General features: G+C 72.0%; 46 protein-coding genes and 1 pseudogene (1 of these 47 only partly in view). 22 read left to right on the forward strand and 25 right to left on the reverse strand.

Features of this window, described 5'->3' with window-relative positions:
- Positions 1 to 88: 88 nt before the first annotated feature.
- Positions 89 to 757, reverse strand: a pseudogene (locus tag ACZ63J_RS18735) (alpha/beta hydrolase); the annotation flags it as partial.
- A gap of 136 nt (positions 758 to 893) precedes the next feature.
- Between ACZ63J_RS18735 and ACZ63J_RS18740 the strand changes: the two are divergent.
- Both ACZ63J_RS18740 and ACZ63J_RS18745 read left to right on the forward strand, forming a co-directional pair.
- Positions 894 to 1,274, forward strand: coding sequence for an OB-fold nucleic acid binding domain-containing protein (locus ACZ63J_RS18740; protein WP_465337878.1), 381 nt, complete (start codon positions 894 to 896; stop codon positions 1,272 to 1,274).
- A gap of 9 nt (positions 1,275 to 1,283) precedes the next feature.
- Positions 1,284 to 2,006 (forward strand): DUF3159 domain-containing protein, encoded by a 723-nt coding sequence (locus tag ACZ63J_RS18745; protein ID WP_465406067.1) that lies wholly within the window; start codon positions 1,284 to 1,286, stop codon positions 2,004 to 2,006.
- Positions 2,007 to 2,112: 106 nt separating this feature from the next.
- On the opposite strand, the gene ACZ63J_RS18750 is transcribed toward ACZ63J_RS18745, so the two are convergent.
- Together ACZ63J_RS18750 and ACZ63J_RS18755 are read right to left on the reverse strand one after the other, a co-directional pair.
- Positions 2,113 to 2,769 carry a potassium channel family protein gene (locus ACZ63J_RS18750; RefSeq protein ID WP_465307361.1) on the reverse strand — a complete coding sequence of 219 codons (657 nt, stop codon included), beginning with the start codon at positions 2,767 to 2,769 and terminating at the stop codon, positions 2,113 to 2,115.
- Positions 2,769 to 3,434, reverse strand: coding sequence for a potassium channel family protein (locus ACZ63J_RS18755; RefSeq protein ID WP_465337876.1), 666 nt, complete (start codon positions 3,432 to 3,434; stop codon positions 2,769 to 2,771). Before ACZ63J_RS18755 ends, ACZ63J_RS18750 begins: the two co-directional genes overlap by 1 nt.
- A 93-nt stretch (positions 3,435 to 3,527) precedes the next feature.
- On the opposite strand from ACZ63J_RS18755, the gene ACZ63J_RS18760 reads away from it, so the two are divergent.
- Positions 3,528 to 5,561 (forward strand): APC family permease, encoded by a 2,034-nt coding sequence (locus ACZ63J_RS18760; RefSeq protein ID WP_465406069.1) that lies wholly within the window; start codon positions 3,528 to 3,530, stop codon positions 5,559 to 5,561.
- Positions 5,558 to 6,745: a class I SAM-dependent RNA methyltransferase gene (locus ACZ63J_RS18765; RefSeq protein WP_465337874.1), complete on the forward strand. Its 1,188-nt coding sequence runs from the start codon at positions 5,558 to 5,560 to the stop codon at positions 6,743 to 6,745. The genes ACZ63J_RS18760 and ACZ63J_RS18765 overlap by 4 nt, the downstream gene beginning before the upstream one ends.
- A 260-nt stretch (positions 6,746 to 7,005) precedes the next feature.
- Here ACZ63J_RS18765 and ACZ63J_RS18770 read toward each other — a convergent pair whose 3' ends face one another.
- Positions 7,006 to 7,425 carry a hypothetical protein gene (locus tag ACZ63J_RS18770; protein ID WP_465337873.1) on the reverse strand — a complete coding sequence of 140 codons (420 nt, stop codon included), beginning with the start codon at positions 7,423 to 7,425 and terminating at the stop codon, positions 7,006 to 7,008.
- Between the two features lie 86 nt (positions 7,426 to 7,511).
- Positions 7,512 to 8,981, reverse strand: a complete 1,470-nt coding sequence (locus ACZ63J_RS18775; protein ID WP_465406070.1) for an aldehyde dehydrogenase family protein — start codon at positions 8,979 to 8,981, stop codon at positions 7,512 to 7,514.
- A gap of 186 nt (positions 8,982 to 9,167) precedes the next feature.
- Here ACZ63J_RS18775 and dxs point away from each other — a divergent pair, with 186 nt between their 5' ends.
- On the forward strand, positions 9,168 to 11,084 hold the full coding sequence (gene dxs / locus ACZ63J_RS18780; protein ID WP_465406072.1) for a 1-deoxy-D-xylulose-5-phosphate synthase: 1,917 nt from the start codon (positions 9,168 to 9,170) through the stop codon (positions 11,082 to 11,084).
- A gap of 216 nt (positions 11,085 to 11,300) precedes the next feature.
- Here dxs and ACZ63J_RS18785 read toward each other — a convergent pair whose 3' ends face one another.
- Genes ACZ63J_RS18785 through ACZ63J_RS18805 form a run of 5 tightly spaced genes read right to left on the reverse strand, consistent with a single transcriptional unit; the run spans position 11,301 to position 18,132 of the window.
- Positions 11,301 to 12,755 carry a purine-cytosine permease family protein gene (locus tag ACZ63J_RS18785; RefSeq protein WP_465406074.1) on the reverse strand — a complete coding sequence of 485 codons (1,455 nt, stop codon included), beginning with the start codon at positions 12,753 to 12,755 and terminating at the stop codon, positions 11,301 to 11,303.
- Complete coding sequence (locus ACZ63J_RS18790; RefSeq protein WP_465406076.1) at positions 12,752 to 14,104, reverse strand: aminobutyraldehyde dehydrogenase; 1,353 nt, start codon at positions 14,102 to 14,104, stop codon at positions 12,752 to 12,754. Before ACZ63J_RS18790 ends, ACZ63J_RS18785 begins: the two co-directional genes overlap by 4 nt.
- Positions 14,101 to 15,753 carry a thiamine pyrophosphate-binding protein gene (locus ACZ63J_RS18795; protein WP_465406078.1) on the reverse strand — a complete coding sequence of 551 codons (1,653 nt, stop codon included), beginning with the start codon at positions 15,751 to 15,753 and terminating at the stop codon, positions 14,101 to 14,103. Before ACZ63J_RS18795 ends, ACZ63J_RS18790 begins: the two co-directional genes overlap by 4 nt.
- Complete coding sequence (speB, locus tag ACZ63J_RS18800; protein ID WP_465406080.1) at positions 15,750 to 16,694, reverse strand: agmatinase; 945 nt, start codon at positions 16,692 to 16,694, stop codon at positions 15,750 to 15,752. Before speB ends, ACZ63J_RS18795 begins: the two co-directional genes overlap by 4 nt.
- On the reverse strand, positions 16,687 to 18,132 hold the full coding sequence (locus tag ACZ63J_RS18805) for a sodium:solute symporter family protein (protein ID WP_465406082.1): 1,446 nt from the start codon (positions 18,130 to 18,132) through the stop codon (positions 16,687 to 16,689). Before ACZ63J_RS18805 ends, speB begins: the two co-directional genes overlap by 8 nt.
- Positions 18,133 to 18,242: 110 nt before the next feature.
- On the opposite strand from ACZ63J_RS18805, the gene ACZ63J_RS18810 reads away from it, so the two are divergent.
- From ACZ63J_RS18810 to ACZ63J_RS18820, 3 genes are all read left to right on the forward strand, one after another.
- A complete protein-coding gene (locus ACZ63J_RS18810; protein WP_465406084.1) occupies positions 18,243 to 19,736 on the forward strand; it encodes a PucR family transcriptional regulator in 1,494 nt (497 codons plus the stop codon).
- 149 nt (positions 19,737 to 19,885) lie between these two features.
- Entirely contained in the window at positions 19,886 to 20,566 is a 681-nt protein-coding gene (locus tag ACZ63J_RS18815) for a response regulator transcription factor (protein ID WP_465307335.1), read from the forward strand.
- Entirely contained in the window at positions 20,563 to 21,687 is a 1,125-nt protein-coding gene (locus ACZ63J_RS18820) for a sensor histidine kinase (RefSeq protein ID WP_465337864.1), read from the forward strand. Before ACZ63J_RS18815 ends, ACZ63J_RS18820 begins: the two co-directional genes overlap by 4 nt.
- On the opposite strand, the gene ACZ63J_RS18825 is transcribed toward ACZ63J_RS18820, so the two are convergent.
- On the reverse strand, positions 21,684 to 23,222 hold the full coding sequence (locus ACZ63J_RS18825) for a twin-arginine translocation signal domain-containing protein (protein WP_465406086.1): 1,539 nt from the start codon (positions 23,220 to 23,222) through the stop codon (positions 21,684 to 21,686). The genes ACZ63J_RS18820 and ACZ63J_RS18825 overlap by 4 nt on opposite strands.
- A 79-nt stretch (positions 23,223 to 23,301) precedes the next feature.
- On the opposite strand from ACZ63J_RS18825, the gene ACZ63J_RS18830 reads away from it, so the two are divergent.
- Positions 23,302 to 23,820, forward strand: coding sequence for a permease-like cell division protein FtsX (locus ACZ63J_RS18830; protein WP_465406088.1), 519 nt, complete (start codon positions 23,302 to 23,304; stop codon positions 23,818 to 23,820).
- On the opposite strand, the gene ACZ63J_RS18835 is transcribed toward ACZ63J_RS18830, so the two are convergent.
- The 8 genes from ACZ63J_RS18835 to ACZ63J_RS18870 form a co-directional block, all read right to left on the reverse strand.
- A complete protein-coding gene (locus tag ACZ63J_RS18835) occupies positions 23,817 to 25,928 on the reverse strand; it encodes a 3-hydroxyacyl-CoA dehydrogenase NAD-binding domain-containing protein (protein WP_465406090.1) in 2,112 nt (703 codons plus the stop codon). The genes ACZ63J_RS18830 and ACZ63J_RS18835 overlap by 4 nt on opposite strands.
- Positions 25,928 to 27,118, reverse strand: a complete 1,191-nt coding sequence (locus tag ACZ63J_RS18840) for a thiolase family protein (RefSeq protein ID WP_465338096.1) — start codon at positions 27,116 to 27,118, stop codon at positions 25,928 to 25,930. The genes ACZ63J_RS18835 and ACZ63J_RS18840 overlap by 1 nt, the downstream gene beginning before the upstream one ends.
- Before the next feature lie 140 nt (positions 27,119 to 27,258).
- Positions 27,259 to 27,879 carry a DUF998 domain-containing protein gene (locus tag ACZ63J_RS18845; RefSeq protein ID WP_465406091.1) on the reverse strand — a complete coding sequence of 207 codons (621 nt, stop codon included), beginning with the start codon at positions 27,877 to 27,879 and terminating at the stop codon, positions 27,259 to 27,261.
- A 142-nt stretch (positions 27,880 to 28,021) separates the two neighbouring features.
- Positions 28,022 to 29,230: a hypothetical protein gene (locus ACZ63J_RS18850; protein WP_465406093.1), complete on the reverse strand. Its 1,209-nt coding sequence runs from the start codon at positions 29,228 to 29,230 to the stop codon at positions 28,022 to 28,024.
- 30 nt (positions 29,231 to 29,260) lie between these two features.
- Positions 29,261 to 30,856: an allophanate hydrolase gene (locus ACZ63J_RS18855; RefSeq protein ID WP_465406095.1), complete on the reverse strand. Its 1,596-nt coding sequence runs from the start codon at positions 30,854 to 30,856 to the stop codon at positions 29,261 to 29,263.
- Positions 30,853 to 34,380 carry an urea carboxylase gene (uca, locus tag ACZ63J_RS18860; protein ID WP_465406097.1) on the reverse strand — a complete coding sequence of 1,176 codons (3,528 nt, stop codon included), beginning with the start codon at positions 34,378 to 34,380 and terminating at the stop codon, positions 30,853 to 30,855. Before uca ends, ACZ63J_RS18855 begins: the two co-directional genes overlap by 4 nt.
- Positions 34,377 to 35,012, reverse strand: coding sequence for an urea amidolyase associated protein UAAP2 (locus ACZ63J_RS18865; RefSeq protein ID WP_465337856.1), 636 nt, complete (start codon positions 35,010 to 35,012; stop codon positions 34,377 to 34,379). The genes uca and ACZ63J_RS18865 overlap by 4 nt, the downstream gene beginning before the upstream one ends.
- Positions 35,009 to 35,842 (reverse strand): urea amidolyase associated protein UAAP1, encoded by an 834-nt coding sequence (locus ACZ63J_RS18870; RefSeq protein WP_465406098.1) that lies wholly within the window; start codon positions 35,840 to 35,842, stop codon positions 35,009 to 35,011. The genes ACZ63J_RS18865 and ACZ63J_RS18870 overlap by 4 nt, the downstream gene beginning before the upstream one ends.
- A gap of 394 nt (positions 35,843 to 36,236) precedes the next feature.
- Here ACZ63J_RS18870 and ACZ63J_RS18875 point away from each other — a divergent pair, with 394 nt between their 5' ends.
- The 6 genes from ACZ63J_RS18875 (at position 36,237) to asnB (ending at position 43,623) form a co-directional block, all read left to right on the forward strand.
- A complete protein-coding gene (locus ACZ63J_RS18875; protein WP_465406099.1) occupies positions 36,237 to 36,902 on the forward strand; it encodes a TetR/AcrR family transcriptional regulator in 666 nt (221 codons plus the stop codon).
- A complete protein-coding gene (locus ACZ63J_RS18880) occupies positions 36,902 to 37,933 on the forward strand; it encodes a tetratricopeptide repeat protein (RefSeq protein ID WP_465406101.1) in 1,032 nt (343 codons plus the stop codon). Before ACZ63J_RS18875 ends, ACZ63J_RS18880 begins: the two co-directional genes overlap by 1 nt.
- A 337-nt stretch (positions 37,934 to 38,270) precedes the next feature.
- Positions 38,271 to 39,554, forward strand: coding sequence for an MFS transporter (locus ACZ63J_RS18885; RefSeq protein WP_465406103.1), 1,284 nt, complete (start codon positions 38,271 to 38,273; stop codon positions 39,552 to 39,554).
- Positions 39,551 to 40,882, forward strand: a complete 1,332-nt coding sequence (locus ACZ63J_RS18890) for a hypothetical protein (protein ID WP_465406105.1) — start codon at positions 39,551 to 39,553, stop codon at positions 40,880 to 40,882. The genes ACZ63J_RS18885 and ACZ63J_RS18890 overlap by 4 nt, the downstream gene beginning before the upstream one ends.
- Position 40,883: 1 nt before the next feature.
- Positions 40,884 to 41,774, forward strand: a complete 891-nt coding sequence (locus tag ACZ63J_RS18895; RefSeq protein ID WP_465406107.1) for an LLM class flavin-dependent oxidoreductase — start codon at positions 40,884 to 40,886, stop codon at positions 41,772 to 41,774.
- A 19-nt stretch (positions 41,775 to 41,793) separates the two neighbouring features.
- A complete protein-coding gene (gene asnB / locus ACZ63J_RS18900; protein WP_465406109.1) occupies positions 41,794 to 43,623 on the forward strand; it encodes an asparagine synthase (glutamine-hydrolyzing) in 1,830 nt (609 codons plus the stop codon).
- Between the two features lie 57 nt (positions 43,624 to 43,680).
- Here asnB and ACZ63J_RS18905 read toward each other — a convergent pair whose 3' ends face one another.
- From ACZ63J_RS18905 to ACZ63J_RS18915, 3 genes are read right to left on the reverse strand one after another with little or no spacing between them, the layout of a single operon-like run.
- Positions 43,681 to 44,952, reverse strand: coding sequence for a lysine N(6)-hydroxylase/L-ornithine N(5)-oxygenase family protein (locus tag ACZ63J_RS18905; RefSeq protein ID WP_465337849.1), 1,272 nt, complete (start codon positions 44,950 to 44,952; stop codon positions 43,681 to 43,683).
- Entirely contained in the window at positions 44,949 to 45,986 is a 1,038-nt protein-coding gene (locus ACZ63J_RS18910) for an OsmC family protein (protein WP_465406111.1), read from the reverse strand. The genes ACZ63J_RS18905 and ACZ63J_RS18910 overlap by 4 nt, the downstream gene beginning before the upstream one ends.
- On the reverse strand, positions 45,983 to 47,299 hold the full coding sequence (locus ACZ63J_RS18915; RefSeq protein WP_465406113.1) for a trans-sulfuration enzyme family protein: 1,317 nt from the start codon (positions 47,297 to 47,299) through the stop codon (positions 45,983 to 45,985). Before ACZ63J_RS18915 ends, ACZ63J_RS18910 begins: the two co-directional genes overlap by 4 nt.
- A gap of 185 nt (positions 47,300 to 47,484) precedes the next feature.
- Here ACZ63J_RS18915 and ACZ63J_RS18920 point away from each other — a divergent pair, with 185 nt between their 5' ends.
- From ACZ63J_RS18920 to ACZ63J_RS18940, 5 genes are all read left to right on the forward strand, one after another.
- Positions 47,485 to 48,243, forward strand: a complete 759-nt coding sequence (locus ACZ63J_RS18920) for a class I SAM-dependent methyltransferase (RefSeq protein WP_465406115.1) — start codon at positions 47,485 to 47,487, stop codon at positions 48,241 to 48,243.
- A gap of 76 nt (positions 48,244 to 48,319) precedes the next feature.
- The gene (locus ACZ63J_RS18925; protein WP_465406117.1) at positions 48,320 to 49,663 is read left to right on the forward strand and encodes a DUF6002 family protein; all 1,344 of its coding nucleotides are present in this window, start codon (positions 48,320 to 48,322) and stop codon (positions 49,661 to 49,663) included.
- A complete protein-coding gene (locus ACZ63J_RS18930; protein ID WP_465406119.1) occupies positions 49,663 to 50,832 on the forward strand; it encodes a hypothetical protein in 1,170 nt (389 codons plus the stop codon). The genes ACZ63J_RS18925 and ACZ63J_RS18930 overlap by 1 nt, the downstream gene beginning before the upstream one ends.
- Positions 50,832 to 51,350, forward strand: coding sequence for a hypothetical protein (locus ACZ63J_RS18935; RefSeq protein WP_465406121.1), 519 nt, complete (start codon positions 50,832 to 50,834; stop codon positions 51,348 to 51,350). Before ACZ63J_RS18930 ends, ACZ63J_RS18935 begins: the two co-directional genes overlap by 1 nt.
- Positions 51,347 to 51,913, forward strand: coding sequence for a thiamine pyrophosphate-dependent enzyme (locus tag ACZ63J_RS18940; protein WP_465406123.1), 567 nt, complete (start codon positions 51,347 to 51,349; stop codon positions 51,911 to 51,913). Before ACZ63J_RS18935 ends, ACZ63J_RS18940 begins: the two co-directional genes overlap by 4 nt.
- A gap of 522 nt (positions 51,914 to 52,435) precedes the next feature.
- Here ACZ63J_RS18940 and ACZ63J_RS18945 read toward each other — a convergent pair.
- The 3 genes from ACZ63J_RS18945 to ACZ63J_RS18955 all read right to left on the reverse strand — a co-directional run bounded on the left by ACZ63J_RS18945 (position 52,436) and on the right by ACZ63J_RS18955 (position 55,784).
- Positions 52,436 to 53,659: an HRDC domain-containing protein gene (locus ACZ63J_RS18945; RefSeq protein ID WP_465406251.1), complete on the reverse strand. Its 1,224-nt coding sequence runs from the start codon at positions 53,657 to 53,659 to the stop codon at positions 52,436 to 52,438.
- Positions 53,660 to 53,756: 97 nt separating this feature from the next.
- Complete coding sequence (locus ACZ63J_RS18950; protein ID WP_033261886.1) at positions 53,757 to 54,473, reverse strand: response regulator; 717 nt, start codon at positions 54,471 to 54,473, stop codon at positions 53,757 to 53,759.
- A gap of 747 nt (positions 54,474 to 55,220) precedes the next feature.
- Positions 55,221 to 55,784 (reverse strand): DUF3000 domain-containing protein, encoded by a 564-nt coding sequence (locus ACZ63J_RS18955; RefSeq protein WP_465307285.1) that lies wholly within the window; start codon positions 55,782 to 55,784, stop codon positions 55,221 to 55,223.
- 88 nt (positions 55,785 to 55,872) lie between these two features.
- On the opposite strand from ACZ63J_RS18955, the gene hemE reads away from it, so the two are divergent.
- Positions 55,873 to 56,943, forward strand: a complete 1,071-nt coding sequence (hemE, locus tag ACZ63J_RS18960; protein ID WP_465406125.1) for a uroporphyrinogen decarboxylase — start codon at positions 55,873 to 55,875, stop codon at positions 56,941 to 56,943.
- Positions 56,940 to 57,671, forward strand: partial view of a protoporphyrinogen oxidase gene (hemG, locus tag ACZ63J_RS18965; protein WP_465406127.1) — the 5' portion only. The gene runs 669 nt beyond the window's last position; only the first 732 of its 1,401 coding nucleotides appear in the window; its start codon is at positions 56,940 to 56,942; its stop codon lies beyond the right edge, outside the window. Before hemE ends, hemG begins: the two co-directional genes overlap by 4 nt.

Below are 57,671 nucleotides of genomic sequence, written 5' to 3' on the forward strand. Positions count from 1 at the left end.
TATGCGAGCTTGCGAGGGATCCCACACCACCCCCCCCCCCCCCCCCCCCCCCCCCCCCCCCCCCCCCCCCCCCCCGACACCGGTGGCGGGCCTTCAGGAAGGCGAGCACGGTCGCCCGGCCGAGGGACTCGCGATCGGCGCCGAGCGCCGTGAGCGTCGTCTCCCCGAGGGCCGCGCGGGGGAGTGCCGTGGCCCACTCCGATGCGACTTTCGTCGGGTGGATCGGGTCGTCGGTGCACGTGCCGACCCCCGCCGGGACGGCCAGCGCCGCGAGCTCGGCGAGCGTCGGCGCCGAGCGGCCCGCCGCGACGCGCAGGCCGTCGGCCAGCCCGTCGCCGTGGCGGCGCCAGGCCCGGGCCAGCTCGGCCCGCAGCCAGTCCGGCGACCCGGCCGTCTGCGCCAGCGCCCCGTCGACCCCGGAACCGGCCACCAGATCCGCGGACAGCGTCGCGGCCAGCGACGCGGGTGCTGAGCCGGGATCGCCGTTCCAGGCCGGGAGCGCGGCCAGCAGGCCCCCGCAACGGCCCCGGTTGCGCACGGCCCACTCCGCGGCCAGGTGCGCGCCGAACGAAATGCCGCCGACGAGCAGTTCGCCGTGTTCGTCCGCCAGCGCGTCCAGGGTCGCCAGGTAGCCCTCGGCGAGCGCGGCGCCCGGGGGCGGCGCCGGCGCGATGAGCGGGACGCCGAGGGCGCGCAGCGGGCCGCCGAAGACCGCGCGGACGAACACCTCGTCGGAGCCGGTGCCGGGCAGCAGCACCGCTGCGGGAACTCGGATTGCGGACGTCACGTTGCGATCTTTGCGCAAAGGCGTTCTCCTGGCGGGGACCGCAGCTACGCTGGAAACGTTCGGGCCGCAAACACCACGTCGGGGGCCCCGGAGCACAGGAGCACCTATGTCCGCCAAAGACGGCGGCTACTTCAGCCGGTTGGTTCGCAAGCTGACCAGCGACGTCGAGGATCTCGACGCCGACGAGATGTCGATGAGGTCCGGCGCCGAGGGCGCGCAGCGGGCCTGTGACTGCCGGTCCGGCGAAGAGGTCACCGTGATGGGGAGACTCCGCAGCGTGGAGCTGTGCCCGACCGACGAGGCCGCCACCCTGGAGGCGGAGCTGTTCGACGGGACGCAGGGCGTGACGCTAATCTGGCTCGGCCGCCGCCGGATCCCGGGCATCGAGCCTGGCCGGACGATCAAGGTGCGCGGCCGGATGGCCGAGCGTGACGGCCAGAAGGTGCTGTACAACCCCTATTACGAGCTCCAGAGCCCAGTGAGTTGATCACCTATCGTGACTGATCCCGCCCCGAGCGAGAAGAAGACCGACGACGAAGAAGGGCCGCAGCCGACCCTGCTCGAGCAGATGGGCGGCGTGTCCGGCCTGGTCTACTCGTCGCTGCCGGTGATCGTGTTCGTGCTGGCCAACTCGTTCTTCGGGCTGACCGCGGCCATCTGGACCTCGATCGGCAGCGCGGTGGCGATCACCGTGCTGCGCGTGGTCCGCAAGGAGCCGCTGCAGCCGGCGATCTCCGGGTTCTTCGGCGTCGCGATCGCGGCGTTCATCGCCTACCGCACGGGGTCGGCGAAGGGGTTCTTCCTCTTCGGGATCTACGCCAGCCTGGTCTACTGCGGCGTCTTCGTGCTGTCGGTGGTGGTCCGCTGGCCGATCGCGGGTGTCGTCTGGAACATGCTCAACGGCACCGGCCAGGCGTGGCGCAAGGACAAGCCGTCCCGCTACGGCTACGACATCGCCACGCTGGCGATGGCGCTGATCTTCGCCGCCCGGTTCGTCGTGCAGCGGTGGCTCTACCAGGAGGACTACACCGGCTGGCTGGCCTTCGCGAAGATCGCGATGGGTTACCCGCTCTACGCGCTGGGCCTGCTGGTGGTCGTCTGGGCGGTGCGCCGGTCGGACAAGCGCCTCAAGGCCATGGCCGAGGACGAGCCGGAACCGGAGAGCGACGCCGAGGTCGAAGCCCGGCTGCGCCAGAAGTACGCCGCGCCCGAAGCCTGAGGTCCCGCGCGGGGGCGCCCCCCGTTTTCCACGCTACCGGACGGCACCGACAGTTCCGGTCCGCGAGAAAGCCCCCGGCACCCGCCGGGGGCCTTCTTCACGCTGGTCAGTAACCCAGGGCCGTCCGGATCTCCGGCTCGACGTCCGCGGTGGCCACGAACAGCAGCTCGTCGCCCGGCTCCAGCGGGTCCTCCGGCTGCGGCACGATCACGCGGTCGCCGCGCAGGATGGTCACCAGTGCGGCGTCGCGCGGCAGGGACACCGCGCTCACCGGCTTGCCGGCCAGCGGGGTCTCGGCCGGCAGCGTCAACTCGACGAGGTTCGCGTTGCTCTGCCGGAACGTCATCAGCCGCACCAGGTCGCCGACGCTGACCGCCTCCTCGACCATCGCCGCGAGCATCCGCGGCGTCGAGACGGCGACGTCGACGCCCCAGGCGTCGGTGAACAGCCACTCGTTGGCCGGGTTGTTCACCCGGGCCACCACGCGCCGGACCGCGAACTCCGTCTTGGCCAGCAGCGAGACCACCAGGTTCGCCTTGTCGTCGCCGGTGGCGGCGATGACGACGTCGCACTGCTCGATCCCGGACTCCTCCAGGATCGACACCTCGCAGGCGTCACCCAGCACCCAGTCGGCCTGCTCGACGGTGTGCGGCTCGAACTGGTCGGCCTCCCGCTCGATGAGCATCACCTGGTGCCGCCCGTCGATCAGCTCGGCGGCGATGGAACGGCCGACGGCGCCCGCCCCGGCAATCGCGACCCGCATCAGTCCTCGTCCTCCGGTTCGCGCTGCGCCACGCTCGTGACGTCGCTGACGGTGCCCGAGCGCGCGGCGACCCACACGCCGTCGTCGGCCTGGAGCACGGTCTTGGTGTCGGGCAGCACGGCCGTGCCGAAGCGCATGATGAACGCCACCCGCGCGCCGCTGGCCTCCTGCAGGGACCGCACGGAGTGCCCGACCCAGCCCTCGTGCAGCGGCAGCTGCAGCAGCGCGACGTTGCCCGACGGGTCGCGCCACGCCGACGCCACGCCGTCCGGCAGGAGCGTCCGCAGGAACCGGTCGGTCGTCCACGGCACGGTCGCCACCGTCGGGATGCCCAGCCGCTCGTACACAGCCGCCCGCTTGTGGTCGTAGATGCGCGCGACGACGTGCTCGATCCCGAAGTTCTCGCGGGCGACCCGCGCCGAGATGATGTTCGAGTTGTCCCCGCTGGACACCGCCGCGAACGCGCCCGCCCGCTCGATGCCCGCTTCGATGAGCACCTGGCGGTCGAACCCGACCCCGACGACCTGCTGGCCGTGGAAGTCGCTGCCGAGCCGGCGGAACGCCTGCTGGCTCTTGTCGATGACGGCCACCTCGTGGCCGAGCCGCTCCAGCGCAGCGGCCAGGGACGCGCCTACCCGGCCGCACCCCATGATCACCACGTGCACGCCCTGCCTCCTCGTTCGGCGGTTACCCGTCCGTTGCTACCCCGACATGCCAGCGCCGAACCTACCGTGCACCCCGGCGGTTACGCTTCCGTGGTGTCGAAGTTCCCGACCGTGCTGAAACGCCTGGTCCTCGGACGTCCGTTCCGCAGTGACAGGCTCGCTCACACGCTCCTGCCGAAGCGCATCGCGCTGCCCATCTTCGCGTCCGACGCGCTCTCGAGCGTGGCGTACGCGCCGGAAGAGATCTTCCTGACGCTGAGCGTGGCGGGACTGTCGGCGTACGCACTGGCGCCGTGGATCGGCGTCGCCGTCGCTCTCGTGATGCTGGTCGTCGTCGCTTCCTACCGGCAGAACGTGCACGCGTACCCGAGCGGCGGCGGTGACTACGAGGTCGCCAACACGAACCTGGGCGGCAAGTTCGGCCTGACCGTGGCGAGCGCGCTGCTCGTGGACTACGTGCTGACCGTCGCGGTGTCCACTTCGTCCGGTGTGGCCAACATCGGCTCCGCGGTCCCGTGGGTGGCCCAGCACAAGGTGCTGGCGGCGATCGTGATCGTCGCGGTGCTGACCGCGTTGAACCTGCGGGGCATCCGGGAGTCGGGGAAGGCCTTCGCGATCCCGACATACGGGTTCATCATCGGCATTCTGGTCATGGTCGTCTGGGGCCTGTTCGAAGCCGCGACCGGCACCGAGCTGCGCGCCGAAAGCGCCGGGTTCACGCTCAACGCCGAGGGCAGCTTCGCCGGCGTCGCGTTCGTGTTCCTCATCCTCCGCGCGTTCTCCTCCGGCGCCGCGGCGCTGACCGGGGTCGAGGCGATCAGCAACGGCGTCCCGGCGTTCCGCAAGCCGAAGTCGAAGAACGCGGCGACCACGCTGCTGATGATGGGCCTGCTCGCGGTGGTCATGCTCGTCGGCATCATCACCCTCGCCACGATCACCGACGTGAAGTTCGCCGAGGACCCCGCGAAGCAGCTCGTCGGCGCGCCGGCCGGCTACGAGCAGAAGACGATCGTCGCGCAGATCGCGCACGCGGTGTTCGCCGACTTCCCGCCGGCGTTCTACTACATCTCCTTCTCCACCGGCATCATCCTGCTGCTGGCCGCGAACACCGCGTTCAACGGCTTCCCGGTGCTGGGCTCGATCCTGGCGCAGGACCGCTACCTGCCGCGGCAGCTGCACACCCGCGGCGACCGGCTCGCGTTCTCCAACGGGATCCTGTTCCTCTCGGCGTTCGCGCTGGTGCTGATTTTCGCGTTCGACGCCGAGGTCACGCGGCTGATCCAGCTCTACATCGTGGGTGTGTTCGTGTCGTTCACGGTGAGCCAGGCCGGCATGATCCGGCACTGGAACCGGTTGCTGGCCAAGGAAACCGACCCCGGCGTGCGGCGCCGGATGCGGCGCTCCCAGACGGTGAACGCGATCGGCCTGACGATGACCGGCACCGTGCTGGTGATCGTGCTGATCACCAAGTTCCTGCTCGGCGCGTGGATCGCGATCGCGGCGATGGTGGCGATCTTCGTGCTGATGACGGCGATCCGGCGGCACTACGACCGCGTCGCCGACGAGCTGAAGGACCTGGGCGACACCCCGACCGTGCTGCCGTCGCGCAACCACGCGATCGTGCTGGTGTCCAAACTGCACCGGCCGACCCTGCGCGCGCTGGCCTACGCCAAGGCGATGCGCCCGGACGTCCTCGAGGCCGTGACGGTCAATGTGGACGACGCGGACACCCGCCGGCTCACCGCCGAGTGGGAAGCGCACAAGTTCAAGGTGCCGCTGAAGGTCGTCGAGTCGCCCTACCGCGAAATCACGAAGCCGGTCCTCGACTACGTGAAGCGCGTGCGTGGTGACAACCCGCGCAACGTCGTGACGGTGTTCATCCCGGAGTACGTGGTCGGTCACTGGTGGGAGCAGGTGCTGCACAACCAGAGCGCGCTGCGGCTCAAGGGCCGCCTGCTGTTCCAGCCGGGTGTCATCGTGGCGAGCGTGCCGTGGCAGCTGGAGTCCTCGGCCAAGGCGGCCGCGCGCGTGCGCAACGAACGGCCCGCGGCGGGCGACGTCCGCCGGGGCTTCTCGCCCAACGGGAAGTCCGTGGCCACCCCCAAGCCCAAGGAGCCGGCCGAATGACGAGCTGGCTGGGACGCGTCCTCGAGGTGGAGGTCGGCGCGGTGGCGCACGGCGGCCACTGCGTGGCCCGCGCGGAGGGCCGGGTCGTGTTCGTCCGGCACGCGCTGCCGGGGGAGCAGGTCCGCGTCGAGGTGACCGAGGACAACGGCGGTTCGTTCTGCCGCGGCGACGCGATCGAGGTGCTGTCGGCTTCGGAGTTCCGGGTGGAGCCGCCGTGCCCGCTCGCCGTCCCGGGCGGCTGCGGCGGCTGCGACTGGCAGCACGCGGCCCCGGCGCACCAGCGGTCGCTGAAGGCGTCGGTGGTGGCGGAGCAGCTCCAGCGGCTGGCCGGCATCGAGCGTGACGTCGTCGTGGAGGAGCTGGACGGCGGCCCGCTGGACTGGCGCAGCCGCGTCCGCCTGGTCGCCGACGGCGACGGGCGCGCGGGACTGCGCGCCCACCACAGCCACCGCGTGGTGGCGTTGGAGGACTGCCCGATCGCGGTGCCGGGCGAGCTCGACGACGTCCTCGCGCGGCGCTGGCGGCCGGGCAGCGAGCTGGAGGTCACCAGCGACGGTGACGGCGGGGTCCACGTGCGGGAGCTGTCGACGGTGCGCGGCAAGGTCCGCGCCCGCCAGCTGGCCGGCGGCGTGGCCGTGCAGCACGCGGCGGGCCGCGACTGGCGCCTCGACGCACACGGCTTCTGGCAGGTCCACCCGGCGGCGGCGTCGACGCTGGCCTCCGTCGTGGCGAAGTGGGCGGAGGCGCCTTCCGGCGGCTCGGCCTGGGACCTCTACGCCGGGGTCGGGCTGTTTGCGTCGGTGCTGGCCGGGCAGGTCGGCCCGTCCGGCCGGGTCCTGGCGGTGGAGTCCGGCCGCCGCGCGGTCGCCGACGGCGAACGGAACCTGGCGGACCTCCCGCAGGTGTCGTGGCAGGCCGGGCGCGTCGAGCACGTGCTGGCGTCGGCGGCGAAGCCGGTGGACGTCGTGGTGCTGGACCCGCCGCGCAAGGGCGCGGGCAAGGCGGTGGTGGAGTCCATCGTGGCCGGCCAGCCGGACCGGATCGTGTACGTGGCCTGCGACCCGGCGGCCTTGGCTCGCGACGTGGCGTTCTTCGGCGCGCACGGGTACGCGCTGACCGACCTCCGCGCGTTCGACGCCTTCCCGATGACCCACCACGTGGAGTGCGTGGCGCTGCTGTCCTGAGTTTGTTGGTGGTGGTGCGTCGGACTGCTGCGCACCTCGGCCGGGCGGGCGGCTGTCTGGAGTCCGCGCGAACGGCGCCTCGGGCTCCGGGCGGCTTCGGCCTGCCTTGGCTGCCCCGCGCGGTATCGAGCCTGCGGGGGTCGGCAGGCCAGGCGTGCCTTGCTGGCGTGCTCGTGTCTGCGGGGCAGGCCGAGCGAGCCTTGCTCGGCGTGCTCGCGCCGGCCTGACCGCCGCGCACTGCCGCAACCCCGCCCCGCGCGTCAGGTGGCCCGTTTCGCCGCGAAGGCGGCCGCCAGGCCGGTCGCCGTCATCGCCACCCCCGACACCAGCAGCACCCACGCGCCCGCTCCCGGGACGATGCGGGCCGCGGGCTGGAGGCGGGTCACCCCCGGGAGCGTCACCACCAGGTGCCGCAGCACCACGCCCGTCACCACCAGGCCCGGCAGGCACGCCAGCGCCAGCGGCTCGTCCTGGTGGCGGGCGAACGTCAGGTACGCCAGCGTCGCCGCGATCAGGACCGCCGCCGCGCAGACCAGCCGCAGGCCCAGCGCCAGCTCCGGGTCCGGGGTGCCCGGGGGCAGCACACCCGGGTACTCGGCCGTGCGCAGCGTCAGGCCCGCTATCACCCCGAGCGCGGCTGCGCCCACCACCACCGCCCGCGGCCCCCGAAACTGCGTCACGCCAGGCAGCATAGGACGCCGGAAACGGCTTTCCGATCACCTTTTCCGCGTTGGGCCGTTCGGTCGATCCCGATCGGGGGACACGCTCAGCCGGCGAACCAGTGCTGCGGCCCCGGGCGGAGGTTCTGGTAGACGTGCTTCGTCTCGGTGTACTCGGCCAGCCCCGACGGCCCCAGCTCGCGGCCGAACCCGGACTGCTTGTACCCGCCCCACTCGGCCTGCGGCAGGTACGGGTGGAAGTCGTTGATCCACACCGTGCCGTGGCGCAGCCGCCCGGCCACGCGCTGCGCACGAGAAGCGTCGTTCGTGAACACCGCTCCCGCCAGGCCGTAGTGGGTGTCGTTGGCGATGCGGACGGCGTCGTCCTCGTCGGTGAACGTCTCGACCGTCAGGACCGGCCCGAACGACTCCTCGCGCACCGCCGACGACCCCTGTTGCACCTGGTCCAGGATGGTCGGCAGGTAGTAGAAGCCGTCGGCCAGCGCCGGGTCGTCCGGGCGGCGGCCGCCCGTCCGGAGCACCGCGCCCTCGGCCAGGGCCGTGGCCACGTAGTCCTCGACCTTCGCCCGGTGCGCCGCCGAGATCAGCGGCCCGGTCTCGGCGCGCTCGTCGAACGGCCCGCCCAGCCGGATCCGCTCGGCCCGGCGCACCAGCTCGGCGACGAACTCGTCGTGCCACTCGCGCTGCACGATCAGCCGCGTGCCCGCCGAGCACACCTGGCCCGAGTGCAGGAACACCGCCGTCAGCGCGTAGTCGACCGCCGTCTCGAAGTCGGCGTCGGCGAAGACCACGTTCGGGTTCTTCCCGCCCAGCTCCAGGGCCACTTTTTTGACCGTCGCGGCCGCCGAGGCGGCGATCACCTTCCCGGTCGCCAGCCCGCCGGTGAACGACACGAGGTCGACGTCCGGGTGCGCGGCCAGCGGCGCCCCGGCCTCGGCGCCCGCGCCGAGCACCAGGTTCGCGACGCCCGGCGGCAGGCCCGCCTCGGTGAGCAGTTTCAGGAACAGGATCGCCGTGTGCGGGGTCAGCTCACTCGGCTTGAGCACGAACGTGTTGCCCGCGGCCAGCGCCGGTGCGATCTTCCACACGGTCTGCAACAGCGGGTAGTTCCACGGCGTGATCAGCCCGCAGACGCCGACCGGCTCGTGCACGATCCGGCTGAAGGCGTCCGGGTTGCCGGTGTCGACGACGCGGCCGGCGTCCTGTGCCGCGAGCTTGCCGAAGTAGCGCAGGCAGGCCGCGATGTCGGCCATGTCGTAGCGGCTCTCGACCAGGCGCTTGCCGGTGTCGAGCGACTCGGCGCGGGCGAACGCCTCCGCGTCGCGGTCGAGCAGGTCCGCGGTGCGCAGCAGCAGGTCACCGCGCAGGTGCGCGGGTGTGCCGGGCCACGGGCCGGTGTCGATCGCCCGCCGCGCGGCCGCGATGGCGGCCTCGGTGTCCTTCGCGGTGCCTTCGGCGACCGTCGCGACCAGGGAGCCGTCGGCCGGGCAGCGGATCTCGCGGCGCCCGCCGCCGAGCGCGTCCACCCATTCGCCGCCGATGAAGAAGTCCGCCATGCGCCCCATTCTCGTGGCCACGCCGCGTGACCGCCACAGCACGGCGGGGAGACGGAGTTCACCCCGCGTGATGACGGGTGGTCGCGCTCCGCCTGTGACGCCGGACGCGGCGGGCGGAACCACCCTGGCGGGTCTCCGTAGACTGGCCGGAACGTGGGCGGGCCCGAACGAGTGAGGTGGAGACGAGTGACGATGCTGAAGTCCGTCGCCGGACCGGCGGATCTGAAGCGCATGAGTGTCGAGGACCTCTGCGAACTGGCCGCCGAGATCCGGGACTTCCTCGTCGACAAGGTCCGCCGCGCCGGCGGGCACCTGGGGCCGAACCTCGGCGTGGTCGAGCTGACGCTGGCCCTGCACCGCGTGTTCGACTCGCCACGCGACGCGATCGTCTGGGATGTCGGGCACCAGGCCTACGTGCACAAGATCGTCACCGGCCGCGCCGACGGCTTCACCCTGCTGCGCCAGACCGGCGGGGTCACCGGGTACCCGTCGCGCGCCGAAAGCGAGCACGACTGGGTCGAGAGCAGCCACGCCTCGTCCGCGCTGTCCTATGTGGACGGTCTGGCGAAGGCGTTCGCGCTCGACGGCGGCGAGCGGCACGCGGTCGCCGTCGTCGGGGACGGCGCGCTCACCGGCGGCATGTGCTGGGAAGCGCTCAACAACATCGCCGCGCACCGCGACCGCCCGGTCGTCATCGTCATCAACGACAACGGCCGCTCCTACTCGCCGACCATCGGCGGCCTGGCCGACCACCTGGCGGCGCTGCGCCTGCAGCCGGGGTACGAGCGGCTGCTCGACGGCGGCCGCGAGATCCTCCGGCACACCCCGGTCGTCGGCCGGCCGATCTACGCCGCGCTGCACGCCGCGAAGGCCGGGCTGAAGGACGCCCTGAGCCCGCAGGCGATGTTCTCCGACCTCGGCCTGAAGTACCTCGGCCCGGTCGACGGCCACGACCAGGTCGCGCTGGAGAAGGCCCTGCTGAGCGCGAAGACGTTCGGCGGCGCGGTGATCGTGCACGTCGTCACCGAGAAGGGCCACGGGTACGCGCCCGCGGTCAACAACGAGCACGACCAGATGCACCAGACCGACCCGATCGACCCGGAGACCGGGCTGCCGCCGGTGAAGGGGCCGAGCTGGACCGGGGTTTTCGGTGACGAGCTGGCGAAGATCGGTTCCGAGCGGGAGGACGTCGTCGCGATCACTGCGGCGATGTTGCGGTCCACCGGGCTGGACAAGTTCGCCGAGGCTTTTCCTGAGCGGTGGTACGACGTGGGTATTGCCGAGCAGCATGCGGTGACTTCGGCTGCCGGGTTGGCCATGGGTGGGTTGCATCCGGTTGTCGCTATCTATTCGACCTTTCTCAACCGGGCTTTTGATCAGGTGCTGATGGATGTTGCGTTGCATCGGCTGCCCGTGACGCTCGTGTTGGACCGGGCTGGGATTACCGGGCCGGACGGGCCGAGCCACCACGGCATGTGGGACCTGTCGCTGCTGGGCATGGTGCCGGGCATGCGCGTGGCGGCCCCGCGCGACCCGGCGACACTGCGCGAGGAGCTGCGCGAGGCCGTGGCGGTGTCCGACGGCCCGACGGCGCTGCGCTTCTCGAAGGGCAAGGTCGGCACGGACGTCACGGCGGTCGAGCGGCTGGGCACGGTCGACGTGCTGCGCCGCCCGGTCGACGGCGCCGACGTGCTGCTGGTGACGGTGGGCCCGTTCGCGACCCTGGGCCTGGCGGCGGCCGACCGGCTCGCCGACCAGGGGATCGGGGTTACCGTCGTCGACCCGCGGTGGGTGCTGCCGGTGCCGGCCGAGCTGGTTGCGCTCGCTTCGCAGCACAAGCTTGTCGTGACTGTGGAGGACAGTGGCCGGCACGGGGGGTTCGGTTCCGCTCTGGCCGCGATGTTCCGGGATGCCGAATGTGATGTGCCTTTGCGGGATTTGGCTGTGCCGCAGGCTTTTCATGATCTGGGGAGCCGGGACGAGGTCTTGGGGCGCATTGGGCTGACGGCTCAGGATGTCGCTCGGCGGGTTACGGAGTGGGCTTCTCGGTTGGGGTCTGTCTCGGAGAATGCTTCGGTGGAAAAGGATTCCAATCGTAGCTGAGTTGCTTCTGCCGTGGTTTTGAAGATTGTCCTCGCCGGACCGGCAGGCTCTGGGATGACCTCCCTCTTCTCGCTGGTGGTCATCCCGTCGCCTGATTGAGGCCTATCACTTTGAGCCAGGCCCGCAAGCTTGGGTTGTTCTCTCGCCTTTTTGTTGTGGGTTGCGGGCCTGGCTCAAAGTGATTCTTGGGCCTCAGGCGACGGGATGACCACCAGCTCAGGCCTTGGTGGGTAGGGCCTCTGCTTCCGTGGCTGTTCGTGGTGTCTTGGCGAAGACCTCTGGGGGCTCCGGGAACAGCTTTACCAGTGCTGGGTAGGCCGCTGCTGCCGTTATCAATGTCACCAGCAGGCTGATGTCCACTCCTCCGGCTATGTCTCGTAGTGGTCCTGTGATCATCGGGGTGTTTGCGCACAGCAACCCCAGTGTTGTTGCTGGGATCCAGGCTGCCATTGCTCGCCAGTTCACTCCTCGGGTGAACCAGTAGCGGCCGCCTTGGCGGCCCTCGTTGAACACCTGCAAGTCCGCTACGTCGTAGAATCCACGGCGCTGGACGAAGCCGATCATCATGATCACCATCCACGGCGACGTGCACAGCACGATCAGCGTTGCGAACGTGTTGATGCTCGACACCATGTCCAGTGCGAAGTTGCCTACGAAAATGAATGCCACGCTCAGCGTGCCGATCACCAATGTCGCCTGCACCCGTGAGAGCCGGGGGAAGATCGAGCTGAAGTCCAGGCCCGTTCCGTACAACGAGGTTGTTCCCGTGGACAGGCCGCCGATCAGGGCTACCACTATCAAGGGGATTGCGTACCAGAGCGGGGAAATCGCCGTCAGGCCCGTGATGTAGTCCGCCGGGTCGGCTACCAGGGTTGCTGTTGCGATGCCGAAGCCGAACGGGAGGAGCGTTGCCACCTGGGCCAGGAACGGCGCCGTCAGCAGGGCGCGCTTTCGGTAGCTGTTCGGGATGTAGCGGGACCAGTCGCCCAGGAACGCTCCGAATGAGATCGGGTTGGCCAACGCCGTCAGGGCCGCCAATGTGAACGTTGGCCAGAACGTGCCCAGTGCGTACGTGCCCGTTCCCGCGTAGCCCGGGTCGAACGAGCCGCCGTATGCGAGGATTCCCAGCACCATTATCGCCGTGCCGAGGACCACCGCTATTCGGTTCACCAGCAGCATGAAACGGTAGCCGTAGATGCAGACCACCAGTGTTGCCAGCGCGATCAGGCCGTACGCGACCGCTCGCAGTGCCGCGCCGCCGTCGAAGCCGAACAGGCGCTGGGCTGCTCCTGCCACCGCGTCGCCGCTTACCCAGACCGAGATCGCGAAGAACGTTATTGCCGTCAGGAGCGAGAGGAACGAGCCGACGCAGCGGCCGACCACCCCGAAGTGTGCGCCGGACGAGACCGCGTTGTTCGTCCTTGTTCGGGGGCCGAACAGGGCCATCGGGGCCAGGACCAGGCCGCCTACGACCACGCCCAGGGCTGTTGCCAGGAGTGCGTCGCGGAAGCTCAGGCCGTAGGCGATCGGGAGGGTGCCCAGGATGATCGTGGCGAACGTGTTCGCTCCGCCGAATGCGAGCCGGAACAGGTCGCGGGGGCGGGATGTCTGGTCGGCTGGGGGGATCGGTGCTATTCCGTGGTGCTCGACCTTCGTCACACGATCGGTCATGCGAACCTCGTCATCACGTGCTTGACGCGCGTGTACTCGGCGAAGGCGTACGCCGAAAGGTCCTTTCCGTGGCCGGAGTGGCCGAAGCCGCCGTGGGGCATCTCGGCGGCCAGGGGCCCGTGCGTGTTGACCCACACGCAGCCGAAGTCCAGCTCGGCCGACACACGGGCGGCGATTGCGAGGTCCCGGGTCCAGATCGACGACGCCAGTCCGTACGGGACGCCGTTGGCCAGTGCTACGCCCTCGTCTTCGTCCGAAAAGGACTGGACCGTGATCACCGGGCCGAAGATCTCCTCCTGGACGATCTCGTCGTCCTGGCGCAGCCCCGAAACCACCGTGGGGGCGAAGTAGAACCCGGCGTCGCCGTGCCGAGTTCCGCCCGTCTCGATGCGCGCGTGGGGCGGGAGGCGCTCGATCAGGCCCTGGACGCGGGAGAACTGCGCCGCGCTGTTCAGCGGGCCGAAGTCGACGGCCGGTGTCTGGGCCGCCGCCACCTTGGTCAGCTCGCGGACGAAGTCGTCGTGGATCGACCGGTGGACCAGGACCCGGCTGCCCGCCGTGCAGTCCTGGCCGGCGTTGTAGAACGCCGCGCCCACGATGCCCTCCGCCGTCGACGCCAGGTCGACGTCGGGGAAGACCAGCAGTGGTGCGTTGCCGCCCAGCTCCAGGTGGGTGCGCTTGAGGTCGGCCGCCGCGACCGTTGCGACGTCGATGCCCGCGCGGGTCGACCCCGTGATCGAGACCAGCTCGGTGACCGGGTGGCGGACCAGGGCGCGGCCGGTGTCGCGGTCGCCGCACAGGACGATGAACGCGCCCGCCGGCAGGAACTCGGCGGCGACCTCGGCCAGCAGCACTGCCGTCGACGGAGTGGTCTCGGCGGGCTTGAGCACCACCGTGTTCCCCGCGGCCAGGGCCGGCGCGATCTTCCAGACCGCCATCATCAGCGGGTAGTTCCACGGCGCGATCTGCGCGCAGACACCCACCGGCTCGCGGCGGATCACCGACGTGTGGCCGGGCAGGTACTCCCCGGCCGCGGTGCCCTCCAGCTGCCGCGCCGCCCCCGCGAAGAACCGCAGCGCGCTGACGCACTCCGGGATCTCCTCCTCCAGGACGACGGACCGGATCTTGCCGGTCTCGCGCACCTCGAGGTCGGCGAACTCCGCCGCGCGCGCCTCGAGCGCGTCGGCGATCTTCAGCAGCGCGAGCTGCCGCTGGGCCGGAGTGCTGCGACGCCATTCGCGGAACGCCTTCTCGGCTGCCTTCATCGCCGCGTCCACATCGGACTGCGAGGCGATCGCGCGGGTGCCGAACACCTCGCCGGTCGCCGGGTTGGTCAGGTCGAGCGTCATGCCTTCTCCAGGTGGGTCGGCGCGAACATCTTCAGCAGGGCGGGCAGGACCACGACGGACGGCCCCGGCGTGCGCAGCGCGGCGGCGACGTCGGCGCCGACCGAGTCCAAAGTGGACAGCCTGGCCGGAACCCCGAACGACCGGGCCAGCGCCACGAAGTCGGGGCGCGCCAGCTCGGTGGCCGTCGACTGGCCGAACGTGTCGGTGAGGTACTCGCGCAGGATGCCGTAACCGCCGTCGTCGACGATCAGCCAGGTGACGTCCAGGTTGTGCTGCACCGCGGTGGCCAGCTCGGCGACGCCGTACATCGCGCCGCCGTCGCCGGACACGGCGAGCGTCGGGCCGCCGGCCGCCGCGCCGCCGAGCGCGCCGGGCAGGCCGTACCCGAGGCCGCCCGCGCCCTGCGCGGTGTGGATCGGCGCGCCCTCGGGGTTCCAGGCCGACCAGGCCCAGTACGCGGCGATCGTCATGTCCCAGTAAGTGTGGGTGCCGGGCGGGACCGCCGCGCGGACGTCGTCGACGAACTTCCGCTCCACGGCCAGGTCCTGGCTGTCCAAACGCGACTCGACCCGGTTTAAAAGGCCGGCGACGGCGGCTTCGGCGCGGCCGTCGGACGGGCGCATCGGCACCCATTCCAGCAGTGCCTGCAGCGTGAGCCGGACGTCGGCGTGGATGCCCAGGCCGGGGTAGTTCGACTCCAGCTTGCCCAGGTCGGCCTCGACCTGGATCACGCGGCCGCGCGGGGCGAACTCGCGGTAGTTGCTGGAGAGCTCACCGAGCCCGGACCCCAGCACCAGCAGGACATCGGCGTTCGCCAGGAACTCCGTGGTGTGCCAGTCCTCCAGCCACGATCGGCCGGACAGCTCGTGGTCCCAGCCGAAGACACCCTTGCCGCCGAAGGTCGAGATCACCGGTGCGCGCAGGGCCTCGGCCAGCGCCTTCAGCTCGGCGTGCGCGCCGGACCGCAGCGCGCCACCGCCGGCGAGGATCACCGGGTTCGCCGCCGCGCCCAGCAGCTGAGCCGCCTCGGTGACCAGCTCCGGCAGCGGCTCCAAGACCGGGGGAGCGGCCGACACCGACGTGATCGGCGGGAGCCCGGCCGGGCCGAGCAGGACGTCCTGGGGGATCTCGACCCACACCGGGCCGTACGGCGCGGTCGCGGCCGACGTCCAGGCTTCGCGCAGCGCGGAAGGGATCTGGCTCGCGCGGCGCACGACGTGCACGGACTTCACGATGTCGCGGAAGCTCGCCTGCTGGTCGGGCAGCTCGTGCAGGTATCCGTGACGGCCGCCGCCGAGCCCGGCGACCGGGATCTGGCTGGAGATCCCGAGCACCGGCACCGACGCCGCGCGGGACTCCTGCAGGGAAGCCAGCGTCAGCAGCGCGCCCGGGCCGGTGGAGACGATCAGCGGCGTCACCGGCACCGGGCCGTCCGGGTTGGCCGCGAGCCGCGCGCGGGCGTGCCCGTCGGCGGCGAAGGCCAGGTTGTTCTCGACGCGTGAGCTGACCACGCGCACGTCGTCGGCGCGCCGCAGCGCCTCGAACAGGCCCAGCGCGTGCTGGCCCGGCAGGCCGAAGACAGTGTCGGCGCCCAGGGCGCGCAGGGTTTCGACGACGACGTCGCCGCCGATGCGTTCGGTGTCCGTCATGCGCTCTTCCCCAAGGTCAGCAGGCTCACCAGGTCGTAGGCGACGTGGGAGGCCGCGATGGCGGTGATCTCGGCGTGGTCGTAAGCGGGCGCCAGCTCGACGACGTCGGCCCCGACGAGGTTCAGGTCGCGCAGGCCGCGCAGGATCTCCAGCAGCTCGCGGCTGGTCATCCCGCCGGCTTCCGGGGTGCCGGTGCCCGGCGCGTGGGCCGGGTCGAGGACGTCGATGTCGACCGAGACGTACAGCGGCCGGTCGCCGATCCGCTGCCGCAGCGCGTCGACCGTTTCGGCGACGCCGCGCCGCATCACGTCGCCGGAGGTGACGATGCCGAAGCCGAGCCGGCGGTCCTCTTCGAGGTCCCGCTTGCCGTACAGCGGCCCGCGTGTCCCGACGTGCGAAAGCGCGCTCGTGTCGAGGATCCCTTCCTCCGACGCCCGCCGGAACGGGGTGCCGTGGGTGTACGGCTCGCCGAAGTAGGTGTCCCAGGTGTCGAGGTGCGCGTCGAAGTGCAGCAGGGCAACGGGTCCGTGCCGCTTCGCCACGGCCCGCAGCAGCGGCAGCGCGATCGTGTGGTCGCCGCCGACGGTCACCAGCCGCGTCCCGTTCGCCTGCAGCGCTTCGGCTTCCTGCTGGAGCGTCTCGATCGCCTCCCCGATGTCGAACGGGTTGACCGCGACGTCGCCGGCGTCGACCACCTGGCGTTCGGCGAACGGCGAGACGTCCAGCTCGGGGTGGTACGGCCGCAGCAGGCGGCTCGCCTCGCGGACCGCGGCCGGGCCGAACCGCGCGCCCGGCCGGTAGGAGACCCCGGAATCGAAGGGCACCCCGACCACGGCGACGTCGGCGTGCTCGACCTGGTCGAGGCGGGGCAGCCGCGCGAAGGTCGCGAAGCCGGCGAAGCGGGGAACCCGCGACGAATCGAGGGGTCCGATGTTAGGCACTGGTGGGCTCCTGTTCCCGGGTCGGGGTCGGGGTGTCTTCGCCGGCCAGGCGGCGGGTCCAGATACCGAGGATCGAGTCGGCCGTGCGGGGCGTGGCGAAGCTGACGGCCAGGTAGACCACCAGGCTCGCGCCCAGGCCCCAGTAGATCGGCGTGTTGGCGTCGACGCCGTCGATGATCATGAAGGCGACCACGAACACGGTGCCGGCGACCATCGACGCGTACGCGCCCTGCCGGGTGCCGCGTTTCCAGAACAGCGCGCCGACGATCGCCACCAGCAGGCCGCCGACCAGGACGTCGTAGGCGATGGTGAGCGCGTTGACGACGTCGTCGACGATCATCGCGATGCCGATCGCGAGCAGCCCGAGGACCAGCGTGGCGATCCGGTTCCGGCTGACTTCGCCGCCCTTCTTGAGGCCCACCTTCGTCAGCAGGTCCGACGTCGTGGTCGTCGAGCACGCGATCAGCGCGCCGCTCGCCGTCGACATCATCGCCGACAGCGCGGCGGCCAGCACCAGGCCGCGGACGCCGGTCGGCAGCAGCCGTTCGACGATCGTCGCGAACGCGTCCTGCGCGCTGGCGAGGTCCGGGTACAGCGTGTGCGCCGCGGTGCCGATCAGCGCGCCGGCGAGGCCGTAGACCAGGCAGTAGACGCCGGAGGTGATGCCGCCGGACGTCGCGATCGCGGGGGTGCGGGCGGTGAACACGCGCTGCCAGATGTCCTGGCCGATCAGCAGGCCGAAGGTGTAGATGACGAAGTACGTGATGATCGTGTCGGTGCCGATCGAGGTGAAGCTGAAGAAGCTCGCGTCGAGCTTTTCGCTCATGCCTTCGAAGCCACCCGCGGAGCTGATCGCGACCGGCAGCAGGATCGCCAGGATGCCGATGGTCTTGATGACGAACTGGGCGATGTCGGTCAGCGTGATCGACCACATGCCGCCGAGCACCGAGTAGAGCACCACGATCGAGCCGCCGATCGCGATCCCGGCCCAGTTCGGCAGGGTGAACAGCACCTTGAAGATCGACGCGAACGCCAGCGTCGAGGTGACCGTCAGCATCAGGGTGTAACCCCACATGACCACGCCGGACACCGCGCTCGTGCGGCCGCCGTAGCGCAGGTCGAGCATCTCGCCGACGGTGTAGACCTTCAGCTTCACCAGCCGCCGCGCGAACAGCGCGTGCAGCACCAGGATGCCGACGCCGATGCTGACGACCAGCCACATCCCGGAAAGTCCGTAGGTGTAGCCGAGCTTCACGCCGCCGACCGTGGACGCGCCGCCGAGGACGACGGCCGACATCGTGCCGGAGTACATGAACCAGCCCAGCCGCCGCCCGGCGACGAGGTAGTCGGACTTCGTCTTCGCGAGCCGGAGGCCGTACCAGCCGACCCCGAGCATGCCCGCGATGTAGAGCGCGATCACGGCGTAGTCCCCGGTCACGGCTTACCTCCTCTTGCTGTGTGCTGGTGGTGTTCGGGCCACCGTAGGTTCGCGCGCGGGCCGGTGTGGATGGGACAATGCATCCCATTGTCAAGGCTCGCGAGGATGAAATGACCCAGACCTTGGATCCACCGGCCAGTGAGGTGACTGTCCCGTTACGGGCCGTCGTCGGCAACCGGGAGCTGGCGCTGGACGTCGTCCGCGAAACCCTGCGGCCGGGCGCGCTGGACGCGCCGGTGCGCTGGGCGCACGTCAGCGAGCTGCGTGACCCCGCGCCGTACCTCGTGGGCGCCGAGCTGATCCTCACCGCCGGGGTGAACCTCCCGGCCGAGGTCGACACCTACGTCCGCGGGCTGCGGGACGCCGGGGTGACGGCGCTGGGGTTCGGCCTCACCCCGACGGTGTTCGAGACGCTGCCGGACGGCCTGCGCGAGGCGTGTGTGCGGCACGGGCTGCCGTTGCTGGTGGTGCCGTCTCGGACGCCGTTCCTCGCGGTCAACCGGGCGGTGTCGGTCGCGCTGACCGAGGCGGGGCAGCGGGAGCAGCGGCGGATCACCGCGGCGCGCGAGGCGCTGACCCGCGCGGCCGGTGGCGGGCTGGGTTCGCTGACCTCGTCACTGGCCGACCAGCTGCGGTCGTGGGTCGCTTTGGTCGGCGCGGGGGACGTGCTGGCCTCGGCGCACGACGCGCCGTCGCCGTTGCCGCCCGAGGTGCGGGAGCTGGTGGCGACCGTCCGGGCGGGTAGCGGGATCCGGAGCGCGACCACCGAGGTCGACGGCGGGTTCGTCGTCGTCCAGCCGGTGTATCCGCAGGCGACGGCGTCGCACCTGGTGGTGGTCGGCCGCGCCCGGCGGTTCGACGGCGCCGACCGGTCGATCCTCGCGGTCGGCGCGGCCCTGCTCGGCCTGGTCGGCCGCGCGGGCTCGGACACGGCCGAGCTCGGCGCGGCGGCGACCGGTCTGCTGCTCGGCCGGACGTCGGCGCGCGGGGTGGCCCGGGCCCTGCTCGGCTCGGGGGTCGGCCGGCTGGTCGCCGGGACGCCGCACCGCCGCGGTCCCGGCGAGGTCGCGCAACGCCCGGACTGGCTGCGCGCCCGCCTGGACACGCCGCTGGTGGACGTCCGCCCGGGGCCGTCGTTCGTCGCGATCGCGGGGGCGCTACCGTCCCCCGAGCTGCTGGAGGACCTGCGCGCGGCCGGCTGGCTGACGGCGGTGGGGTCGCCGGTCGAGGCCGAGCGGCTGGCCGACGGCCTGGCGGAGGTCGAGCTGCTGCTTTCGCGGGCCCGGGTGCTGGGCCGCCCGGTGGTCGCCGGCGGCGGGGCCCTGGACTTCGACGCGGTGGTGCCCCCGGACGCGTCCCGCGAGTTCGCGGCGAAGGCGCTGGAACCGCTGGTGGCGCTGGACCGCGCGGGCGACCGGGAGCTGGTCCGCACGCTGCGGACGTGGCTGGCCCACCACGGCGGCTGGGAACCGGCGGCGGCCGAGCTGGGCGTGCACCGCAACAGCGTCCGGCACCGGATCGCGCAGGTGGAACGGGCGCTGGCGGTGGATCTGACGGATCCGGAGGTCCGGATGCGGCTGTGGTTCGCGCTGCGGTGGGCCTGACCGGACGCACACAGTGAGGCTTGTTCAGCCGTCGGCCGCCGCATGACTTCGCGGTGGTCAGCGGCTTTCCGCGCGGGTCGCGGCGGCCTGACCAGAACAAGCCTCAGTCCTTAAAGGGCACTCTCAGGAAAATATGGGATTGTGGTGCGGTGCGAGTTTTGGTAGTCGAGGACGAAGAACCCCTGGCCGACGCGATCGCCCGTGGCCTGCGCCGCGAAGGTATGGCGGTGGACGTCGCGCTCACCGGGGACGACGGCCACGAGAAGGCGGCCGTCACGCGGTACGACGTCGTGTTGCTGGACCGGGACCTGCCCGGGATGTCCGGGGACGAGCTGTGCCGGGAGATCGTCGCGTCCGGGGAGCTGACCCGGGTGCTGATGCTGACCGCCAGCAGCTCGGTCTCCGACCGGGTCGAGGGGCTGTCGCTCGGCGCCGACGACTACCTCGCGAAGCCGTTCGCCTTTCCCGAGCTGGTCGCGCGGGTGCGGGCGCTGGGCCGGCGGGCCACGCCGGCCGCGCCGCCGCTGCTGACGGCCGGGGACGTCGAGCTCGACCCGGCCAAGCGCACCGTGCGCCGCGCCAGCGGGCCGGTCGAGCTGACGCGCAAGGAGTTCGGCGTGCTCGAGGTGCTGCTCTCGGCCGCCGGTTCGGTGGTCAGCAGCGAGGAGCTGCTCGAGCGGGTGTGGGACGAGAACGCCGACCCGTTCACCACGACCGTCCGGGTCACCGTCATGACGCTGCGCAAGAAGCTCGGCGAGCCGGGGATCATCGAGACCGTGGTCGGCTCCGGGTACCGGGTGCCGGAGCCCGGCGCGCCGCAGCGCGCGTGAACCTGCCGGGCACCCGCAGCCTCCGCGCCCGGATCACCCTGCTGGCGACCGTGCTGGTCGCCGCCGTCAGCCTGCTGCTGCTCTGGCTGGCCTGGACGCTGGTGCGGGACTCGCTCGACGCCGTCCCGCAGATGCCGCCGGGCAGCACGGTGGTCGTCGACGGCGTCCAGGTCGACGCGTCCACGCTCGCCGAACACCTGCGTGTGCACGCCCGCAACCGGATGCTGCTGTTCGGCTCGATCGCGTTCCTGCTGGTGGTGGCGGCCGCGGCGATCCTCGCCTGGACGTTCACCTCGCGCGTGCTGCTGCCGCTGCGCGAGATCACCGGCACGGCGCGGCGGCTCTCGGTCGAGTCGATGGGGGAGCGGATCGGCGGGGTCCGCTCCCGCGACGAGCTCGCCGAGCTGGCCGGCACGTTCGACGACATGCTCGACCGGCTCCAGGCCGCGTTCGACGCGCAACGCCACTTCGTCGCGAATGCGAGCCACGAGCTGCGGACGCCGTTGTCGGTGATCCGCACCGAGCTCGACGTCACCCTCGCCGACGACGAGGCCGACGAGGCCGAGCTGCGGCGGATGGGCGGCGTGGTCCGGGACGCCACCGAGCGCGCCGGGCAGCTGGTCAACTCGCTGCTGCTGCTGGCCCGCACCGACGGCGCCGGCCTCGGCGTGCGCGAGCCGGTCGACCTCGCGGCGGTGGTCGACCGCGCCTGGCGGGCCGTCCGCGCCGAGGCCGAGCACCGCGGCATCCAGGCGAAGTTCGCCGTGGCGCCCGCTCCGGCGTTCGGTGATCCCGCGCTGCTGGAACGGATCGCGGGCAACCTGCTCGAGAACGCGGTGCGCCACAACGTCGAAGGCGGCTGGCTGGACGTCACGACCCAGGCCGGCCCGCAGTGGTCGATGCTGCGGGTCCGGTCCTCGGGCGGGCTGGTCGACCCGGCGGGCGTGGCGGAGCTGTTCGAGCCGTTCCGCCGCGCGGGCACGGCCCGCACGGCCCGCCACGGCGCCGGGCTGGGGCTGTCGATCGTCCGCGCGGCGGTCCAGGCCCACGGCGGCACCGTGACGGCGGAGCCGATCGTGGGCGGCGGTCTCGGGGTGACCGTCCACCTGCCGGTGCGCTAACGCACGTCCACGAAGATCGGGTTCGCGTACAGCCACAGGTCTTCGAACGGGTTCGCCTGCCCAATGACGTCCGGCGTCGGCTCGAACGCGCCCTCGCGGCCGTCCGTGCCGCGGACCCGCGTGTAGAACGGCTCGCGCACGTTCCGGAACGTGTGGTGGAAGACCACCTGCCGTCCCGGCGCCCAGCGCGGTTCGAACGACTCCACCACCCGCGTGCCGGGCGCGGTCATCGTTTCGGGGTCGGTGACGCGGCCGGTCACCGGGCCCGCGATGACGTCCAGCCGGGCCAGCCGCGGCACCGAGCCGCCGCCGTTGGGCCGGGCCGCGAGCCGCGCCGAAACCACCAGCGTGACGTCGGAACCGCGCCGCACCCGCAACCGTCCACCCAGCGTCGCCGAGTCACCGCCGCCGGACACGCCGACCGCCAGGTCCTGCACCAGACCGCCGTGGGACAGCCAGATCCGCCCGGCCCGGAGGCCTTCCAGCACCCCTTCGAGGCTGCGTCGCGTGACTCCGACGTGGTTGCGGCTGAACTCGCCCGGGTAGAAGTCGGCGTAGGGCGCCAGCAGCTGCGGGACGCCGGTGTCGACCGGGTCGGGGAACTTGCCCGTCGTGTCGTACCAGTCGTCCGGGACCGACGGCCGGACCAGCGTGTCGCCGCGGTTGTAGTGCGAGTCCGAGTTCGTGGTGATCCACCACGGCTTGCCCTCGGCGAGCATCGAGTCCCACAGGCCGCCGACCTTCGCCGCCGCCCAGTCCCAGCCGCCGTGCGTCCGGTACGCCTCGGCGGGGTAACCGGGCCACGAGTTCGGGCCCGGGTTGTTGACGTAACCGCCGCGCGCGCCGCCGTTGCCGTCCGGCTTCGGGAAGCCGTCGGCCTGCGCGCCGGGCGCGCCTTCCATGCCGATCACGATGTCCGGCGCCGCGTCGCGGTAGGCACGCAGCTCGTGCGGGGCGATCCGGCCGTTGCGCAGCGGGTGGTTGACCAGCACGACCGGCGCGTGGATCCGCTTCGCGCGTTCCTCGTCGGCCAGCCACCGCAGCGCGCGCAGGGCGAGGGTCTCGTTCGCCGGGCTCGACGCCTCGGAGTTCGTCAGCCGCCAGTCGAAGGTGCGCTCGAACTCGCGCAGCTTCGCCGCCTGCCGCGCGCCGGCCTGGAAGAACAGCGTCGCGTGCTCGGCGCCCGGGACGTTCCACTCCATGCCGTGCCACAGCAGCAGGTCCGGGTACTTCCGCCGGGCGGCGAGGAAGTCGGCTTCGGTCGGCTCGACCGACACCTTCTCGTGCTCGGCGTGACCGTGGTCGGTGAAGACGATCCAGTCGGCGCCGTGCGCCCGGCCGCCGCGCGCGATCTGGTCGATCCGGTACATCGCGTCGTAGGAGTACTGGCTGTGCGTGTGGTGGTCGCCGACCAGCCACTGGTAGCGGCCGCACAGCCGGTCCAGGTCGAGGTTTCCGGGAGCGGGGAGGGGGAGGCCCGCGGCGGCGGCCGCGAGGCCGGCGCCCTTGAGGAACCGGCGTCTGTCGGTGGTCACGGGCGGGACGCTAAGCCGTGCCGGTGAACGACCGGTGTCCCGGCGGCCAACGACGGCCGTGTGTGCTGTGATCTTCGACGTGGCAGAGCACCCGAAGTCGCTGGTCCGGATCGTGGTCCCGGTCGTCGCCCTGGCCCTGGCCGCCGGGGTGGGCCTCGCGTTCTTCGTCGCGGCCCTGGTCCGCCCGCCCGACCTGCCGGTGGACACGACCCCGGTGCCGCTGGCGGACCACCAGCTCTGCGCGGCGGTCGTCGTCGCCTTCCGGACCGACCAGGAGATGCGCCTGGCTTCGGTGCAGTTCCACGACGACCCGAAGGCGCGGCGGGTCTTCGTCGAGACCAAGGCCGAGTCCTACGAGCGGTTCAAGCGGATCTTCAAGGACCAGACCGAGCTGCTGCAGCTGACCCGGCCCGACGCGCTGCCGGCGTCGGCGCAGGTGGTCGCCGTGCCCGGCACGGACCTCAAGGCGTGGGCGCAGGAGCTGCACACCCGGTTCGCGAACGCCGAGCACGTGACGGTCATCGACACGGACGCGACGGCGGCGCAGCTGAAAGTCACTGCGCCGCCGCCGAAGTGCCCTCGTGAGGGCGAGTACTAGGAAGCCGGGACCGAAGCCACGCCCGGGGCGAGGAACGGCTTGCCGTTCACGCGCTCGGACACACCGGAACGGTCCAGGTACGGCGTGATGCCGCCGTTCCAGAACGGCCAGCCCGCACCCAGGATCAGGCACAGGTCGATGTCCTGCGCCTCCGCGACCACACCCTCGTCGAGCATGATCCGGATCTCCTCGGCGATGGCCGCGAGCGCGCGCTCGCGGACCTGCTCCGAAGTGGACGGCTTGTCGCCCTGGGTCCAGAGTTCGACGACCTCGGGGTCGGCGGACTGGGTGCCCTGGGCGTCCCAGATCCAGACGCCCTTTTTGCCCGCCTTGACGAACTTCGCGAGGTTGTCGGACACGGTGAACCGGTCCGGGAACGCCTCGTGCAGCGTCTCGCCGACGTGCAGCGCGATGGCCGGGCCGACGAGCTGCATCAGCGTCAGCGGGGTCATCGGCAGGCCGAGCGGCTCGAGCGCGGAGTCCGCGACGTCGAACGGCGTGCCCTCGTCGACGGTGACCAGCACTTCGCCGAGGAAGCGCAGCAGGAGCCGGTTGACGACGAACGCCGACGCGTCCTTCACCAGCACGCTGGACTTCTTCAGCTGCTTGCCGACCGAGAACGCCGTCGCGAGCGACGCGTCGTCGGTCTTCTCGCCGCGCACGATCTCCAGCAGCGGCAGCACAGCCACCGGGTTGAAGAAGTGGAAGCCGACCACGCGCTCGGGGTGCTGCAGCTTCGACGCCATCGCGGTGATCGACAGCGACGACGTGTTCGTCGCGAGGATCGCCTCGGGGGAGACGTGCTGCTCCAGCTCGGCGAACACCTGCTGCTTGACGCCCAGCTCCTCGAACACGGCCTCGATGACGAAGTCGGCGTCGGAGAACGCGGCCTTGTCGAGCGAGCCGGAGACGAGTGCCTTGAGCCGGTTGGCGCCGTCCGGGGAGACGCGCTTCTTGGCCAGGAGCTTGTCGATCTCGTCGTGGACGTACCCGACACCCTTGTCGACGCGCGCCTGGTCGACGTCGGTCAGCACGACCGGCACCTTGAGACGGCGCACGAACAGCAGCGCGAGCTGGCTGGCCATCAGGCCGGCGCCGACGATGCCGACCTTGTTCACCTTGCGCGCCAGGTTCTTGTCCGGCGCGCCGGCCGGGCGCTTGGCGCGCTTGTTGACCAGGTTGAACGAGTACAGCCCGGCGCGCAGGACATCGGACATGAGCAGCTCGGCCAGGCCGTCGGTCTCGGCCGCGTACCCGCGGTCCAGGTCGTTCTCGCGGGCCAGATCGAGCAGCTCCACGGCCTTGGTCGCGCCCGGCGAGGCGCCGTGCGTGCGACCGTCCACAAGGGACTTGGCCCGCGCGATCGCGGCGTCCCACTCGGAGTCGCGGTTGATCGTCCGGCGTTCCGGGGTGATCTCGCCGTTGACGACCTTGGCCAGCCACAGCAGCGACTGCTCGAGGTAGTCCGCCGAGCCGAAGACGGCGTCGACGATGCCGAGCTCCGCCGTCTTCTTGACGTTGAGCATCTTGTTCTGCGCCAAGGCGTTCTCGATGATCACCGTGACGGCGGCGTCCGGCCCGATGAGGTTCGGCAGCAGCTGCGTGCCGCCCCAGCCCGGGAACAGGCCGAGGAAGACCTCGGGGAACGCGATCGCGGCGGTGTTCTCCGAGAGCGTCCGGTAGTGGCAGGACAGCGCGAGCTCGAGGCCGCCGCCCATGACCGCGCCGTTGATGAACCCGAACGTCGGGATCTTCGTCTCGGTGAGGCGGCGGAAGACGTCGTGCCCGGTCTGGGCGATCTCGCGCGCCAGCTTCGGGTCGCTCACGGACTCGACACCCGAGAGGTCCGCGCCGACGGCGAAGATGAACGGCTTGCCGGTGACGGCGATCGCGGCCGGCTCGGCCTCGAACGCCTTGTCCAGCGCGGTGTTCAGGGAGACGAGCCCCTGCGGGCCGAAGGTGTTCGGCCGGGTGTGGTCGTGGCCGTTGTCGAGCGTGATCAGCGCGACGGGCTTCTCGAGCCCGGGCACCTTCACGAGCCGGGTCGTCGCAACAGTGACGACCTCGTCCGGGAACGCGGCCTTCGCTTCTTCAGCGGTGAAAGTCATTACTTCGCCCCCTCGAACGCCGGGTTCTCCCAGATCACGGTGCCGCCCATGCCGATGCCGATGCACATCGTCGTCATGCCGTACCGGACGTCGGGCCGCTCGGCGAACTGGCGCGCCAGCTGCGTCATCAGCCGGACGCCGGAGGAGGCCAGCGGGTGGCCGCACGCGATCGCGCCGCCCCACTGGTTGACGCGCGGGTCCTCGTCGTCGATGCCGAAGTGGTCGAGGAAGGCCAGCACCTGCACGGCGAAGGCCTCGTTGATCTCGAACAGGCCGATGTCGTCGATGGACAGGCCGGTGCGCTTGAACAGCTTCTCGGTGGCCGGCACCGGGCCGATGCCCATGACCTCCGGCTCGACACCGGCGAAGGAGTAGCCGACCAGCCGCATCGCGACGGGCAGGCCCAGCTCGCGGGCGGTGTCCTCGTCGGCCAGCAGCGACGCAGTCGCGCCGTCGTTGAGGCCGGCCGCGTTGCCCGCGGTGATCCGGCCGTGCGGGCGGAACGGCGTCTTCAGCCCGGCCAGCGTCTCCAGCGTGGTGCCGGGGCGCGGCGGCTCGTCTTCGGTGGCCAGGCCCCAGCCCAGCTCCTTCGAGCGCGTGGCGACCGGGACCAGCTCGGGGCCGATCTTGCCGGTCTTGACGGCTTCGGCGTAGCGCTCCTGGCTGCGCGCGGCGTAGGCGTCGGTGCGCTGCTTGGTGATCGCGGGGAAGCGGTCGTGCAGGTTCTCGGCGGTCTGGCCCATGACGAGCGCGGTCGGGTCGACCAGCTTGTCGGCGATGATCCGCGGGTTCGGGTCGACGCCCTCGCCCATCGGGTGGCGGCCCATGTGCTCGACCCCACCGGCGATCGCGACGTCGTAGGCGCCGAAACCGATGCCGGACGCGGCGGTCGTGACGGCGGTCATCGCGCCGGCGCACATCCGGTCGATGGCGAAGCCCGGCACGGACTTCGGCAGCCCGGCGAGCAGCGCGGCGGTGCGGCCGATGGTCAGGCCCTGGTCGCCGATCTGCGTGGTGGCGGCGATGGCCACCTCGTCGACGCGCTCGGGCGGCAGCTCCGGGTGCCGCCGCAGCAGCTCACGGATGGCGTTGACAACGAGGTCGTCGGCGCGGGTCCCGGCGTAGATGCCCTTGTCGCCGGCCTTGCCGAAGGGGGTCCGTACCCCCTCGACGAAGGCGACGGTGCGCACGCCCCGCGCGTTCGGCGCGAGCGGCGTTGCTGGTGCGGCCACGAATGCTCCATCAAGTAGACAGGTTCTTGACCGCAGGGTAGCCCTTGTTACCCGCCGGTAACCAGTGCTGTAGCCCCGTCGAGTGGGCTACGGCACACTCACGGGTTCCTTCGGGGCTTGAGCGTCTGCCCCTTCACCAGCCAGGCGGTGCCGAACGCCCACACGGCGACGCTCTCCAGCCACAGCGCCGGGTGCAGCCCGGGGACCAGGCTCAGCCCGTTGGTGACGGCGATCAGCACCAGGCAGGCCAGGATCACCACGCCGCACACGCGGTAGACGACCCCGGTGCCCGGGGGCTGCTCGCCGTCGTGCGGGAACAGGCGCAGGCAGAAGTAGGCCAGGCTCAGGAAGAACACCGTGGCGAACACGTAGTGCAGGACGCCCGAGGTGTGCTGCCACGGCGTCGCGTCGTGGTCCGGGGTGGTCGGGAACAGCGCGAGCCCGATCGCGCCGAGCCCGGCGACGGTGCTGGCGACGTTGTCGACGTAGTCGTGGCCGTAGTAGGCGAGGAGGAAAACACCGGTGGCGCACATCGCGCCGACGAAGACGTCGCGCAGGTCGGTGTAGTAGTAGCCGCTGAGCGAGCCGATCAGGTCGCCGCCCTGCACGACCTGCTTGCCGACGACGATCACGACCGGCAGCGCCAGCCCGATCAGCCCGATCGCGCGCCGCAGGTAGAGGTAGGAGTGGACTAGCGGGGCTCGGGTCGCCGTGGTCATGGCCGCCTCCGGGGGAGAGTCCTCACCAAAATCATCGGTGCGTTACCCATCCGGCCAAAGGTAGGCCGACCCCCCGAGCGGCACGCAACCGTTCACGCGGGGCCGTTCGGCCGTGACCGTGGTCGGATGGGTAACGGTCAGCTCAGTACTGCCCCGGTTGGAGGCCGGTCACCCAAATCCTCAGCTGATCGTTACGCAGCTCGGCGAACGTGCCGTCGTGGTGTGCGATGGGGGCGAACCCGGGCAGCAGCCCGATCCGCGCGCCCGCGGCCGGGTCCCAGACCTCCAGCCCGGCCTCGGCCCGGACGTAGAGGTGCCCGCCGTGCGCCCACATCGGGCCCTTCGGCCCGGCGAACTGCCCGATCCGCCGGCCGGACGCCGCCTCGCGCAGTTCTACGCCGTCGATCGGTGGCCGGTCGTCGCCGAGGCCCTGCAACGCGACGGTTCCCTCGTCCAGCCAGGCCATCGGCTCGTCCCAGACGTCGCCGCGGTCGGCCAGCTGGGCCGGGTCCCGATCGCCCGCGAGCCACGCCGCGCGGTCGATGACGAGCGGGATCCCCACCGGGTGCCAGGCCCAGCCGTCGACGAGCAGCGACCGGCCGGAGGGGCTCGGCAGCACCGCGCCGAAGAAATAGCCGGAATCACTCGTCGCGTGGGTGGTGAGCAGGCGCCCGGTGGCCGCTTCGAAGATGTCGAGCCGGTCGACGTCGGTGGCCGCGACGAACTCGCCGCCGTCGAGGAAGGCGAACGGGTAGCGCGTCCACTCGTTGTCGCTCCAGTCCCGGTCGAGGTCGAGCACGGTGACCCACTCGGCCAGGTCCACGACGGTCCCGTACTGCCCGTAGTCCGAGACGACGGCCGCGAACCGGCCGTCGGCCGAGGCGTGCAGCGCGGGGCCCCGGGGCCGGTCCGGGCGGTCGTACCGTTCGACGTCGCGTTCCTCCCGCTGTTCGACCGGCCCGAGGAGCCACTGGTCCTCGTCGTCGACCCGGACGAAACCCGCGTCGGTGAGCGCGAGCCAGCCCTCGGGCACGGGGACCAGGCAGCGGTCGTTCAGCGGGGTCACCGGGCACGGCCGGGTCGTCCAGCGACCGGGCAGGTCCCGGTCCCGCAGGCGGACCTCGGGAGTGCCGCGCCAGCCGAGGTGGGCCAGTGCGTCGGCGCGGTCGAAACAGCCGACACAGGCGTCGAGCAGCTCGGGTGCGTCGACGCAGGCTTTGCAGATCAGGTCGAAGTGGGTCGCGACGCCGGTGAGCACGCGGAAGCAGGCCGGGCCGTTGTCGGTGGTGAGGTGGGCGCAGACCCGCGCCCCGGCGGCCGGAGCGAGATGGCCGCACTGGAGAACTTTCACGCCCTCAGTATCCGCGGGCGCGCATCCGAATTACCGCGAGCCGAGATAACCCAGCCAGCCGCCGAAGCCGGAGATGTCCTTCGCCTGCTCGGTCGCCGCCGGTTCGCAGAGGAAGCCGGGCACCTGCCTGCCGTCGGCCAGCTCCACCTTGCCGATGGCCAGCGGCGCCGGGATCCGCGCGACGAACTCGCCGAACCCCTTGGCCGGCAGCTCCCACACCTCGGCCGTCACCGACACACCGCCGTCCGCGACGCGCACCAATCCCGGCTTCGGCGGCACAGTGTCCAATGCGTACAGCCGATAGGTCGCCGCCGTGTCCACTTCGGACACGAACCGGCCGCCGCGCGAAGTCAGCTCGTGGTTGAGCGGCTGGCCGCGCAGGTGCGCGCCGACCGCCACGATCGGGATCCGCTCGGCGCGCAGGGTCGCGAGCGCGGCCAGCTTGAGGTCGTCGTGGGGCGCGCCGACGAGCATGACGCCGAACGGGCGTCCGGCGACCGTCCCCGCCGGGACCGCCAGGGCCGACAGGCCGAACAGGTTGGTGGAGTTGGTGAACCGGCCCAGCCGCGCGTTCACCGCGACCGGGTCCGCCGCCACCGCGGCGATCGTGGGGTGCTCGGTGGTCGTCGGCATCAGGAGCGCGTCGACACCGGCCAGCACCGCAAGCGCTTGCGTCCGCAGGGCGGCCAGGGTCTCCCGGTCGGCGAACAGCCGGTGGGCGGGGATGTCGCGGGCCGCGGTGATGATGCCGTGCACCACCGGGTCGACGTCGCCGGGATGCGTGTCGAGGAACTCGCCGACCGCGGTGTACCGCTCGGCGACGAACGCGCCTCCGTAGAGCAGCCGGGCCGCGTCGAGAAAAGGCGACATGTCCACAGTGGTCACTTCGGCGCCCGCGGCCGCGTAGTCCGCGACGGCCGCCTCGAACGCCTCCGCCCAGCCGTCGGCCAAGGGGCCGAGGTCCGCCGGGATACCGAGCCGGAACTGTCCCGTGTGGACCTGCGCGGGCTCGGCCAGGCAGGTCAGCGCGAACGCGGCTTCCTCGACCGTCCGGGCGAACAGCGTCACGCAGTCGATGCTCCGGCAGGCCGGGACCACGCCGTCGGTCGGCAGCAGGCCCGGGGTCGGCTTGAGGCCGACGATCCCGTTGAACGCCGCCGGCACCCGTCCCGAGCCCGCGGTGTCGGTGCCCAGCGCCAGGTCCGCGATGCCCAATGCGACCGCCACGGCCGAGCCGGAGCTGGACCCGCCCGAGACGTACGCCGGGTCGACGGCGTTGCGCACCGCGCCGTACGGGCTGCGCGTGCCGACCAGCCCGGTCGCGAACTGGTCGAGGTTGGTCGTGCCGAGCACCAGCGCCCCGGCCGCCCGCAGCCGCGCGACCACCGGCGCGTCGGCCTCCGGCCGGTACGCGTAGGCCGGGCACCCGGCGGTGGTCGGCAGGCCGGCGACGTCGATGTTGCCCTTGACCGCCACGAGCTTGCCGTAGAGCGGCAGCCCCCGCTCTTCCAGCGCGGCCGCTTCGGCCAGGACGTCGGCTTCCGGCCGCAGGTCGATCCAGATCTCCGGCCGGTCGACCTGCTCGATCCGCCGGTAGGCGGCCTTAACCCGTTCGAGCAAGCTCATGCCAGCACCACCAGCGGAGTGCCGGGCGCGACCTGGTCACCGGGGGACACGAGCACCTCGACCACCTCACCGCTCGCCGGCGCGGGGATCCGCGCCTCCGTTTTCATCGCTTCGAGTGTGACCAGCGACTGCGCGTCCTCGACCCGCTCGCCCGCCGTGACGTCGACCCGCCACACCGTCGCCGCGAACGGCGCCTCGACGACGTGCCCGCCCGGCGGCGCCTCGACCCGCTTCGGCGGCCGCGTGACCGGCTCCGGTTTCGGGTCGAACTCACCCGCCGCGGCCCAGGCCCGCCGCTCGGCCTCGAACGCCGCGGACTGCGTCGCCCGGAACCCGGCGATGCTGTCCGCGTTGTCCGCCAGGAACTTCTGGTAGTCCGCCAGCACGAAGGTGCCTTCACTGACGTCCAGGTCGAGCAGCCCGGACGAGCTCCGCGCCCGCAGGTCGAGGAGCTCGTCGGCCGAGACCGGGTACCAGGAGATCCGGTCGAAGAACCGCAGCAGCCACGGCCGGCTCCCGCCGCGCCAGCTGTTCCACACCTGCACGGTCCGCCCGACGAACTGGTACCCGCCCGGGCCTTCCATGCCGTAGATACAGAGGTAGGCGCCGCCGATGCCGACGGAGTTCTCGGCGGTCCAGGTCCGGGCCGGGTTGTACTTCGTCGTCACCAGCCGGTGCCGCGGGTCCAGCGGGGTCGCGACCGGCGCTCCCAGGTAGACGTCGCCGAGGCCCAGTACCAGGTACTCGGCGTCGAACACCGTCCGGTAGACGTCGTCCACAGTGGACAGGCCGTTGACCCGGCGGATGAACTCGATGTTCCATGGGCACCACGGCGCGTTGTCGCGCACGCCGGTCATGTACCGCTCGATCGCCTCGCGGGTCGCCGGGTCGTCCCACGACAGCGGCAGCCGCACACTGCGGCTCGGCACCACGAGGTCGTGGGTCGGCGGCAGGTCCCGCTCCAGCTCCCGCACCAGGCCGAGGGCCTTGCCGACCGGCAGCGCGTCCGGGTCGACGTGGACCTGCAGCGAGCGGATGCCCGGGGTCAGGTCGACGATCCCGGGCACACCCTCGGCCGCCAGCCGTTCGGCGAGCGCGTGGACGCGCATCCGCAGCGCCAGGTCGAGCTTCATCTCGCCGTACTCGACGAGCAGGTTGTCGTCGCCGCTGCGGCGGTAGGTGACCGACGGCTCGACGTCCGAAGCGGACAGTCGCGAAAGGACACCGTCGTCGGCGCGGGCGGGCCGGCTCGGCTCGACCGCCGACGCGGGCCGCGTCCGCAGGGCCGCCGCGTGGTCGGTGCCGATCGGCACGAACCGCACGGTGTCCCCCGGCCGCAGTTGCCCGAGCTTCCAGCGCTCGCCGGTGGCGACCGTCGCCGGGCAGACGAACCCGCCGAGGCTGGGCCCGTCCGGGCCGAGCAGGATCGGCAGGTCGCCGGTGTAGTCGACGGCGCCGATCGCGTACGGCGTGTCGTGGATGTTCGACGGGTGCAGGCCCGCCTCGCCGCCGTCCGCGCGGGCCCACTTCGGCCGCGGCCCGACCAGCCGGACGCCGGTGCGCGCGGAGTTGAAGTGCACCTGCCAGTCGGTGGCGTAGAACGTCTCGACGTCCTCCGGGGTGAAGAACTCCGGGGCCGCGTGCGGTCCTTCGAGCGCGCCGACCGTCCACTGTGTCGCGAACTCCGGACGGTCGGTCACCGGGCCCACGACGGGGTCCGCGGGAACCGGGCCCGGGTGCAGGACGTCGCCCGCCGCCAGCGCGCGGCCGCCGTGCCCGCCGAAGCGGCCCAGGGTGAACGTCGCCGCGCTGCCGAGGAACTCCGGCACGGTGACGCCGCCGCGCACCAGCACGTAGCTGCGCAACCCGGCCGTGCAGGCCCGGACGTCGAGCGTGGCGCCCGCGGGCACCTCGAGCGGGGTCCACAGGGGATGCTCGGCGCCGTCGACGAGCACCGTGGCGGGCGCACCGGTGACACACGCCTCGGTGGGGTGCGAGAACCGCAGCGTCACGCCGTCCACAGTGCACTCCAGGCCGGGCGCGCCCTCGGGGTTGCCCAGCGCGAGGTTGCCCAGCCGCAGCGACCGGTCGTCCATCGGCCCGCTCGGCGGCACCCCGACGTGCCAGAACCCGGTGCGGCCCGGCCAGTCCTGCACCGTGGTCATCGTCCCGCCGCGCACGACGTCGATCCGCGGCTCGCCGTCCTCGACGGTGTCCAAAGTGGACGTGCTGTGGGTCGCGGCGGTGAACGCCGGGTCCGCGGCCGCGGACCGCAGCTGCCCGAGGTTGGTCCGGACGCCGTCGACCCGGGTCCCGGCCAGCGCTTCCCGCAGGTTCGCCACGGCGTCGGCGCGGTCGGCGCCGGTGCAGATCACCTTGGCCAGCAACGGGTCGTAGTGCGTGGTGACGGTGGTGCCGGGCTCGACCCAGGTGTCCACGCGGGCGCCTTCGGGCAGCGTGACGCGGGTGACGAGGCCCGCGCTCGGCCGGTGGCCGGCACTCGGGTCCTCGGCGTACACCCGCGCCTCCACGGCGTGACCGCGCGCAACCGGCACCGCGCGGAACATCGCGCGGTCACCCTGCGCCAGCCGCAGCATCCAGGCGACCAGGTCGACGCCGTACACCGCCTCCGTCACCGGATGCTCGACCTGCAGCCGGGTGTTGACCTCGAGGAACGCCGCCTCGCCGCGTTCGGCGTCGTAGACGTACTCGACCGTGCCCGCCGAGCGGTAGCGCACCGACGAGCACAGCGCGACGGCAGAGGCGACGAGCTGCCGCCGGACGGTCTCGGGCAGGTCCGGCGCCGGGCACTCCTCGACGACCTTCTGGTTGCGCCGCTGCAGTGAGCAGTCGCGGGTGCCCAGCTCCAGGACCTCGCCGAAGCCGTCGCCGAACACCTGGACCTCGACGTGCCGCGCGTGCCGCACGAGCCGTTCGAGGAACACCCCGGAGTTCGCGAAGCTCTTGGCGGCGATGCTCTGTACGGTCTCCCAGGCGGCGCGCAGCTCCTCGGGCGTGTCACACGCGCGCATGCCGATCCCGCCGCCGCCCCCGGTGGCCTTGAGCATCACCGGGTAACCGATTTCCGCCGCGCGGGTGAGTGCTTCGTCCACATCGGACAGCAGGCCGGTGCCGGCGAGCAGCGGGACACCGGCCGCGATCGCCGCTTCGCGCGCGGTGTGCTTGCTGCCGAACACTTCCAGGTGCTCGGGCGACGGCCCGGCGAACGCGAGCCCGGCGTCTTCGCAGGCCCGCGCGAACGCCGCGTCTTCCGACAGGAAGCCGTAACCGGGGTGGACGGCGTCACAGCTGGTGTCGAGCGCGGCCTGGACGATCGTGCCGGCGCGCAGGTAGCTCTCCGCGGCGGGCGCCGGGCCGAGCCGGACGGCCCGGTCGGCGAGCCGCACGTGCGGGGCGAGGCGGTCGACGTCGGAGTACACCGCGACGGTTTCCCAGCCCAGCTCCCGGGCGGTGCGCAGGATCCGGACGGCGATCTCCCCGCGGTTGGCGACGAGCAGTCTCACTCGCCGCCTCCGGGGGAGGTCACGACCATCCGCACCGGCGTCGGGTCGAAGCCGTTGCAGGGGTTGTTGATCTGCGGGCAGTTCGACACGAGCACGAGCACGTCGGTCTCGGCGCGCAGCCGGACTTCCAGGCCCGGCGCGGAGATCCCGTCGACGATGCCGAGTGTGCCGTCCGCCTCGACCGGCACGTTCATGTACCAGTTGACGTTGCTGACCAGGTCACGCTTGCCCAGCCCCCACTTCGCGCCCTCGAGGAGGAAGTTCTCGACGCAGGCGTGCTGGAACCGGGTGTGCTGGCCGTAGCGCAGGCTGTTGGACTCCTTGCTGCACGCGCCGCCGAGCGTGTCGTGGCGCCCGCAGGTGTCGGCGACGACGGTCAGCAGCGGCGCGCCTGCCTGGGTGCGCAGGACACTGCCCGTGGTGAGGAAGATGTTGCGCTGCGCGGCGATCGTCGCGGCCGCGCTGTAGCGCTGGGCCGTGTCGTTCGCGTCGTAGCAGAGGAAGTCGACGGCCTGGTTGCCGCCGAGGTCCACGATGGTCAGCTCCTGGCCCCGGCGCAACACCGTCGAGAACGGCGCCCGCGCCGGGACGTCGAAGGTCAGCTCCAGTTCGGACTGGTACGCCGCGCTCATGCGATCCCCCGGGCGGTCAGGTAGTCGGCGGTGTTCTCGAAGGCACGCTGGGTCTCCGGGGTGTACGACCACTCCAGACTGTCCGGAGTGGTCGGGGTGTCCCGCCAGGCGAGCACTTCGAGGTTCGTGACGGTGTAGTCCGGCCGCGGGTCGACCGGGTGCGGCACGTTGGCGACCAGCACGATCGACGGCAGTTCGATCCGCAGGTCGACCGCGCTGCCCGCCCCGGCGTTCCCGGTGAACTCCAGGCCGCCGTCCGGCTCGACCCGCACGCCCTGGAAGAAGGAGAGGCTCGGGGGCAGGTCTCGCGGGCCGAGGCCGTGCTTCGCCGCGGCCAGCGTGAACAGCGGCAGCCCGGCGGGGGAGGGGCCCTGCGGGGCGCCGTCGCCGTACCGCTCGGTGTTACCGTCCACAGTGGACGTCCCGCACAGCGCGTCGTGGTGGCCGCTCTCGTCTTCGACGATCGTGGCGAGCACCCGGCCCTGGTCCGACAGCAGCGCCACCTGCGAACCCAGGTAGGCGTTCCACTGCACCTTCACCGTGTCGGCGACGTTCAGCCGCTCCCACGGCTGGTCGGCGTTGAACAGCAGCAGGTGCGCGCAGGCGTCGCCGTCGACGTCGATCAGCCGCAGCCGGGTGCCGCGGGCCAGCACCTTGTGCGTGTACCCGCCGCCGGCCACGGTCTCGGCCCAGGTCAGCGCCTCGGGTGCCACCCCGGCCGGCGGTGACGACCACGTGCTCGCGGGGATCGACGGCATCGTGTCGACCACGGTGCCGGCCTGGGCGCGGGCGTGGTCGCGCGCTCCGTGGGTCGTCGCGGTGGTGCTCATGGTCGTCCTCTCTGGGGTCGGGGGTTCGAGGGCGGGACGAGCGCGCCGCCGCCGGACTCTATCGGGAAGAACGGGGCCCGGCGGTAGCGCTGACCGGGTGGAATGTGGATCACGGGGGTGCGTCCCGCTCCGTGGACCACGTTTCTGTCATCTGATAGAAATTAGCGGATCGAGGGGGCCCGCACGTTCCGGCCGGGTTTCGGGCGCGTGAACGCGAGCATCGGCAGCGCCATCCGGGCGTGCTCTGCCGTTCGTTACCCATCCGGCTACAGCTACGGCCGGATGACTTTCGGCGACGGTTGCGGGCCGCTCCGGGGGCCGGCCCGCTTCCGGCCGGATGGGTAACGCACCTCGGTGCGGGTGTCGGGGCCGTGGACCTGGCAAGATCACCGGCGTGGTCAAAGGGGCGGGGGTCGGGAGACCCCGAGCGAGCGGAGCGGCGGCGAACCGGCCGGACGCGCGCCAAGCCGTGCTCGACGCGGCGGGGGAGCTGTTCACCGGAGCCGGGTACGCGGCGACCACCACCCGGGCGATCGCCGAACGCGCGGGCCTGCGCCAGGCGTCGCTCTACTACCACTTCCCGGCCAAGGAGGACATCCTCGCGGCGCTGCTGGCCGAGACGGTCCGCCCGTCGCTGGCCCTGGCCGCCCGGCTCGTCGCCGGTGCCGCCGCCGTCGAGGTCCGGCTCTGGGCGCTGGCCTACGCGGACATCCGCCTGCTCGGCGGGGCCCGCCACAACCTGGGCGCGTTGTACCTGCTGCCCGAGGTGTCCTCGCCCAACCTCGCCCGCTTCCGCGCCGAGCGCGCGGAGCTGAAGGGGGCGTACGGCAGGCTGGTCGCTGCGGCGGGTGTCGCGCCGGACGCGGTGGCGATCCGGACCGACCTGGTGTTCGGGCTGGTGGAGAGCATCGCGGTGATCCGCCGGGACGACCCGGCGCTGGACGTCGAGGCCCACGTGCGCGAGGGCGCGGACGGCGTGGTGCGGCTGATCGGGATCGCGGAGCCGTCCGACGCGCTGCGGGCCGAGGCGCACACCCTGCTGGCGACGCTCACCGACTGATGGTCGAGCCGGACCGGCTGCGCGGCGAAATCGCCCGGCTGACCGGAAAGCTGGAGCGACGCCGCCGGCACGACAGCCTGGCGGCGCTCGAGCTGCGCCGGCAGATCGCGGACCGCCTCGCCGACCTGCGCGACCCGGGCGCCGAGGCGTGGCTGCGCGCGCTGGCCGCCGACCAGACCCGGGTGCTCGGCGCACGTCATCACCACACACTGGCGTCGTGGTACCTGATCGCGGTGCGCTGCTCGGAAACCGGCCGGGTCGACGAGGCCCTGACGGTGTTCGCGTCGGTGCGGGCCGCGTACGCGTACGTCAAGGGCGCGTCCCACGACGCGGTGCTCCACTGCGGCGCGGGAATCGCGGCAGCCCTGGTCCGCGCCGGCCGGTACGCGGCGGCGCTCGACGCCTACCGCGCGCTCGGCCCGGAGTTCCTCATCGAGGCGGCGGACGTGCTGGTCCAGCTGGGCCGCTTCGACGAGGCCGAGCAGACCGTGCGCGGGTCCGCCGACCCGCGGGCGCCGTTCGTCCGCTGGGCGATCCAGGCCGAGCTGGGCGCGCCCGGCCCGATGATCACGGCGATGCGGGGACTGCTGGATGAGCCCGAGGTCGAGCCGGGCGCGGTGCGGGCCCGGCTGGCTTACGGGCTGCTGCTGGCGGGCTCGTTCGCCGAGGCGCCGTCGACGGCCGAGGAGCTGCTGGCGGCGCGTCTGGTGTTCCCCGGACCGGACGACCGGCTGACGTGGGAGGCGCGGCTGCTGCTGGCCCGGGCGCTGGCCGAGACGGACCGTCTCGCGGACGCGGACCACTACGCGCGGGCGGTGCTGGCGTCGGCGCCGCGGCCGCCGGGACATCCGGAGCTGCTGTCCGCCCAGACGACGGTGGCCCGCGTGCACGCGCGCCGGGAAGAGTGGGCCGAGGCGGTGGTCGCGTACGGCTACGCGGTGGAGGGCTGCGAGATCGTGCTGGGGGAGTCCCACCCGGACACGCTGAAAGCCGCAGAGTCGTTGGCAGCGGCAAAGGAAGCCGCCGGCTGACGCGTGATTGAGGGGTCAACTCGCGTGATCGAGAGGTCGACACGCGTGATTGAAGGGTCAACTCGCGTGATTGAAGGGTCGACACGGCGCCGCGGGCCCCTCAACGCCGTGTCGACCCTCTGATCACGCGTGTCGACCTCCCCATCACGCGTGTCGACCCTCTGATCACGCGTGTTGACCTTCTGATCACGGGTGTCGACCTTGTGGTCACGGGGTTGTCTGTCGGTTTTGTGGGGGCACGTCCGGAGTGCTGCGCGGCACCGCACGCATGGAGGTGACCCCCGGCCCGCCCCGCTGGGAAGGTCGAGGGCAAGGAATGCTCGGCGGAGGGGGTGGCGTGGACACCGACACGGCGGAACAGCAGGTCAGCACGCGAAAACCCGGCTCGCGCCGTCCGCCGTGGACCACCGCCGACTGGTGGCGTGGCCCGGTCAGTCCCATCTACCTCGCCGGGCTCGTGCTCTCCCTCGGGCGGGGCGCGTGGTTCACCTGCTGGGCCATGTTCTTCATCCGCTCGGTCGGCCTCACCCCCGCGCAGTTCGGGTTCGGGGTCACCGCCGCGGGCATCGTCGGCATGGTCGTCGGCGGGCCGCTCGGCTACCTCTCGGACCGGGTCGGGGCGCGGGAGGTCCTCGTCGGGATCGGGGTCGTGCAGGGCGCGGCCATCTTCTCCTACACCTTCCTCCACGACTTCTGGCTGATCCTGCTCGCCACCTGCCTGGTCACCGCGGGCGAACGGTCGGCGCCGGGCATCCGGATCGCCGCCATCTCCGGGCTGACCACCGGTGAGGACCGGCTCGCCAGCATCTCCACGGCCCGCGTCGTGATGCAGGTCGGGACCGTCGTCGGCGCGCTCGTCGGTGGTTTTGTGCTGTCGCTGGACACCCGGGCCGGCTACGTCACGCTGCTCGGGATCTACGGCGCGCTGCACGTCTGCTGCGCGCTGCTGCTGGCCTTCCGGCTGCCGCACGTGACGTCGCTGGCCGACCGCAAGGTCAAGCGCCGCACGCTCGTGCTGCGCGACCGGCCGTTCCTCGTCATCACCGGGCTCAACGGCGTGCTCGCCCTCAACTGGGGCATGGTCGACCCGGGCATCCCGCTGTGGATCTCGGCCCACACCCACGCTCCCCTGTGGATCTGGGCGGTGGTGGTCGGCATCTCCGCGGGCGGCACCGTGCTGTTCCAGAACCGCTTCAGCCGTTGGGGCGCAACGGTTTCCGCCGCCACGCGCCTCGGGATGTGGTCCGGGGTCGCCCTCGCGGCGTCCTGCCTGGTCTTCGCCCTCAGCCACAACGGCACCGGCCTGCTGGTCGTCGGCGTCCTGATCGTGGCCACCATGGTCTACCTCGTCGGCGAGCTCCTCTTCGTGGGCAGCGGGTTCGGCCTCTCGGTCGGGCTGACGCCGGAGGGCGCGCACGGCGAGTACCAGGGTGTGTTCGGCACCGGGCAGGCCGCGGCCATGATGCTCGCGCCCGGGATCATGACCCTGCTGCTGGTCGAGTGGAGCGTGGCCGGCTGGTTCGTGCTGGCCGGCGTCTACCTCCTCGGCGGGTTCGGCACCCTCTTCGCCGGCCGCTGGGCCCTGCGTGACCGCGAGCGAGAACGGGAGAAGACCTCATGACGGCTCAGTCCTGGTTCGGCGACCGCACGGCCCCGCCGGAGATCGGCCTGGCCCCCGAGCAGATCGTCGACACGCTCAACCACGAGTTCCGCGGCATGCCGCGCTGCGGCTTCCCGCTCGCGCTGCACCCGGTGGTCGTGCCGCAGCAGTCGTACCGGGAGCTGCTTTCGGCGACCGCCGAGCTGCTTTCCCTGCTGCGCCGGACGGTCGTCGGGCTGGCCGGCGACCGGTCCGGCCGGATCGACGCGCTCGGGATCGACCCCGCCGACTGCCCGCTGTTCACCCTCGACGAGGACTTCGAGCTGCGGCACAGCGCCGACATGACCCGCGCCGACGTCGTCATCGGCCCGGACGGCCCGAAGTTCGTCGAGTTCAACGTCAGCGGCGCCTTCGGCGGCATGGTGCACTTCATGCTCTACCAGAAGGCCTGGGCGCGGATGTGCGAGCAGGCCGGACGGCCGGCCTTCGTCGCGGCCGACCCCTACTCGCGGCAGGCCCGGCTGATCGAGACCACCAGCGCGGAGCTGGGACAGCCGCCGTCGGCGGTCATCGTCGGCACGCCCCGCGACTGGGGTCCCGACGTCGGCACGCGGATGTTCGACGTGCAGGTCGACGCGCTGCGCGGGCACGGCGTCCCGGCCATCCACCTCGACTTCGACGACCTGGTCGCCGGCGTCGGCCTCCCCGAGAAGCTCCGCTGGCCGCTGGGGATCGCGGCGTTCACCCCGCAGGACGCGGCCGAGATCGGCTACTCCCTCGAACCCGCCCGCGTGGCGCAGGAGGCGGGCCTGGTCCTGATCCCGTCGCAGAGCGCGTGGTTCCTGCACTCGAAGAAGACCCTCGCGCTGCTGTCCGAGGGCCAGCCGTGGATGACGCCCCGCGAAACCGAGCTGGTGCAGCGGTACGTGCCGTGGAGCCGCGTGGTGGGCGACCGCAAGGTCCGCTGGCGCGAGCAGCGGCACGACCTGCCCCGGCTGCTGCTCGAGCACCAGGAGTCGTTCGTGCTCAAGGGCGCCACCGGGTGGAGCTGCCAGGAGGTGTTCTTCGGCTGGACGACCTCCCCGCAGCGGTGGGCGGAGCTGGTCGACGAGGCCGTCCGCACCGGCTACTACATCGTGCAGGAACGGGTCCACGCCGACACGTTCCCGATGGACCTGGTGACCGAGGACGGCGAAGTCAAGCGGATCACGGCCGAGTCGGTCGTCAGCCCGTTCTGCCTCGGCGGGCAGTCGGCCGGCGTCTACGTCCGGTTCGCCGAGGCCGGCGACCAGGCGCTGGCGATCGGCGGGCCCGGCGCCGGGCGGGCCTGCCTGCTGGCCGAGGCGTGAGATGACCGTCCGGCTCGGCACCCTGGTGCTGCCGGAACACCCGGGCCGGTCGGCGGACGGCGTCTGGCGCCGGGTGGCGGACCTCGGGTTCCGGCACGCCTGGACCCTCGACCACCTTTCGTGGCGGTCGCTGGCCGACCGGCCGTGGTTCGACGCGATGACCACGCTGGCCGGCGCGGCGTGCTGCACGAGCGACCTCACGCTCGGCGTGCTCGTGACGACGCCGAACTTCCGCCACCCCGTGCTCACCGCGAAGCAGGCGATGGCGCTGGACCACCTGAGCGAGGGCCGGTTCGTGCTCGGCGTCGGCGCGGGCGCCGCGGGCCCCGACGACACCGCCCTCGGCGGCGAAGCGCCGACGCGGGCGGACCGGACCGCGCGGTTCGAGGAGTTCGTCACCCTGCTCGACCGGTTGCTGCGGCAGCCGAAGACGTCCTTCGCCGGCCGGCACTTCACCGCGACCGATGTCCGGATGGTGCCGGGCTGCGTGCAGCGGCCGCGGGTGCCGCTGGCCGTCGCGGCGAGCGGGCCGCGGGGGATGCGCCTGGCCGCCGAGCTCGGCGACTACTGGGTGACCATCGGCGAGCCCGCCGCGCCCGGCGCCGAGGACGAGGAACGCGCGTTCGGCACGCTGCGGCGGCAGTCCGCGCTGCTGGACCGTGCCTGCCGGGAAACCGGCCGCCCGGCCGGACAGCTGCGCCGGCTGGTCAACCTGAGCCGGGTCGTCACCGACCCGTACAGCTCGCCGGGGCGGCTCGCCGACCTGGTGGGCCGGTGCGGCGAACTGGGCTTCACCGACGTCGTCGTGGCTCATCCGCGGGCCGACGGGGTCTTCGCGGGGGACGTCCGCGGGTTCGAAAAGGCCGTTCCCCAGGTCGCTGGGGCACCTTGACCAGGAAGGGGACCACCTGATGTGTGGCATTGTCGGCTGGCTGGACTTCACCCGGGACCTCCGCGGTGAGCAGGACGTGCTCGACACGATGACCGACACCATGGCCCTGCGCGGGCCGGACGACCGCGGCACGTGGCTGGGCCCGCACACCGGGCTCGGGCACCGGCGGCTGGCCGTGATCGACGTGGCGGGCGGCGCCCAGCCGATGACCGCCGAGTCCGGTCGCCGGGACGCGCCGGTGGTGCTGGTCTACTCGGGCGAGGTCTACAACTTCCGCGAGCTGCGCGGTCAGCTCACCGGGCTGGGCCACCACTTCGCGACGCGCTCGGACACCGAAGTCGTGCTGCGCGCCTACCAGGAGTGGGGCGCCGGGTGCGTCGAGCGGTTCAACGGGATGTTCGCGTTCGCTGTCTGGGACGCCGACCGCGAGGAGCTGCTGCTCGCCCGCGACCGGCTCGGCATCAAGCCGCTCTACTACGCGCCCACGCCCGGCGGGGTGCTGTTCGCGTCCGAGCCCAAGGGCATCCTGGCGAACCCGGCGTTCAGCGCGGGCGTTTCGCTGGCCGCGTTGCCGATCCTGTTCAACCCGCGGTTCGCGCTGCCGGGCGAGACGGCGATCGACGGCATGCGCGAGGTCAAGCCCGGTCACGTCGTCCGGATCGACCGGCGCGGCTGCCACGAGTCCCCGTACTGGCGGCTGGTCAGCCACGAGCACCCCGACGACCTCGGCACGACCGTGAGCACCGTGCGGGAGCTGCTCGAGGACATCGTCGAGCGCCAGCTGATCGCCGACGTGCCGCGCGCGTCGATGCTCTCCGGCGGGCTGGACTCCAGTGCGATCGCGGCGCTGGCGGCCCGCAGCCTCAAGCGGTCCGGCGAGGGCCCGTTGCTCACCTACTCGGTCCGGTTCGACGGCGAGGAGGAGCACTTCCGCTCCACGCAGCTGCGCCCCGAACGGGACGCGCCGTACGCGGCGATGGTCGCCGAGCACATCGGCTCCGAGCACGTCGAGGTCGTGCTGAAGGCCCGTGACGTCGCCGAGGCGATCCCGGCCGCCCGCCGCGCCCGCGACCTGCCGAGCATCGGCCAGTTCGACACGTCGATGTACCTGATGTTCGCCGCGCTGCGCGAGCGGTCCACCGTCGCGCTGTCCGGCGAGGCGGCCGACGAGGTCTTCGGCGGCTACCCGTGGTTCCACGACTCGGACACGGTCTGGCGCGAGAAGTTCCCGTGGCTCGGCGACGCGCCGCAGCTGACGGAGTACCTCACCGCGGACGCCCGCGCGGCCCTCCGCCCGGACGCGCAGACCGCGGACCGCTACGCGACCCTGCGTGCCCAGGTGCCCCGCCTGCCCGGCGAGGACGGCCTGAACGCCCGCATGCGCGAGGTGCTGTTCTACAGCCTGCACGGGCCGTTGCTGATGCTGCTGGACCGCAAGGACCGGATGAGCATGGCGGTCAGCCTGGAGGTGCGGGTGCCGTTCTGCGACCACCGGCTCCTCGAGTACGTCTGGAACGTGCCGTGGGAGATGAAGGTCGCCGACGGCCGGGAGAAGAGCCTGCTGCGCATGGCGGTGCAGGACCTGCTGCCGGACCCGGTGCTCTACCGGCCGAAGAGCGCGTACCCGGCGATGCACGACCCCGAGCACGACGTCGCCGTCCGCGACGCCGCGCGGGCGTTGCTCGACGACTCGGCGTCCCCGCTGCGGGACCTGCTCGACCCGGTGGCGCTGCGCGAGCTGGCCGGGAGCGACTCGCGGACGATGACCCACGCGGGCACCGCCCACATGCTGATCCCGGTGGTGGAGCTGGACGTCTGGCTGCGCGACCAGGGCCTGACGATCCGCTGACCACGACGAAACCGCCGTCCGGAAGGAAATCTCCGGACGGCGGTTTTCGTCGTGGGCTTAGGCGACCGACAGCGTGATGTCCTCGTCCTTGAGCGAATAGACCTCACGGCCCAGCAGGCTGTTGAGGATCGTCGCGCTGCGCCAGGACGCCAGGCTCAGGTTGGGATCCCCGACGCCGTGGGTGCGCCGGGCCCCGTTCTGGACGTAGATGCGGTTCGTGTCGGGGCCGTCCCAGCGCACCCGGTAGTCCCGCTCCACCTCGTACGCGCCGTCGAGGATCGGAAGACGGCCGCCCAGCGGCTCCATGAACCTCGGCAGCTCCGCGCGGAACCCCGTCGCGAGGACCACGAGGTCGGCGGTCACCTCCTGCTCGGCGCCGGTCACCGTGTCCCGCAGCGAACCGTGGAAACCGCCGGGCCTCTCGGCCAGGTCCGCCAGCTCCACGCCCGCCAGCAGCCGGTGGTCGAACGGCTCGGGCAGCAGGTAGTCGATCTCGTACAGCCGTTTGTAGACCTGCGCCAGCAGGTCCTGCGTGATGCCCCGGATCGCGCCCAGCTGCTTGCGCGACAGGCGTGAGCGCTGGTCCGCGGACAGGCCGTGGAAGTACTCGACGTAGCTCGGGTTGAACCACTCGTTGGCGAACGGCGAGTCGTCCAGCGGCGAGAGGCCCTCACGGCCGGCCACCCAGGTCAGCCGGCGGGGCAGGCCGGTGCGGCCGGAGATCAGGTCGAGCGCGACCTCCGCGCCGCTCTGCCCGCCGCCGACCAGCAGGACGTCCTTGCCCTCGACCGGGAGGCCGCGGTCGAGGTGGCGCGAAGCGTGCCACAGCGCCGGGTTCTCGATCTTCCGCGTGAACGGCGGGAAGCACGGCACCTGGCCCACGCCGAGCACGAGGTGGTCGGCCGACCACCGGCCCCGGCTCGTCTGCACGACGAACCGGGCGCCGTCGTGCTCGACCGCCTCGACGGTCTCGTCGAGGTAGGTGCCGAGCAGCTGCGCCGCCCACGTGAAGTACTGGTCGAACTCCTTGCGGCTGACGAACTGGGGGTTCGCGATCAGGTGCCGGTACAGTCGCCCCTGCTCGTGCAGGAAGTTGAGGAAGCTGAACCGGCTGCGCGGGTCGACCAGGCTGACGAGGTCCTTGACGCTGCTCACCTGCAGCCGCGAGTTGTCCCACAGCAGGCCCGGGTGCCACGCCACCGACGTCCGGGACTCCAGGACGGAGACGGCGCAGTCGCCGATCGGCTCGGCCAGTGCGGCCAGGCTGAGGTTGGCGGGGCCGCCCCCGACCGCGAGCACGCCGGTCGAGCGGTGCCTGGCCGAGCTCACGACGCGCTCCTGCCCCGCTGCCACGTCGGGGCTCGGTAGACCGGCGGCTGCAGCGTCACGCCCACGGTCTGGCGGTCGCAGATGAGGCTCCGCACCTCCGAGCGGACGACGGCTTCGCGGGCGAGCTCCCGCAAGGCCGGGTCGAGGATCCCCGGGGCCGTGATGGCGCACTGCACTTCCTGCATGTGCACGATCGCCTCGGGGTCGGAGTTGAGGAGGCCGCGGATGTCGACCTTGCCGTCGGTGACGACGTGCCATTCGAGCTGCTCGCCGAGCCGTTCGCGCGACAGCTGCCCGAGGTGCGCCGCGATGTCGGCGGCCAGGCCCATCAGCAGGTGCTCCTGCGGGTTGGGGCCCCAGTCGACGCCGGTGAGCTGCTTCGGCGAGTCGATCCGCACGGTGACGCCGTCCCCGTCGGCGGGGTAGGACTCCAGCTGCACGCCGCTGATCCAGCGCACGCGCCGGGCCGCCACCGGGCGGCGGATCCGGGCGGTGGCCTCGGCGCCGGCGATCGTCTCCGTCTCGGCGCCGCCCTTGGGGTCCACATAGGACACTTCGAGCGGGACGACCGCGGTCAGCGTCTTGTGGTTCGGGCTGAAGTTCTCGACCTTGCGCAGCAGCTGGTCGATCAGCGTGTCCTGGTCCTGCACGCCGACCTCGAACCGGCAGTCGATCCCGTTGCCGCTCTCGATGTGCAGCTCGAGGGTGTCGAACACGACGCCCTGCGCGCTCCCGCCGCCGACCATCGTCTTCAGCGAGCACGAGCCGACGCCGGTCAGCGCCAGGTCGATCGGCGTCGGCGCCCCGGTGGGCGGCAGGCCGTCCGCGTCGCGCCATTCGTCGTCGCTGAGCTCGAACGCGAACTTCCGGGTGGACTTGACGCTGCCGAGCACGGCCGCGCCGTTCGACGCGGAGAGGCCCCGGCGGGGGGAGTAGCGCGCCTTGCCGCGGTAGCAGTACCAGGCTTCCGAGACGTCTTCCCGGGTTTCGTGGACGACCTCGCTGAATCCCGCGGTGTTGAAGCTGTTCCTCATCGCACACCTTCCTCGGGCAGCGCGTCGAGCGCGTGGGCGAGATCCTCGATCAGGTCGCGGATGTTCTCGATGCCCGCGGACAGCCGGACGAGTCCCGGGTTGATCCCGATCAGCGCCATCTGCCGCGAGGTCAGCGAACTGTGCGAGGTGTTGCTCGGCATGCTCACGAGCGATTCGACCCCGCCGAGGCTCGTGGCGACGTAGGGGATCTTCAGGTTCCGCATGAACGCCAGCGCGGCCTCGTCGCCGCCCTTGACCTCGAAGCTGACCATGCCGCCGTAGCCCGCGTAGTCCGCGCGCCGCAGGTTCGCGTAGCGGTCGCCGCCGAGGTCCGGGTGGTGGACGTCGGCGATCCGGTCGTGGCCGGCCAGGAACTTCGCGATCTCACGCGCGTTTTCGTTCTGGGTCCGGATGCGCAGCGGCAACGTCTTGAGCCCGCGCTCCAGCAGGAAGCAGCAGAGCGGTTCGAGCGTGCCGCCGAACCGCAGCGCCTGCGCCCAGATCCGGTCGAGGAACTTGCGCCGCCCGACCACCGCGCCCGCGGTCAGGTCGCTGTGCCCGGCGAGGTACTTCGTCGCGCTGTGCACGACGATGTCCGCCCCCTGCGCCAGCGGCTGCGACATCACCGGGGTCAGGAAGGTGTTGTCCACCACCAGCAACGCGTTGGCCTCCCGCGCGACCTGGGCGATCTCGCGGATCGCGGGCGCCTTGAGCAGCGGGTTGGTGAGCGTCTCGAAGAACAGCAGCTGGGTTTCTTCGCGGACCGCGGCGCGGACGGCGTCGACGTCGGTCGGGTCGACGAACGTCACCTCGCGCCCGGCCGAGGGCATGTCCTCGCGCAGCAGGTTGTAGGTGCCGCCGTAGACGTCGTAGGCGGAGATGATGTGGCTGCCCGAGTTCGTCAGCGCGTAGATCGTGCTGGCGATCGCGCTCATCCCGGACGAGGTCACCAGCGCGCTCTCGGCGTTTTCGAGCGCGGCGATCTTCTCCTGCACCGACCACTGCGACGGGTTGCCGTAGCGGGTGTAGATCGGGACGTCGCGCAGCGCGCCGTCGGAGAACGCGCCGTAGCTGGCGTCGTCGAGCAGGAACGTGCTCGTCTGGAAGATCGGCGTGCCGACGCTCCCGGTGACCGGGTCCTCGTAGGTCCCGGCGTGCACGGCGAGGGTCTCCGGCGAGATCTCCCGGGGCAGGACCCGGTGCTGGGGCGAGACCGGACCCGCGCTGCGCCGCCGGGTCAGCTCGCCGAACCAGCCCGCCTCGGCTGTGCGGCCCTCCTCGAATCCCTTGGCTGTCCGCTCTGTTTGAGCCACTCTGTCCCCTGGTGTCGGATCGCGGTGACGACTGAACCCGGCTCGAACATCAGTCGAAACCATCTTCCGATCCACGGTGATCCACGGGCGTCTTCTGCCCTGCTCGCCGTTCTTCCGGACTGCGCTGCGACCTTGCCACGACGGGAGATGCGCCGCGGGCGGGAGACGGCGAACAATTCCGGGGCATGTACACCGAATCCGCGTCCTGGTACGACCGTTTGCACCGCAACAAGGACTACGCCGCGGAATCGCGGCAGATCGTCGAGCACGTGCGCCGGAACCACCCGGGAGCGCGGACCCTGCTCGACGTCGCCTGTGGCACCGGTGGCCACCTGCGGCACCTGGGCGAGCAGTACTCCTGCGAAGGCGTCGACGTCGAGCCCGGCCTGCTCGAGGTCGCGCGCGACCGGCTGCCCGGGATCCCGTTCAGCGAAGGGGACATGACCGACTTCGACCTCGGCCGCCGCTTCGACGTCGTCACCTGCCTGTACAGCGCGATCGCGTACGTGCAGACCGTCGAACGCATGCAGGCCGCGATGCGGTGCCTCGCCCGGCACCTCGAACCCGGCGGTGTCCTCGTGGTCGAGCCGTGGATCCAGCCGGACATGATCGTCGACCAGGAGGAGAACTGGGTCGACGGCAGCAGCGCGGTCGTGGTCATCGAGGATCCCGACATGAAGCTGGTGCGGGTGCGGATCTTCCGGGTGCACGGTCAGCTGACCGAGCTGATCATGCACTACGTCGCCGCGCAGGACGGCGAGATCACCGCGCGCACCGAACGGCACAAGGTCGCGATGTTCACCCGTGAGGAGCTCATCGAGGCCGCCGCGCTGGCCGGCGTCGAAGCGACCTGGGACACCGGCGGCCTGACCGGACGCGGGCTGCTCGTCGGCGTCCGCACCGGCGCCGCAGCCGAAGAGACGCGGACGCGGTCGGTCGCCTGAAACCATCGGTGCCCGGGAAGCTCCGCGTACCCCCGGTGGGAAGAAGGCGACTCGTGACTGGCGACCAGGGACGGCCATGACTGCGGACATCATCGAAGGCGTGAACACCCTGACGGCGTTCGAAGACCGGCTCCGGCTGGCCCTGGACCGCTGCCGTGCCGAAAGCGCCCCCTCCGGCGCGTTCAACCCGGGCTTCGAGCTCCCCGTGGTGGACTCGAAGCTCCGGGAATTCTTTTCGGTGGCGGAAATCGGCTTCACCGAGCTGGGCGCGCACCACGGTTCGCGGCTGGTGCTGCTCGACATGATGCGCAACCCCCGGACGCGCACGACGAAGACGTTCGGCTCGCTCGTCATGGTCGCCCGCGCGGTCCGCTACATCCGCGAGACCGGCGAGCGCGTGATGATCCTGACGCCGTCGTCGGCCAACAAGGCGACCGCGTTGCGCGACGCGGTCCTGCGCGCGCACCGGGCCGGGCTGGTCACCCCGGAGGAGCTGCAGATCGTCACGCTGGTGCCCGACGTCGCGCGCGGCAAGCTCTGGTCCTCGGCGCTCACCGCCGACCCGGACCTCGCGGCCCGCAACCCGATGTGCGTGCGGCACTGCGACGTCCCGGCCGACGTCAAGCTGACCGCGACCGAGGCGTTCCCCGAGGCGGCGGCCGAGCTGAAGTCCGGGTTCGGCGTCAACCTCTGGTACACCCTCGACCTCGCCAACTACCGCGGCGCGGACGCCGCCCGCGCGTTCGCGGAGCGGGAGTTCCTGCCCCAGGCGCCGGGGACCACCCGGGCGCACGCGCACTCGGTGTCCAGCGCGTTCGGGTTGCTGGGCCACCACTTCGGCACGACGATGCTGCCGCCGGCGGAGTTCCCGTCGCAGTACTTCCTCGTCCAGCACCTGGCGACCCCGGACATGGTGACGAGCCTGTACGGGACGGAAGTGCCCGAGTACCACCACGATCCGGAGACCGGGCTGTTCCGCCAGGACGCGGACCCGTGGTTCCCGGCGACGACGTTCGACCCGGCGGAGAACCTCGAACCGACGTTCTACACCCGCTCGCCCGCGACGTCCCCGGTGATGAACGAGATCATCCGGCGCCAGGGCGGTGGCGGCATCGTCGTCTCCCGGCAGGAGTGCCTCGAGCGCTACCCGCGGATCCGGACGCTGCTGGCCGGCTCCGGCGTCCGGCTCCCCGCCGACCCGTGGAAGCTGCGGGAGTGGTCGCTGGTCATGGCCCTGACCGGGGTGCTGAACGCGATCGACCGCGGCCTGCTGACCGCCGACGAAGTCGTCGTGCACGGTTCGGGGTGCTACTCCGAAGACGACTTCACGCCGATCCCCGAGCACCGGCTCCACCCGGTCGACACCGGCGCGGACCTGAAGAAGGTCATCCTCGCCGCCGCTTCGGGCGAGGCGATCTGATGACCGCCTTTTCGCCGCGGAACATGGTGTCGCAGCTGCGTTACCGGTGGGACCACGGCGCCGGCGCCTGGGCGGCCGCCCGCCAGCTGGCCGACACCTCGCCGTTCGCCGAACGGCTGGACGGCCTGCTGGTCCGCGAAGAGCCGCGGATCGCCGTCGGGTACCGGGGTTTCCCCGCGGGCGGGCGGCACGTGCTGCCGTTCCTGCGTGAGCAGCTGGAGCGCTCCGGCGAGGACGTCACCCAAACCGAGCGGCGCGGCCGCGGACCATCCACAGTGGACGCCGACATCGTGTTCACCGGCTGCGGCAGCCGTCAGGCCGCCGCGCTGCCCCAGGCCAGCTCGCTCGTGCTGCCGTTCCGGATCCAGCAGATCCTCGAGGTGCTGCCGGACATGGAGGCCATGTCGAAGAAGGTCTCCCGCAACGAGCGCAAGCAGTTCGCCAACCTGCGCGCCAAGAACGACTGGGCGTGGGAACGCGGCCACACGATGGCCGACCTCGAGTTCTTCTACGAGCGGATGCACCTGCCCACCATGGGTTTCCGGCACGGCAAGGCGACCCGCAGCGCCGACTGGGACACCGCGGTCAACTGCCTGTTCCAGCGCGGCGCGCTGTTCTTCGTCACCGAAGGCGGCAAGCGCGTCGCCGGGGTGCTGGTCCGGCTCGACGACGACCGCCGCATCCTGCGCGCGCGGCTGCTCGGCGTGCTCGACGGCGACGAGACGCACTACCGCAGCGGCGCGGTCAAGGCGCTCTGGTACCTGGGCATGGAGTGCTCGGTCGGCCACGAGAAGATCCAGCAGATGGACATGTCGGGCGGCGAGCCGTTCCCCGGCAAGGGCGTCTTCCAGTTCAAGCGGCGCCTGCACCCGCTCACCGAGCTGCCCACCGACCACTTCCGCGACAAGCGGCTGCACCTGCGGGTGCTGCGCGACACCGACGCGGTCCGGGACTTCCTGGTCTTCACGCCGGTGATCGCCGTCGACGAGGCCGGGAAGCTGACGGCCGTCCACTTCGCCGACGCCGACCGGCCGCCGCACACCCGGATCGTCGGCACCGGCCCGGGCATCGAAGAGTCCCGGGTGATCGACCTCGACGAGTTCCTCGCCGGACTCGACCGGGTCACCACGCCCGTCGGCTTCGACCTCGACGAAGCCGAGGCCGCGTGATGACCGCCTACTTCCAGGACGTCGACGTCGCCACGGACCTGTGCGGCGAGCTGGTCACCGCCGGCTTCGGGCCGTTCCTCGGCACGCCGTGCGGGATCCTCTCGCCGATGTTCACCGCGCTGGACGAGCTCGCGGGCCTGCTCACGGTCGCCCGCGAGGACAACGCGGTGGGGATCGCCGCGGGGGCGTCGCTCGCCGGGCGGCTGCCGGTGGTCCTCATGCAGAACTCCGGGTTCGGGCAGTCGATCAACGCGATCGCCTCGCTCGTCGAGCCGTACCGGATCCCGATGCTGTTCGTGATCAGCATGCGCGGCACCGACCCGGACCCCACGCAGGAGAACCTGGTGATGGGCCGGCTCACCGAGCCGCTGCTGGCCCAGCTGGGCATCGAGACGCTGACCCTGGACGGCGACCGGCCGCGGGGGCCTCAGGTGGAGCGGGTGCACCGGATCGTGGCGGCGGACCGCCGCCCCGCGGCCCTGCTGGTGCCCCCGGCGGTGTTCGGCTGGCGAGCATGAACAAGACGGCGGCGATCAGCGCCGTGATCGCGGCGACCACCCACGAGCCGGTCGTCTTCACCACGGGCTATTCGTGCCGCATCGCACGCGGCATCGCGGACCGGCCGAGCCATTTCTACATGACGGGCTCGATGGGCCTGGCGTCCTCGATCGGCATCGGAGTGGCCCGCGAGACGGGCCGAACGACGGTGGTGGTGGACGGCGACGGAGCCCTCCTGATGAACCCGGTCGGCCTGGTGACGGCGGGGGCGTTGAGCGACCTCCCGCTGGTCCACGTCCTGCTCGACGACGGCAGGTACGCGTCGACTGGCGGCCAGCTGGTGCCCTCGACGCGTACGGATCTGTGCGGCTGGGCGTCGGCGTCGGGGTATGCGCGGGTCCGGAGCACGGCGTCGACGGGAGAGTTCGAGGCGATCCTGCGGGAGGAGATCGCGGGGTGCGCGGCCCCGGTGTTCATCCATGGGGTGGTGACCACGGCCGATCCGCCGGTGGCGGCGCGGATCGACGCGGCGTTGGATGAGCACGCGGCGAGGTTCCGCAGGCATCTGGCCACGACTCGCTGAGGGCCGATCGGCGCAGGCCCCGCCGCGCTCGCTCAGGCGGCGGTCCGGTGCACCCGCCGCGGGCCCACCTTGGCGGGCCTAGCTGTCGCCGCCAGATCGCTCTTGGCCGACCGGCGCGCTCAGGCGGCCGCCGTCGCCTGCAAAGCCTTGCTCAGGTGCAGCCCGCTGTGGGCCCAACTCGGCGGGCCTAGTTGTCGCCGCCAGCTCGCTCTTGGCCGAGTGGTGTGGGCGCAGCCGATGCCCGGCAGGCTTGGCCGACTGGTGCGGACTCAGTCGCCGCCCGGTCGCTCCTGGCTGACCAGCATGGTCGCAGCCTGCCGCCTGGCAGGCTTCGGTCAACCGGTGCGGGCGTTGCCGCCGCTCGTCTGGTCTCGGCCTACCGGCGCGAGCGCTCCCGCCCGCCCGGCGGGCCGTGCCTGACCGATGTAGGCGCAGCTGTCGTCCGGCAGGCCGTCACTTACCTGCGCAAACCCAGCTGTGGCTCGCCTGACCTCAACCGACCGGCGCCGTCCCCGGACCAGCTCAGGCGGCCGCCGTCGTCTGCAAGGCCTTGCTCAGCGCCGTGACGGTCAGCTCGACCTGCCACGGCCGGGCCCCTCCCGCCCTCAGGACCTCCGCGACCGTGTCCTCGTCGGTCTCGGCCGGGGGGCGCCAGCACGTGCGGCGGACCAGGTCCGGCAGCAGCAGGTTCTCCACCGGCAGCCGGCGGTCCTCCGCGATCGCCGTCAGGGCCGCGCGGGCCGCCGACAGTCTCGCCGCCGCGTCCGGGTCCTTGTCCGCCCAGCGGTTCACCGGGGGCGGGCCGTCCGTCGGCTGGGATGGCGACGGCAGCTCCGAAGCCGGCAGCGCCTTCGCAGCCTGCAGGTGCCGGAGCCAGCTCGCCGTGTACTTCCGCTGGACGCGGCCGCTGAACACCGGCAGCGCCTGCAGGTCCTCGACCGTCTTCGGGTCCGCCGTCACGGCGTTGATGATCGCGCTGTCGGGCAGGATGCGGCTCGGCGCGCGGTCGCGCTTGCGGGCCAGCTCGTCACGGGCTTGCCACAGCTCGCGGACCGCCGCGAGGCCACGCGGGTTGCGGATCTTGTGCACCCCGGACGTCCGGCGCCACGGCTCGGCCCGCGGCGCGGGCGGCGGGGCCGTCCGGACCGCTTCGAACTCCTGCCGGGCCCACTCCAGCTTGCCCTGGGCGCCCAGCTCCGCTTCCAGCTTTTCCCGCAGCTGGATGAGCAGCTCGACGTCGAGAGCGGCGTAGTTGAGCCAGTCGACCGGCAGCGGCCGCTTGGACCAGTCGGCCGCGCTGTGGCCTTTTTCGAGGGTGTAGCCGAGCAGCAGCTCGACCAGCGTCCCGAGGGCCACGCGCTCGTAGCCCGCCAGCCGGCCGGCCAGCTCGGTGTCGAACAGGGCCGCCGGGTGCAGGTCGAGCTCGGCGAGGCAGGGGAGGTCCTGGGAGGCGGCGTGCAGCACCCACTCCAGGGAGTTGAGGACGTTCTTCAACGGCGTGAGGTCGTCCAGCTCGGTCGGGTCGACCAGGACCGTGCCGGAACCTTCACGCCGCAGCTGGACGAGGTAGGCCTTGGGCCAGTAGCGGTAGCCGGACGCGCGTTCGGTGTCGACGGCGACCGCGCCGGTGCCCGCGGCCAGCCGCGCGCAGGCTTCGACCAGCGCGGACTGACTGGCGACCACCGGGGGTGTGCCCTCCGCGGGCTCGCGTAGCAGCACCGGGCCGCCCGTGGACTCGATCTCCATCCCGGTGTCCTCGGCCTCTGTGCTTCCCATGGTGTGCGACCCTACGGGACGGGCGTACCGCGCCTGGTGCGCCCGCCCCGCGGGGATGTCGCTCGTGTCAGCGGATGACGCCGGCCCGCATGGCCAGCGCCACCATCTGAGCCCGGTCGCCCGTGCCGAGCTTGCGCCCGATCCGGGACAGGTGGGACTTGACGGTGAGCGCGGAGAGGGAAAGTTCCTCGCCGATCTCCTTGTTGGACTGTCCGTCGGCGACCAGCTGGAGCACCTCCACCTCACGAGCGGAAAGCTCGCGCGGGGTGTTGTCGGTGCCCGCGACGCGGGTCCCGGTGGCGAGCACCGGAGCCACGCTCGGGTCGGCGTAGACGCCGCCCTCGAGCACACGCCGCACGCCGTCGGTCACGACGACCGGCGACGCGGACTTCAGCAGGTACGCCTGGGCCCCGGCCTGGAAGGCCGAGCGCACCGCGTACGGGTCGTCCGAAGATGCGAGTACGACCACTCGCGGCCAGCCGTGGCTACGGAGTTCCGTAACCAGCTCGATACCGCTGCCGTCCGGCAGTCCGAGATCGAGGATCGCCAGGTCACAAGGTCCAGTGGCCTGTGCTCGCGCCCTCGCTTCGGCCACCGTGGCGGCTTCGTGGACGGTACCCGCACCCATCTGTGCGAGTCTTGCTGCGATTGCCTCCCTCAACAGCGGGTGGTCATCGACCACCAACACGGAAAAAAGCTCTTCCCGCGGGTGCGGAACCATGCTCGCCGGCAATGCACCGGCTGGCGTGGATCGGACGGCCTGAGAAATGCCGACGGTAGCCACGTCACTACCTCCCTGGAGTCGGTCGTGCCCCCCGACCGGCACCGGGACCTTCGGCCGTTCAGCCGCGCCAGCTTTAGACCGAAAGTGGTGTCGTCGAAGGCACTGTAGCCGCCCGGAGCCCTTCGCGGGGGGATCGAATGGGTATCTATCTCAAACGAACAGTCACTCAGTGGGTTCGTAGTAACACGATCGGGCTAGTACACGGCCGGTTGCTAACGGATAGCCCAGCGAACACGATGCAAAGAAGTTACCGGCGACCAAATGGCCGTGCAGATGAAGTGTGCAGCTGCCGGTGCGCGTAGTGACGAGGGTCCGGATGGCGGTCCCGGAGGCCCGGAATGTGGCCCCGGCCGGGGCATGATCAACTTTTCCGAAGGGCCCCGGCGGCGATTTTCGGACCGGAAACGGTGACTGTCCGTATCGCTCGCGGGCCGGTGCCGGGCCGCGCGGCGCAAGTTGATCTTGTAGCGGTGTGTGACGGCCTCTCGTTCACGAACGGGGGCACGCGCCGAGGACGTGAAACACCCTCAGGAACAGCGCAGGTGGTCCTCAGGGGTCCGTAGTTGTCCGGACCACTTCGCGTGCGCAGCGAGGCGCTCGGCCGCCGCCGGAGTGGCGCGGCCGATGTTGGACGTCGTTCAGCGGATGTGAAATTTGCTCACATCCGTACAAGAGGTGACCCGGGAGCCACCCGGCGCGCGCCCGTCGTTGCCGATCCGTGACCGATGATCGCCCGGACGCCGCGGCTCAGGAGCTCTGGCGCTGCCCGAAGAGCGTCACGCCGACCGGCGGCAGGCCCACGACGCTGGCCATCACCTGGCAGAAGGCCTGCCCGTGGGGCAGCAGCCCGGCGTCGGTCGGTGTCCACGACGCCCGCAGCTCGAGGTCGTCGGTGCGGGCCGGGCCGGAGATGTCGCCGAAGCGGGCCGACGACGTTTCGGTGACCGTGCCGCCCAGCGCCTTCCAGCTCGCGCCGGACACCTCGAGCGCGTCGGTCAGCCACGACCAGCCGACCGCCGGCAGGAAGGGATCGGTCGCGAGCTCGCGGTCCAGCTCCGCGCGCACGTACATGACGAGGCGCAGCACGCCGTCCCAGCCGTCCTGGCCGTCCGGGTCGTGCAGCAGGACCAGCCGGCCCGAGGCCAGCACGTCCGCGGGCCCGGAGACCTCACAGCTGACCGCGTACGACCACGGCGCGAGCCGCTGCGGCGCCCGCATCGGCTCCAGCAGCACCTCCCGGCGGGGCCGGACGGACTGCAGCGCCACAACTGCTTCACGGAAGAGTTCGGGCACTGGCGTCATCGCGGTCACGCACCGACTTTAGGGCGGGCACGCCCTGTTGCGGGCGCAGGCGCGCCGATGGAACCGCGGCCCCCGGCTCGTGGCACGATTGACGGCGATGTCTCCGACCACGCCCCTGCCGCAGCGAGCCGCCCCGTCCGGCCGCCGCGAGCTGCCCGAAGCCCCCTTCCTGGCCGCCGCGCGCGGCGAACGCCCGGCCCGCACGCCCGTCTGGTTCATGCGCCAGGCCGGCCGCTCGCTGCCCGAGTACCGCGCGCTGCGCGAGGGCGTGCCGATGCTCGACGCCTGTTTCGACCCCGAGATGCTCGCCGAGATCACGCTGCAGCCGGTCCGCCGGCACGGCGTCGACGCGGCCATCCTCTTCAGTGACATCGTCGTGCCGCTGAAGGCCGCCGGGGTCGACATCGACATCGTGCCCGGCACCGGCCCGGTGGCCGCCGCGCCGATCCGCGACCTCGCCGCCGTCAAGGCCCTGCCGGAGCTGGCTCCCGACCAGGTCGCGTCGGTCGCCGACGGCGTCCGCCTGCTGGTCGAGCGGCTCGGCGGCACCCCGCTGATCGGCTTCGCCGGCGCGCCGTTCACTCTCGCCAGCTACCTCATCGAGGGCGGGCCGAGCCGCAACCACGAGCACACCAAGGCGCTGATGCACTCGGCGCCGGAGGTCTGGCACGAGCTGGCCGGCCGCCTGGCCGACGTCGCGCTGACCTTCCTGCGCGCGCAGCTCGACGCCGGGGTCGACGCGGTCCAGCTGTTCGACTCCTGGGCCGGCGCGCTGTCCGAGCGGGACTACCGCGAGTTCGTGCTGCCGCACTCCGCGAAGGTCCTCGCCGGCGTCGCGGAGTACGGCGTGCCGCGGATCCACTTCGGTGTCGGCACCGGCGAGCTGCTCGCCGTGATGCGCGACGCGGGCGCGGACGTCGTCGGCGTCGACTGGCGGATCCCCCTCGACGAAGCGGTGCGCCGCCTCGGCGGCCAGGCTGTTGTGCAGGGCAACCTCGACCCGGCGCTGCTGCACGCGTCCTGGCCGGTCCTCGAAGCCGAGGTCCGCCGGATCGTCGAAGAGGGCCGCGCGGCCGACGGGCACATCTTCAACCTGGGCCACGGCGTGCTGCCCGGCGTCGACCCCGAGGTGCTGACCCGCGTGGTCGGGCTGGTGCACGAGCTGTGAAGCGCGTCGCCGTCGTCGGGGGCGGTGTTTCCGGGCTGACCGCGGCGTACCGGCTGCGGCGGCTGCTCGGCGACGGCGTCGAGATCGTCGTGTTCGAGAAGACGAAGACGCCGGGCGGGAAGCTGCGCACGGCCGAGCTGGCCGGCGTCCCCTACGACGTCGGCGCGGAGGCCTTCCTGGTCCGCCGGCCCGAGATGCTCGGGCTGGTCCGCGAGCTGGGGCTCGACGTCGTCCACCCGACGGCGGCCCGCGCGAAGATCCACGCCGGCGGCGGGGTCACCGGCCTGCCGCCGGGCACGGTGATGGGCGTCCCGGCGTCGGCGGAGTCGGTGGCCGGCGTGCTGTCGGAGGCGGGGCGGCGCGCGGTCGAAGCCGAGGTGACGCTGCCGGAGCTGCGGCTGCCGGGCGGAGACCTGCCGCTGGGACCGCTGCTGCGCGAACGCTTCGGCGACGAGCTGGTCGACCGGCTCGTCGACCCCCTGCTCGGCGGTGTCTACGCCGGTGGCGCGGACGGCCTGGGCCTGCGCGCGACCATGCCGGGCCTGGCCGCGGCGGTGGCCGCGGGCGCCGGCTCCCTGACCGCGGCGGCCAAAGCGCAGCTGCCCGCGAACCCGTCTTCGGCGCCGGTGTTCGGCACCGTCCCCGGCGGCCTGGGCACGGTGATCGACCGGCTCACCGAGCTGTCCGGCGCCGAGCTGCGCACCGGGCTGCCGGTCTGCGACGTCGAA

The organism is Amycolatopsis sp. NPDC104863 (genome assembly GCF_055582965.1).

Coding starts and splice junctions, on each gene's coding strand:
- ACZ63J_RS18740 (WP_465337878.1), top strand. CDS start 894: ATGTCCGCCAAAGACGGCGGCTACTTCAGCCGGTTGGTTCGCAAGCTG.
- ACZ63J_RS18750 (WP_465307361.1), bottom strand. CDS start 2,769: ATGCGGGTCGCGATTGCCGGGGCGGGCGCCGTCGGCCGTTCCATCGCC.
- ACZ63J_RS18765 (WP_465337874.1), top strand. CDS start 5,558: ATGACGAGCTGGCTGGGACGCGTCCTCGAGGTGGAGGTCGGCGCGGTG.
- ACZ63J_RS18775 (WP_465406070.1), bottom strand. CDS start 8,981: ATGGCGGACTTCTTCATCGGCGGCGAATGGGTGGACGCGCTCGGCGGC.
- ACZ63J_RS18785 (WP_465406074.1), bottom strand. CDS start 12,755: ATGACCGATCGTGTGACGAAGGTCGAGCACCACGGAATAGCACCGATC.
- ACZ63J_RS18790 (WP_465406076.1), bottom strand. CDS start 14,104: ATGACGCTCGACCTGACCAACCCGGCGACCGGCGAGGTGTTCGGCACC.
- ACZ63J_RS18795 (WP_465406078.1), bottom strand. CDS start 15,753: ATGACGGACACCGAACGCATCGGCGGCGACGTCGTCGTCGAAACCCTG.
- ACZ63J_RS18810 (WP_465406084.1), top strand. CDS start 18,243: ATGACCCAGACCTTGGATCCACCGGCCAGTGAGGTGACTGTCCCGTTA.
- ACZ63J_RS18835 (WP_465406090.1), bottom strand. CDS start 25,928: ATGACTTTCACCGCTGAAGAAGCGAAGGCCGCGTTCCCGGACGAGGTC.
- ACZ63J_RS18845 (WP_465406091.1), bottom strand. CDS start 27,879: ATGACCACGGCGACCCGAGCCCCGCTAGTCCACTCCTACCTCTACCTG.
- ACZ63J_RS18855 (WP_465406095.1), bottom strand. CDS start 30,856: ATGAGCTTGCTCGAACGGGTTAAGGCCGCCTACCGGCGGATCGAGCAG.
- ACZ63J_RS18865 (WP_465337856.1), bottom strand. CDS start 35,012: ATGAGCGCGGCGTACCAGTCCGAACTGGAGCTGACCTTCGACGTCCCG.
- ACZ63J_RS18870 (WP_465406098.1), bottom strand. CDS start 35,842: ATGAGCACCACCGCGACGACCCACGGAGCGCGCGACCACGCCCGCGCC.
- ACZ63J_RS18880 (WP_465406101.1), top strand. CDS start 36,902: ATGGTCGAGCCGGACCGGCTGCGCGGCGAAATCGCCCGGCTGACCGGA.
- ACZ63J_RS18890 (WP_465406105.1), top strand. CDS start 39,551: ATGACGGCTCAGTCCTGGTTCGGCGACCGCACGGCCCCGCCGGAGATC.
- ACZ63J_RS18895 (WP_465406107.1), top strand. CDS start 40,884: ATGACCGTCCGGCTCGGCACCCTGGTGCTGCCGGAACACCCGGGCCGG.
- asnB (WP_465406109.1), top strand. CDS start 41,794: ATGTGTGGCATTGTCGGCTGGCTGGACTTCACCCGGGACCTCCGCGGT.
- ACZ63J_RS18910 (WP_465406111.1), bottom strand. CDS start 45,986: ATGAGGAACAGCTTCAACACCGCGGGATTCAGCGAGGTCGTCCACGAA.
- ACZ63J_RS18920 (WP_465406115.1), top strand. CDS start 47,485: ATGTACACCGAATCCGCGTCCTGGTACGACCGTTTGCACCGCAACAAG.
- ACZ63J_RS18925 (WP_465406117.1), top strand. CDS start 48,320: ATGACTGCGGACATCATCGAAGGCGTGAACACCCTGACGGCGTTCGAA.
- ACZ63J_RS18930 (WP_465406119.1), top strand. CDS start 49,663: ATGACCGCCTTTTCGCCGCGGAACATGGTGTCGCAGCTGCGTTACCGG.
- ACZ63J_RS18935 (WP_465406121.1), top strand. CDS start 50,832: ATGACCGCCTACTTCCAGGACGTCGACGTCGCCACGGACCTGTGCGGC.
- ACZ63J_RS18940 (WP_465406123.1), top strand. CDS start 51,347: ATGAACAAGACGGCGGCGATCAGCGCCGTGATCGCGGCGACCACCCAC.
- ACZ63J_RS18945 (WP_465406251.1), bottom strand. CDS start 53,659: ATGGAGATCGAGTCCACGGGCGGCCCGGTGCTGCTACGCGAGCCCGCG.
- hemE (WP_465406125.1), top strand. CDS start 55,873: ATGTCTCCGACCACGCCCCTGCCGCAGCGAGCCGCCCCGTCCGGCCGC.